Raw genomic sequence first — 55,159 nt, 5'->3', positions numbered from 1 at the left:
CCCCGAACCCGCGCCGTGCCCGCATGTTCATCGCGGAAAAAGGGCTACAGATCGAAGTCCGCGACATCTCGATAGCCAAAGGGGAACAGCTGGGCGACGTGTTCAGGGCGATCAACCCAAACGCAACCCTTCCGGTTCTGGTTACTGATGAAGGCACGGTACTGGCCGAGAACCTTGGTATCGCCGCGTATCTCGAGGCGCGGTTTCCCGAGCCGCCGCTGATGGGGCGCACCCCGGACGAGCAGGGTCTGGTCCTGATGTGGAACAGCATCCTCGAACAACAGGGCGGTATGCCCATTGCCGAGGCGCTGCGCAACGCCCATCCCGCATTCGCCGACCGGGCGATTCCAGGCCCCGAGAATCACGCTCAGATCCCCGAGCTGGCGCAAAGGGGCGAGGCACGGGTCGGGTATTTCTTCGATCTGCTGGAACGGCGACTGGCGGACAGCCCCTATATCGCTGGAGCAGAATTCACTCTGGCCGATATCACCGCCTTTGTATTTGTCGACTTCGCCCGCGTGATCAAAAGACGGATTCCACAGGAAAACTCGGCAACGCTGGCGTGGTTCGAGGCGGTCTCGTCACGGCCCAGCGCACAGCTTTAAAACGGTGAATTCCGGATGCCAACTGCGCGCAGCCAGAACTGTACAGAAATGTCTAGACAGAGGTGAATAGTGCGTCTAGCGTCCTCAGCGTGTCATGCAGGAGAGGGCAGGATGAAATCTCAGTATCGCGTTGTGGTCATCGGGGGTGGCGTTGTGGGCGCCTCGGTTCTGTATCACCTGGCCAAGTTCGGCTGGTCGGATGTGGTGATGCTAGAGCGGCGGCGGTTGGCGTCGGGTTCGTCCTGGCACGCGGCTGGGGGGATTCACGCGCTGAACGCCGACCCAAACATGGCCTCGCTGCAGGCCTATACTATTGATCTGCTGAGCGAGATCGAGAAGGAATCTGGTCAGAATATCGGACTGCACATGACTGGTGGTCTGACATTGGCCGGGACGCCCGAACGGTGGGAATGGCTGCAGGCGAATTACCGCATCTTCCAGTCCATCGGTATCGACGATTGCGAGCTTCTGTCCCCGGAAGAGGCGCAGAGACGCTGTCCGATCATGTCCACCGACGGTGTGCTAGGCGCGATGTGGGCGGATCGCGAGGGCTATATCGACACGACCGGTACGGTGCAGGCCTACGCCACGGCGGCCAAGAAACGTGGCGCGGAATACTATGAAGAAACCAAGGTCGAGGAACTGATCCAGACCGCAGATGGCTGGCAGGTTGTAACCGACCGCGGCACGATCACTTGTGAACATGTGGTCAACGCGGCGGGTCTCTGGGCCAAGCAGGTGGGTCGGATGGCGGGGATTGAGCTTCCGGTTTCTCCGCTGAAACACCACTATCTGATCACCGACACCGTGCCCGAGGTGGCCGAAGCCGAATTCGAGATGCCGATGACCGTGGATCTCGAAGGGTTCACCTATATGCGGCAGGACCAAAAGGGCGTTCTGGTCGGCATTTACGAAGTCGACCACGAGCACTGGGCCATGGACGGCGCGCCGTGGAACTATGGCGAGGAGCTGTTTCAGGAACAGCTCGACCGGATCGAGAATGAGCTGACATTGGGCTTTGAACGCTATCCCTCGATCCAGAACGTGGGCATCAAGACTTGGGTGAACGGTGCATTTACCTTCTCGCCCGATGGTAACCCGCTGGTTGGTCCGGTACCGGGTAAGCCTGGTTATTGGTCGGCCTGTGCGGTGATGGCGGGTTTCCTGCAAGGTGGAGGCGTTGGCAAGACGCTGGCCGAGTGGATGATCCATGGCGAACCCGAAGCCGACGCATGGCCGATGGATGTGGCGCGCTACGGCGATTTTGCCCAGAACAAACGCTATATCCGCGAAACCACCGGGCAGTTCTATTCCCGCCGTTTCGTGATGACTTACCCGAACGAGCAACTGCCTGCCGGACGTCCGCTGAAAATGGCCCCGGCCCATGACGCGATGACCGAGGCCGGATGTAAGTGGGGTGTCAGCTGGGATCTGGAGGTGCCGCTGTACTTCGCGCCGAAGGGTTTCGAGGAAACGCCGACGCTCAAGCGTTCGAACGCGCATGACATCGTGGCCGGGGAATGCAAGGTGATCCGCGAGGGCGTAGGCCTGCTGGATATCTCGGGCTTTTCGCGGTTCGAAGTCAGCGGCCCAAATGCAGAGGTTTGGCTGGACAAAGTGATGGCCTCGAAACTGCCCGCACCGGGCCGCGCCAAGCTTGCGCCGATGTTGGGTGAGAACGGACGGCTCAAGGGCGATCTAACCGTGCTCAACTGGGGCGATGGCACGTGGTGGATCATGGGCAGCTACTACCTGCGCGCCTGGCACATGCGTTGGTTCGATGATCACATGATCGACGGCGTCGACATTCGCGATCTGGGCGAGGAATACTGCGGTTTCGCCGTCGTCGGCCCGAAATCGCAGTCGGTGGTCGAGAAGCTGGCGGAACGGGATATCTCGGGGCTGAAATTCATGGACTGCGGTGATTTCGACATCGGTCTGGTCCGCGCTCGCGTCGCGCGCATGTCGGTGACCGGCGAAAAGGGCTATGAAATCAACTGTCGCTATGGCGATCACATCAAGCTGCGCCGGATGCTATTGGAGGCGGGCGCTGACGAGGGCATCCGCGAGTGCGGTTTCAACGCGATGCTCTCGACGCGGTTGGAAAAGAGCTTTGGTATCTGGTCGGCAGAATTCACTCAGCTCTATACGCCCGGGATGACCGGGATGGACCGTTGGATCGAGTGGGATAAAGAATTCGTCGGCAAGGACGCCGCCTCGGCTGAACGAGAGGGCAACGGCCCTGCGCAGGTTCAGGTGACGCTTGAGGTGGACGCTCTGGACGCAGATGCCAGCGGGTATGAGCCGATTTGGTCGGGCGAAGATCGGGTAGGCTTTGTGACCTCTGGTGGCTATGGGCATTATACCGGCAAGTCGCTGGCAATGGCGCTGGTTAATCGCGACAAGGCCGAACCGGGCACGGAGCTGACCGTGCATGTGGTTGGCGTCGAACGCCCCGCGAGGGTGGTTGAACCGTCCCCATACGACCCGCAGGGCAAGGCGATGAGGGGCTGATGGTGATTTCGCAGACATCCGAACGCGGTCGGCGACGGCGCGGGCGCGGTGTTGACGCCGCGCCGCCGCCCAGTCGCGATGTGAACTACCGTCAACTGATGAACCCGTTCCCGCCGATGGAGTTGTTTTCGGCCGACCAGATTGCGGACATGCACGATACGGCCTTGCGGACGCTTGAGGACCTGGGGGTCAAGGTCCTGCTGCCCGAAGCCCGACGGATTTTTGCTGCGGGTGGCGCACGCGTGGATGAAGGCACCGAAATGGTGTTCGTTGGGCGCGATATAGTCGAGGCCGCCGTCGCCTCGGCCCCTAAGTCGATTGCCTGCCACGCGGGCGCGCGTCGCCGCGATTTCACGCTGGAACTGGGCAGTCTGGTGTTCCAACCGGGGGCCGGGGCACCGAATGCCACCGATCTGGAACGGGGTCGTCGCCCTGCGACCGGGCAGGACTATCTTGAGTTTCTGAAACTCACGCATCATTTCGACGTGTTCCAGATGATCTCGCCTCAGGTCGAGCCGCAGGATGTTCCGACACATCTGCGCCACTACTTCACGACGCAGGCGCAGGTGGAACTGACGGATAAGTTCCCGTTCTTTTTCTCGCGCGGGACGCCGCAGGTGATGGATTGCTTTGAGATGCTCTCCACCGCACGGGGCCTGTCAGATGAAGATTTCCGCGGCAACGCACATTGCTACACAATCATCAACACCAACAGCCCGCGGACGCTGGACATCCCTATGGCACAGGGGCTGGTCGACTTTGCCCGCCATGGGCAGATGTCGATCATTACACCTTTTACCTTGATGGGGGCGATGGCACCTATCACGGTGGCCGGAGCAATCACGCTTTCCCATGCCGAAGCCTTGGCGGCGCTGACGCTGACCCAACTGACCAACCCAGGCGCGCCGGTGTGCTATGGGACCTTCACCAGCAACGTAGACATGAAATCAGGTGCGCCTGCGTTCGGGACGCCCTCGCATTTTCAGGCGTCACTGGCGGCCGGGCAATTGGCCCGGCATCTGGGGCTGCCTTGGCGATCCGCTGCTGGGTCAGCATCGAACATCAATGACGTACAGGCCGCGAATGAAAATCAGTTCGGCCTCTGGGGTTGCCTGATGGCTGGGGCGACAGTGATCATCCACTCGGCCGGGTGGCTCGAGGGCGGGTTGTCAGTGTCCTTCGAAAAGCTGGTCTGCGACGCCGAGGTGCTGAACATGGTCGCCGAACTTTGTGCCGGGGCGCAAGCGGAGGCCGCAGAGATCGGCTTTGACACCGCTCTGCGCGAGGTCCAGCCAAGCGGACACTTCTTTGCAACCAGCCAGACGATGGAACGCTACAACACTGAGTTCTACCAGCCCCACGTGCACGACTATGCCAATTTCGGCACGTGGACCGAGCGCGGTTCGGTTGACGCCAATCATCGGGCAACGGGTGTATGGAAGGCTATTCTGGATGATTTCAAAGCTCCTGCCAGCGATAGCGACCGGCTTGGTGCCTTGCAGGATTTCATCGCGCGCCGTACTGCCGAAGGCGGCGCACCACCGGAGAGTTGAATGAACACCAAACCGATCCTGCACCGCGACGACCCTAAGGCCGAGCCCTTGGTCGGCAACATCAAGGTCACGCGTGACGACTGGCTGAACGTGGCGATGGACGTGCTGATCTCGGACGGGGTGGACCAGATCAAGGTGCTGAGCCTGGCCGAGCGGATGGCAGTTTCGCGGTCTTCCTTCTACTGGTATTTCAAATCACGTCAGGAACTGCTCGACGCTTTGCTGTCCCGCTGGCAGGCCACGAATACGGTGGGTCTGATTGCACAGGCGGAGGCTCCGGCGGAAACCATCACGGCGGCGGTCTGTAATGTGCATCGCTGCGTGGTGAACACTGACCTGTTCGATACGGCGCTGGACTTTGCCGTGCGGGATTGGGCGCGCAAATCGGGCAAGGTACGCCGTTCATTGGATCAATCGGACGCCCGGCGGCTGCATGCTCTGCACGCCATGTTCGTGCGTTTTGGCTATTCTGCGGTCGAGGCCGAAACCCGTGCCCGAGTGCTGTACTACATGCAGATCGGATACGATCTCGCCCAACTGAATGAGCCGATGGAAACCCGACTGCAAATGGTACCGCACTACCTTTACGTTTTCACCGGCGTCGAGCCGCGACCCGAGGAAGTCGAAGAATTCAGCGCCTATTCAAAGCGCTATTGGGAAGGAGACAGAGAATGAGCCAGCCAGACGCAATCATCATCGGTACCGGTGTCATCGGGGCAGCCATCGCGTTCGAAATGGCCAAGGCCGGTTGGAAAACCCTGTCGCTGGACCGCAATTCTCAGGTCGGCCATGGTTCAACTGCGGGGTCCTGCGCGATCATTCGGATGCATTACTCGACCTTTGACGGCACCGCTTTTGCGTGGGAAGGCTATCACTACTGGCGCGATTGGGCTGATTACCTAGGCCTGCCCACGGAGGCCAATCTGGCGCAGTTCCGCGAGACGGGGTGTCTGGTGATGAAAACCGGCGCCAACGGGATGTTGGAAAAACACATGAAGAACAGTGCCGATCTGGATTGCCCATTCGAAGAGTGGTCGGCTCAGAAAATCGCTGAACGCCTGCCTGTCTACTCACTGGACAGTTTCGCGCCGGCGCGTCGCATGGATGACCCGGAATTCGGTCAACCGAACGGGCACAAGATGCAAGGCGGGGTGTATTGGCCTCAGGCAGGCTATGTCACCGATCCGGCTTTGTCGGCGCAGAACCTGATGGATGCCGCGAAACAGCACGGGGCCGAGGTGCGCACCGGGACCGAAGTGGTCAAGATCCTGACCGAAAGCGGGCGCGTGGCAGGGGTCAAGCTGGCCTCGGGCGAAGAGCTCCACGCCAAGGTGGTGGTGAATGTGGCCGGGCCGGGCTCGGCGATCATCAACAAGATGGCGGGCGTACTGGATGACATGACCATCGAAACACGCCCCCTGCGGCAGGAAGTGGTGCACGTCCCTGCGCCCGAGGGGTTCGATTTCGAAAACGACGGCACGATTGTATCGGACAGCGATATCGCCTGTTATTGCCGTCCCGAGCACGGCAACCACATCCTGGTCGGCTCGGAAGACCCGGAATGCGATCCGCATCAGTGGTGCGAGGACGACGTTCAATACAACCACGACTTTACCGATCAATGGACGACGCAGGCCATGCGCTATGCGCAGCGGGTGCCCAGCCTTGGCATCCCCTCCAAGACACGTGGGGTGGTCGACCTGTACGACGCCTCGACCGACTGGATTCCTATCTATGACAAATCCAGCCTGTCGGGGTTTTACATGGCCTGTGGCACCAGCGGTAACCAATACAAGAACGCGCCGATCGTAGGCAAGTTGATGACAGCCCTGATCGACTATTGCGAAGGCGGAGCAGATCACGATGCCCAGCCGCTGCAGTTCGAACTGCCCTATATCAAGCGGATGATCGATGTAGGCTTCTATTCCCGCAAGCGCCCGATCAACAAAGAAAGCAGTTTTTCCGTTCTGGGCTAGCCGGTACGAGAGAACGCTCTAGCTTTCTGGGGACCGCATGGAACGGGGCCCAGCATGACCGAGCCGACGAACCGAGTTCTGATACTGGGCAGCGCCCCAGGCGCAGTGGCTGCTCGGCAGTGGCCGCGCGCTAAATTTACGCACATCGTTGCCATCAACAATGCTTGGCGTATCCGGCCGGATTGGGACGCGCTGATCCATCCTGAGGATTTTCCAGTCCAAAGACGACCAGACAGGATCTGTGACCATCAGCGGGTTGTGACGGCCAGAGATTACGTTCCTGTTCAGAACGGCTTCGGCGGTTTCGTCTATGCCGGTGGTACGATGGCGTTCACTGCAGGGTATTGGGCGCTTGCGGTGTTTCGCCCTGCGGTTCTGGCCTATTTCGGTTGTGACATGATCTATCCCGGAACCGGGAAAACGCATTTCTACGGTGCCGGTACGGCTGATCCGTTGCGTGCGGATGTCACCCTGCGGTCGCTTGAGGCGAAGTCAGCGCGTCTGGCGATGTTCGGCGCAGCACAGGGGTGCCGGGTCGTCAGGCTGTCGCACGGGGAGAGTCGGTTACTGTTCCCGTCCGTGGAACTGGGCACTCTGACAGAGGCAGGTTTGCCCGCCACCGATGCGATGGAAGACGTTCTGAATGCGGAACAAGAGCTGGAATATTTCGTCCCGTCGGGCCGGTATTGGGAAGTCGCGGAAAGATTCGATACCGCGGAACTTGATGCGTTGGATCGACAATGGCTAGAAGCTTACCGGCAGTCCACTGGGGAAATCATGGCCGATCAGGTGGCGAAACTCACCCAAGCCCAGACCATCGCAATATAGGTCAGGTTGTGCATACATTGGTCCAGCCCCGCTGCACGCCAGAACGCGGCCTGCGTTGGTGACAGCTGTTTCTTGTCCGAATAGCTGGCTTTGGCAAAGTCGATATTGAAATGCACGATCCATTCCAGTGCCGCAATGATCAGGATGAATGACCACGGCGCCCCGAACAGTAAAAAAACAATAACGGATCCAACAACATGCACGCCAGCATGCTGCGCACGACCCCAGTGTAAATACACACCACGTCCGGACAACATTTTCGGAGTCTGGAGGAAATAGTCCGCAAACATATGTTTGATCTGCAACAAGCAGAGCATCAATAACACTGCGCCTATACTGGCATTCAAATTGCTCCTCCCGATATCGTCCTGAAGCGAATCTTAGGGGCTAAACAGTTGCGGTGCAAATGAACTTGTTCACACACGGCGGAGATATGACCAAACTGGAAACCATTTGCGTCACGGGCCAGGATTGCTGTAAATTCAGAGTGTTTGATTTGCGGTACTTTCTTCAGGATCGGTTCGGTGATCCAGAATAGGGGCGGGTTCCATAGAACGTTCGATTTTCCGGTTTATTTGGAAGTATTCCAAACGCGATCAGCTTGTCCTGCTGGCCGTGACCTCTACGCTGTTTCCGTTGTTGTATCTGACGCTGGAGCTGCCCAAGCGCATCATCAACGATGCGATCGGTGCGGCCAGCCCTGTGGTGAATGTTCTTGGTTATGACCTGCCACAGACCAGGTTCCTGATCATCCTGTGCGGGGCGTTCCTGCTGGCTGTGCTGTGCCATGGCGTAATGAAGATGCGCATCAACACTATGAAGGGGGTGCTTAGCGAACGGATGCTTCGCCGTTTCCGGTATCAGTTGATCAATCGTGCCCTGCGTTTTCCCCAGCCCTATTTCGAGCGGGTCAGCCAGGGCGAGATGGTTTCGATGGTTACCGCCGAAAGCGAGCCGATGGGCGGGTTGATGGGCGACGCGATCAGCCAGCCGGTGCTGCAGGCCGGTCAGATGATCACGATCCTGTCTTTCCTGTTTCTGCAAAGCGTCTGGTTCGGTCTGGCTGCCGTGGCGTTGATTCCTTTGCAGGCCTGGCTGATCCCCAAGCTGCAGCGGCAGATCAACCTTCTAAACAAGAAACGCATTCAGGAAGTCCGCGTTCTGGCCGCACAGATCGGTGAGAACGCCGCCGGGGCCTCGACCCTGCGGGGCAATGGTGGTTGGCGCTATCGCCGGGCGATGATCTCGGAGCAGCTGGGGCGACTGTTTGGTATCCGCTTCGAGATCTACCAGAAGAAATTCTTTATGAAGTTCATCAATAACTTCATCTCGCAGCTGACGCCCTTCATGTTCTATTTGGTCGGCGGTCTATTGGTGCTGCAGGGCTCGGTTTCGCTGGGGGCTTTGGTGGCGGCGCTGGCTGCGTACAAGGACCTGAGCTCGCCATGGAAGGAACTGTTGACGTATTACAACCAGACGCAGGACATGTCGCTGCGTTGGGATGTGGTGATCGAACGGTTTGCTCCACCCGGTATGCCCGATGAAAAGCTGTTCGAAGGCGAGCCCGAATCCCGCCCGCGCCTGAAGGGCGATATTGTGCTGGATCGTGTTTCGGTTCGGGATATGGATGGTAATCAGGTGCTGGATGATCTGAACCTCACCTTTGCGGGTAAGCAAACAATCGGCATTGCTGCCCCCAGCGAAGAAGACAGGCGCGCCGTGGCCGAGTTGCTGACACGGGAAATCCTGCCCAGCTCGGGTCGGGTTGAAGTGGGCGGTGAAAACCTGGCAACCCTGCACCAAAGCGTCGTCGCCGCGCGCATTGGCTATGCCTCATCGCGCCCGGTCTTGTTTCAGGGCACGTTGGGGGACAACGTCATGATGCCGATGCGTCAGAGGCCGCTGACGTCTCAGATCGATGACCCCGACTTTGCAGAGACACAGCGCGCGGGTAACAGCGCCGACCCTTTCCGTTCAGACTGGCTGGATCCATCCTTGGCCGGATTGGACAGTCCCGAGGCGTTGCGGGACTGGTGGCTGCATCTGATCGACGGGCTGGGATCGGGGGCCGCTTTGTTCCAGCGCGGGTCGGATCAGGTATTCGACGCCGCCGAACACCCGGAGCTGGCGCAGAAACTGGTCGAGCTGCGCCCACTTGTGCAACAGGCCGTGCAGGCGGCCGGGTTGGATCAACAGGCGCTGGTCTTTGACTGGTGCACGTATAATTCTGCATTGCCGGTCGCGGAAAATCTGCTGTTCGCGACCCCGAGGGTTCCGGTTACGCAGGACCTGCTGGCCCGCCAGACCGTTTTCCTCGGTCAACTGCGCGATTTGGGGCTGGACAAAACGCTGGTCAGACTGACCCAGGACGTGATCGAGATGCTGCGCCAGATCTTTGGCCTGGATGGAACGGATCATCCGCTGTTCCGCAAACTTGGTCTGGAAGCCAAGACCTATGAGACGGCGCTTGAACTCGTCGAGAAAACCCGTAGCGAGGGCGTGTCGGGGCTGGATGACGAAAAGCTGGCGAACCTTCTGGCGGTACCGTTCGTGATCTCGGCCGAGCAAATTGGGCCCGCCTTTACGGATGAGCTAAAAAACCGCATCCTGGAACTGCGCCATAGTCATTCTGAAAAGCTGTTGGAGCGGTTGCAGGATGTCTTTTTACCACTGCACAAAGACGCTTTCGCTCCCGGTTTGACGGTGATGGAGAATGCCCTGTTCGGCAAGGTCAGCCAGATTGGCGGCGGACGCTCGGACGAGGCGCGCAAGCTGATTGTCGATGTGCTGGATGAAAACGGTGCGCGCCCGCTGGTGGTCGAACTGATCTATGACGTGCCGGTTGCGCTCGGTGGCCAGAACCTGCCCGCCGTCTTTGCCGAGCCGCTGGCCTTTACCCGCGCGACGATCAAGAAACCCGACATTCTGATCCTGGAAAACGCGCTAGCCAGCTATGACATGGCGACTCAGGTCGCCGTCTACAAGAACCTGCGCGAGTTGCTGCCGGATACAACCGTGATCTATCTGAACGACCATTTTGAGAACCCGGACAAGTTCGACATGTATGTCGAAATCCGCCAAGGTCGGGTGGTGACGGATGAAGGGGATGCCACGGTGGAAGAGGATAGTGCTGCCTCGGCCGATCTTGCACGCAAGCTGCGGGCGTTGGAGCAGACACCGCTGTTTTCCGGTCTCGACCGAAGACAGCTCCGCCTACTGGCCTTTGGTGCGCGCTGGTTCGACGCCAAACCGGGTGAGGTCGTGTTCCTGAAGGACGACCAGCCCACTGACGGCGCCTATGTCGTGCTTGAGGGTGAGGCTGGGCTTTACCTGCCGCAGATGGAAGGCCCTGATCAACTGGTCACCAAGGTCGGGCCGGGGGCGCTGGTGGGTGAACTGGGGCTTATTCGCAAGGAACCCCGCGCCCTGAGCATGATTGCCGAGACTGAGCTGTCCTGTCTGCGTATCGGTGAGGAAGAATTTCTGGCCGTGGTCGAAAATGACGCCGCGACCGCCTTCAAACTGTTGCAGGTGATTGCGGGTTATATCTCGAACTAACTGTTCGGCTTGCAGAACAGATCGTAGAGCAGCCTGATGACCTGCTCCGTGTTGCCGTCCTGAAGCGAGTAATAGATTGTCTTGCCGTCCCGGCGGGTTGAGACCAGCCGTTCCTGACGCAGACGGGCCAGCATCTGGCTGACGGCGGCCTGCCGGATTTGCAATAGGTTCTCAAGCTCACCGACAGACTTTTCGCCCTCGCCCAGATGACACAGGATCATCAGCCGCCCCTCATGGGCCAGTGTTTTCAGAAAAGCCGCAGCCCGTGCGGCGTTTTCCTGCATGTCCTCGGGGGGGTCAGGATGAGCGCTTGTGGTGTCATGGGCTTTGATGGTCACGCGCGGCTTGTTTCGATTTTGGGTGCTGGCAATATGCCCCAAATCGGGTTTGCTTGTCACCCCTCGGTCGCTGGTGCACCGCCCTGAAAGGCGTTTCCGTTGACATAATCGCAGGGCTCTTCCTGCATTTGCAAATGCAGACCATTACCGGTGTAGGGATGCGCACGTGCGAGGTCCTCATCCACATCGATCCCAAGACCGGGCGCGGTAGGTGCGGTCACAAAGCCCTCATCCACGCGCAGCGTGCCTTTGATCAATTGATCGTGGAACGGGGTTTCGATGGATTCCAGCAGCAGAAGGTTCGGGATCGATGCAGCGAGATGGATATTGGCGGCCCATTCGATCGGCCCGGCATAAAGGTGCGGGGCCATCTGCGCGTTGAACACCTCGGCCATGGCGGCGACTTTCTTCATCTCCCAAATGCCACCGGCACGACCCAGGGCAGGTTGTAGAATCTCGGCGGCCCCTGCGCGCAGAACGGCTCCGAACTCGGCTTTGGTGGTCATGCGCTCTCCGGTCGCCACGGGGATGCGGACGTTTCTGGCGACACGGGCCATGTCTTCGATCATGTCGGGCGGGGTGGGTTCCTCGAACCACAGAGGAAAATACGGCTCCAGCACCTGCCCCAAACGGATCGCCCCCGCCGTGTTGAACTGGCCATGGGTGCCGAATAGCAGGTCGGCCTTGTCGCCCACGGCTTCGCGGATCGCTTTGCAGAAGGCGACCGACATTGAGATATCGGACATCGCAGGCATGTGCCCACCACGGAGAGTATATGGACCCGCAGGGTCGAACTTGACCGCCGTGAAGCCACGCCGCACCATCTCTGCTGCGCAATCCCCTGCCTGTTCGGGCGAGGTCCAGAAATCGGTCAGGTTATGCTGCGGCAGGGGGTAAAGGTAGGTGTAGGCGCGGATGCGCTCGTTCATCAGCCCGCCCAGCAGGGCGTAGACGGGACGGTCGCGGTCCTTACCCAGAATATCCCAGCAGGCGATCTCAAGCCCCGAAAACGCCCCCATGAGGGTGAGGTCCGGGCGTTGGGTGAAGCCGCTGGAATAGGCGCGACGGAACATCAGTTCGATATTCTCTGGGTTTTCACCGAGCATGTGCCGTTCAAACACGTCGCGGATGACGTGACGCATCGCCTCGGGGCCAACGGACGAGGCATAACACTCTCCCCAACCGGTGATCCCGGTATCGGTCGTGACTTTGACCAATATCCAATAACGCCCGCCCCAGCCCGGCGCGGGCGGGGCGGTAACGATAATGTCGAGGTCCTGCAGTTTCATCCGGTGTCCTCTCTGGTTCGCGTCAGCTTCTATCGAACAGAATTACGTTGCGCTTGGCCGATCCGGTCTTGGTGTCCTTGATCGCCTCGTTGATCTGATCCAGAGACCAGCGGCCCGAAATCAACTCGTCCAGTTTCAGTCGCCCCTGTTCGTACAGGTCGATCATCCACGGGATATCGCGCTGAATGACCACATCGCCCATTTTCGAGCCGACAAGCCCCTGACCCAGCGCTGCCAGAACAACGGGTTCATAGCTGGACACGTCGCCGGAATGAGGCATTCCAATCATGATCGCTTTGCCGCCAGGGCCCAGGTATCGCGGAGCCTGATCATAGGCCGGGATCGCACCAACGGTAATCAGAACCGCATCCGCGCCACGCCCGCCCAACGCCTTGTGGGCGACTTTCCACGGTTGTTCTTGGCTGGCCAGAACACCATGTGTCGCGCCGAACTCCTTAGCGATCTCAAGCTTTTCTTCGGTCATATCGACGGCCACGATCCGCCGTGCCCCGGCGATATGCGCGCCCTGAATCGCATTCAGTCCGACGCCGCCCGCACCGATGACGACCACATCCTGACCGGGGCGGAGCTTGGCGGCGTTCACCGCGGCACCGACGCCGGTGATCACCCCGCAAGACAACAGGCTGGCCACGTCTTTTGGCATTGCGTCGGGGATCTTTACGATCTGCCGATGGCTGATCACCACTTTCTCGGCGAAAGCACCGCAGGCCATTGCCTGATCCAAGGGGCCGCCGTCCGCCGTGCGCAGCGGACCGTTGACCGAGTCATAAGGTGTCTCGCAGATCGTCGGTTGCCCCCCCGCGCAGGACGGGCAGGACCCGCAGGCCCGGATCAGCGTGACGACGACCGCATCACCCACCTGAAACCCACCTACCGCGTCACCGGTTGCGGTGATCACGCCTGCGGCCTCGTGCCCGTAGACGGCCGGCAGATGCCCGCCCCACGCTCCGGTGGCGTAAGTAATGTCCGAATGGCAGATCGCCACCGCATCCAGCGTCACCTCGACCTCTCCGGTACCGGGCGGCGCAATCTGGATGTCTTCGATGACCAAAGGCTCGTTAAACGCCCGGCAGACGGCGGCTTTGATGGTTTGCATTCTTTTCCTCACTCCCTTTGGCCCACGGTGGCGCGGGAAAATCTCCGCTGCAAGACAGAAACCGTCATTCGGATGTCGTTGTTACGCCGCGACAGGGCGCGCACGCAGAAACAGCGCGAATCCGAAGATCATCAGAATCATTGCCAAAAGGAATGGTGCCCCGGGCAGGTACAGCGCCGTATCGGGCTGCGCGAACTGTGCGAATACGCTGGTCATCACAAAGGGCGAGATTACCATCGACAGCGCGTTCAGAGAGGTAAGCACCCCCTGCAGCTCACCCTGCTGCGAGTCCGGCGTTGCACGGGATGTCAGGGCCTGAAGAGCGGGAGTGACAACAGCCCCAAGCGCGGTGACTGGGATCAGCATCAACGCGATGAACCCGTTGGTCAGGAAGGCCAGCAGCAGGAAACTGGCGATCTCGAACCCCATGCCGTAGATTATCGTGACGCGCTCACCCAGATACCGCGTTGCGGGGCGGATCAGGCCGCCCTGAACGGCTGCCATCCCGATCCCGTAGACACCCAGTGACAGTCCGATCATCTGCGGTGACCAGCCGAATCGTTCCGTAGTGAAATAGGCCCAGATCGCGGGATAGACGTAGATCGACACTGAATAGAGGAAGTAAACCCACAGCATCGGGCGGATGCCCGGCAGTGAAGCGATGGACCGCAAGGAGTTCACCGGATTGGCACGGCGCAGGCTGAAGGTCCGACGGGTATTGTCGGTGACGGTTTCTGGCATCACCAGCAAGCCTGTCAAAAAGGTTAGAGCTGAAAGGCCGGCGGCAGCCCAGAAGGGCGCGCGCGTGCCATATTCGCTCAACAGCCCTCCGATCACCGGACCGAGTACGAACCCGATGCCAAATGCAGCACCCAGTAAGCCAAAATTCGCTGCTTTTTCATGGGGTTTGGATACATCAGCCATGAAGGCTGCGGCCGTAGCGTGAGTTGCGGCCGTAATGCCCCCGATGATGCGCCCGACCAATAACAGCCAGATGCTGCCAGCAACCGCCATCACCACGTAGTCCAGCGACATGACGAACAAAGATACCAACAGCACCGCGCGTCGCCCATAAGCGTCGGACAGATTGCCCAGAATGGGCCCGAACAGGAACTGCATTGCAGCGAAAGCGGTGCTGAGGATACCACCCCAGATCGCGGCATCGGCCAGGGTGCCGCCCTGAACCTCGACTATCAGGTCTGGCATGATCGGCAACACCAGACCGATGCCCATGGCGTCGATCATGACCGTACCGAGAACGAAAAGAAAAGGCAGACGCATGGCAACTATTCGCGAGTTTTACCCGGACCCTATCACGCTTGGTTCACCTGTGAAGCGTCTGTTACGTTTGGTTATGCTGCAGGCAGCTTCTGTTCTAGATCGTCCAGAATTTCGGCCAGATGGCGGGGGTGTGAGAAGAACGGAGAATGAGAACTGTCGATCGTCGCGCGCAACTCCTCGGGGGCGATGCGGCCCATCTCTTCCTCATATTCCGTCGGGATTGTGTGGTCGTCCGTGGTGCGAATATAAGCCTTGGGGACGCGTGCGAAATTCTCGGACAACGGCAGCCGGGTTTCTTGCGGAGCAATCGCCTGCGGGCACAGGCGTGCGAATGCAAACGGTACGATCTCTGGCGGGCAATCGTGGTAAAAAAGGTCGTGCACTTTTTCTGGCCTGACCGTGTAGGACAGGCCGTCGGTGGATTTCTCAACAGCATCGACGATCAACTGACGCGGGGCCCGGCGGCGCATTTCAACCATGGAAAGACCATCCTGCGGGACATAGGCGCACAGATAGATCAGCGCACGCATGGCCTTGGGGTCGGCTTCGGCAGCTGCGCTGATCGGATAACCGCCCCAGGAATGACCGACGATCACCGTCTGCGGGGTCGAGGCCAACAGCACCGCATCCCTGCAGCCATCCAGCGTGACATCGGAAATCGGCGTCGGGTCTGAGCCGTGGCTGGGCATGTCAATGGCGCGTGCCGAATGGCCCAGAGTCTCAAGCGCGGGGATCAGATCACGCCAGCACCAGGCGCCGTGACAGGACCCATGGACTAATAGAAAATCCGCCATTGTCACGCTCCTTCAAATATGTCCGATATCTGCTAGGAAGTCCCGCAGCAGGGCCGCGTATTCCGCCGGTTGTTCGACGCAGGGCAGATGGCCGGCCCGGCGCATCAGTTCGAACCTGGAGCCGGGGATCAGTTCGATCGTCTCGCGGACCAGATCCGGCGGTGTAGACCCATCCTCGCTGCCCGCAATCCCCAGTGTGGGCAGGCGCAGGCCGCCGGTGGGGGTGTAGAAATCCGTGCCTGAAATCGCGGCGCAACAGCCCAGATACCCGTCGACCGGCTGCCGCACCATCATGTTTCGCCACAGCAGATGATCGGGCGAGGCGCGGAATTTCTTCGAAAACCATCGCTCCATCGTTGCATCGGCCAGCGCTTCAATACCGCCCTGACGCACCGCATCCATCCGATCCTGCCAGATCGAGGGGATGCCGATCTTGGCGGCGGTGTTCGACAGCACCAATGCGCGGATTTGATCCAATCGCTTCACCGCCAGACCCTGAGCGATCAGCCCGCCGATGGAGAGACCGACAAAAACGCAATCCTGCACGTTCAGATGATCCAACAGCGCCTCGGCATCGCGTATCAGTGCACCCATGGAATAGGGGGCCGGGGGCTGCGACGACAGACCGTGCCCGCGCTTGTCATAGCGGATGATCCGCAGGCCCTTGGGCAGGTGCGGCAGTACAGCGTCCCAAAGGCGCAGATCGGTGCCCAGTGAGTTGGCAAAAACGATCGGCGCACCCTCCGGGTCACCATCGACCCGGTAGTGCAACTGCACTTCGCCAATATCCAAGATTTGCATGACACAATCCCCGCCGTCATACGTTAAGACATCACTGTGACCCAATCATTGATCCATGTCAGGTCAGGAATTCCAGTGCTTTTCCAAATACTTCGGGGGCCACATTGCCCCCTGATGCCACAACGATCACCGCATCGCCGTCGATTTCATCACGGCGAAACAGGGCTGAGGCCAGTGACACCGCACCGCCCGGTTCGAGCACCAGCTTCAGACGCAGGAATGCCTGTGCCATGGCCCGCATCGCTTCTTCTTCGGTGACCGAAAGGCCCGGCCCGCACAGGCGGCTCAGGATTGGAAAGGTGATCTGCCCCGGCTGCGGCGTCAGGATTGCGTCACAGATATTCCCCGAAGCAGCGTTGTTGTTCTGAATTTGACCTGTCGCCAGCGAGCGTTTGACGTCATCAAAGCCCTCGGGCTCACAGGGGCGGGCGCGCAAGCCGGGCGCGTGCCCCTCCAGTGCCAAAGCAATCCCCGAGGTCAACCCGCCGCCTCCGCAGCAGACCAGCACGTCGGCTTGTTCAACACCCATCTCTGCGGCTTGTCGGGCAAGCTCCAGGCCGGTGGTGCCCTGACCTGCAATCACTTGCGGCTCATCATAGGGGCGGATCAGGGTCAGGCCGCGCTCTGCGGCCAGTGCTTCGCCGATTTCTTCGCGGCTCTCGTTGGCGCGGTCGTACAGAACCACCTCAGCCCCCAGCGCGCGGGTGTTGTCGATCTTCAGTTGCGGCGCGTCCGAGGGCATGATGATCACCGACGAAATCCCATGCTGTGCGGCGGCATAGGCCACGCCCTGCGCATGGTTGCCCGAGGAATAGGCGATCACGCCGCGCTGCCGGTCTGTTTCATCCAACGCCGAGATTGCCGACCATGCGCCGCGAAACTTAAAGCTGCCGGTGTGCTGCAGGCACTCGGGTTTCACCAGCACCCGGCGTCCTGCCAATTCGTCCAGAAACGGCGAGGTCAGAAGGGGCGTTTCCCGGACGTGGCTCTTCAGCCGCGCGGCGGCGGCCTCGATCATTTCCAACGTGCTCATGCGGCGTCCAATACCTTGCGAATAAGGTCCAGCGACTGCGGCTCATCCAGAAACGGAACATGCCCGCGATCCGGAACCTCCACAGACATAAGGCCGGGGTGTCGTTTGTGCATTTCGGTCAGCGTTTCTTTGCCGAGCACATCTGAATTCGCGCCTCGAATGACGCCAGTCGGGATGTCGTGCAGCGTCTCGAAGAACATCCACATATCCGGGATGGCTCCGGCAGCGGCCTGATCCAGCAAGGCTTTCCGCAAGGCGGGATCATAGCGCAGGGTCAGGCCGTCCGCAGTCTGCTCATATTGAATCTCGGCTTGCTGTCGCCACCGGTCGAGCGGAACGCCGGGGAACTGCGGCTCCATCACCTGCAGCAGGGTTTGAGCGGCTTCGTCATAGGTTTTCGCCATCGGCTGTCGGCCGACATAATCCATTATCTTGGCCATGCCCGAGGTCTCGATCACGGGGCCCACATCTGTCAGAACAACAGCAGCCAGGCGTTCAGGATGGCTGGCCGCCAGAGCCATCGCGATCAGGCCTCCACGTGACGTGCCCAGTACCGCCGCCCGGTCCAGCCCCAGATGATCCAGCAACTCGATCGCGTCATGGGATTCGCGCAGAACGTTGTAGTTCATGAAATCCGGGTCAAAATCCGATTGCCCTCGCCCCCGATAATCCATCGTGATCATCCGTAGATCGGTGATATGCGGCGCAAGGAACGAGAAATCCCGGCTGTTACGCGTCAGTCCGGCAAGGCACAACACCGGGGCCCCGGACTCGGTATCGGTGTAGTAAAGGCGCCTGTCGTCGGAAGTCGTGAAAAAAGCCATTAAAGTCCAGCCAGTTGAGGGATCGTTGTCAGGTCGGACAGTACATGTGCGGGCGTCCAAGGCAAGCGGTCCATTGGTTCTTTTGCCCGGTTCACCCATGCCGTTACGAAGCCATAGCCGCTGGCCCCGGCAGCATCCCATCCGTTTGAGCTGACAAACAGCACTTCGTCGCGGGCGCAACCAAAGCGTTTCTGTACCAGATCATAGACGCTGGAATGGGGTTTGAAGACACCAACGCTTTCAACCGACAACACATCATCTAACACATTGCCGATCCCAGCCGACTGCACCGCGCCATCCAGCATTGGCAACGATCCGTTGGACAGGATCGCGGTGTTCAGCCCTCCGGTTTTCAGATCTGCCAGCATTTGGGGAACCTCTGGGTAGGCCTGTAATTCCCAGTACAAGTCCAACAGACGCTGACGCAGAGTTGGGTCTCCGTCCAGCGCCGTTGCCTCGAGCGCCCAGTCCAGACCGTCTTGCGTCACATCCCAGAAATCGGCGTGGGCGTCCGTGATCGCGCGCAACCAGGTGTATTGCAGTTGTTTCAGCCGCCAGTGATTGGCCAGCTCGGGCCATTTCTGCTGCAACTTCTCGAACCCGGGTTCGGCGGCGGCCTGGCGTGCGGCGGCGGCGACGTCGAACAGCGTACCATAGGCGTCAAATACGCATGTGGTGATTGGCATCAATACCCCTCCCTCAGTCGCGCGCAGGTTGGCACAAGAGTTGCAAACACAAAAGGGGGGAAGGGTTTACAATGCCGTGTCACACCCTACGCTTGGCTGCTTAAACCTTTAACGGCCGGAGGCCACCTATGACCGAGATCAAACAAGGCGACACGGTTCGCATCCATTACACAGGTACACTGTTGGACGGCAACGTCTTCGACAGTTCCGAAGGGCGCGATCCGCTGGAGTTCGTTGTAGGGTCAGACCAGATTATTCCCGGGCTGGACACGGCAATGCCCGGTCTGACCGTGGGTGAGAAAAAGCGGGTCGAGATCGCTTGCGTGGATGCCTATGGCCCGATCAACCCTGCAGCGCGCCAGCAAATCCCGCGCGAAGGTATCCCGGACGATATCCCGCTGGAGCCCGGCACCCAGCTGCAAATGCAAACGCCCGACGGGCAGGCCGTGCCGGTGACGGTGGTGGATTCTGACGAGGCAACCGTAACGCTGGACGCAAACCATCCGCTGGCCGGTCAGGACCTGATATTCGATATTGAGGTCGTCTCAATCAATTGACGGCAGCGGGTCAGTGCGTTGGATCAGCCTGAAATCAGGCTGGTCCAGGATGTAAATGCTGCGCGTACATCTGCTTGTGTAAAGAACACAAACAGCATCAGCAGCATGGTTAGGGCCAGCAACGCGATACGACCGCGTTGTCCCAGAAACCCCTGTTTGCGCCGGGATGCCCGAGTGGTGTTCGAGAGGATATGTTCTGCTTTGCTCATGCCGCTATCCGTGCCCGCGAAAGATGGTGAAATCTTGGCGCGGGCAGGGAAAGATCGAGTCACATGTGATCGGGCTGCGGCATACCCAGAACGTGGAAGCCTCCGTCGACGCGAATGATCTCGCCCGACGTGCAAGCACCGGCATCAGAAGCCAGGTAAACGGCGGTGCCGCCGACAGCCTCCAGGGTGGCATTCGAACGCATCGGCGCATTCTGATCACAGAACTTGTAGGTCTTGCGCGCGCCACCGATGGCCGCACCCGCCAGCGTTTTCATCGGGCCGGGCGAGACGGCGTTGACGCGGATGCCTTCCGGGCCAAGGTCGTTGGCCAGATAGCGCGTCGCCGATTCCAGTGCGGCCTTTGCCACACCCATGACGTTGTAGTTCGGCACAACCCGGTTCGACCCCTGATAGGTCAACGTCAGCAACGAGCCGCCATTGTCCTTCATCAACGGATAGGCGCGGCGCGCAACCTCGATAAAGGAATAGGCCGAGACATCCATCGAGTGTTTGAAGTTCGCCCGAGAAGTGTTCAGGAACCGGCCGGTCAGTTCGGACTTGTCTGAAAAGGCTATGGCATGGACAACGAAATCAATCGTCGGCCAGCGCGCGCCCAACTCGCTGAACGCGCGGTCCAGCGACTCGTCATCGGTGACATCCGCATCCACCATGAAATCGCTGCCAAGGCTCTGGGCCAACGGCTCCAGCCGTTTGCCGAATGCCTCACCTTGATAGGTGAAAGCCAGTTCCGCGCCGGCCTCGTGCATCGCCTTGGCAATGCCCCAAGCAATCGAGCGGTCGTTGGCCACGCCCATAATCAGGCCGCGTTTGCCCTTGAGAAGTTCCGACATCATGTTCACCCGTTATACTTTGACAGAACCATGGATCCATTTGTGCCGCCAAAGCCGAAGCTGTTGGTCATGACACTGTCCAAGCCTGCGTTTTCAACCACTTGAGTTGCGATTTCACCGGGCAGGATGCCTTCGGCAAGTGTGTCGACATTGATCGACGGAGTAATAAAGTCATTGTCCAGCATTAGCAGGCAGAAGATCGCCTCAAGCGCGCCAGCTGCGCCCTGCGCGTGTCCGGTCATCGACTTGGTCGAAGAAATCGGAGGCACTTTGCCTTCGCCAAAGATGCGACGGACGGCTTCAACCTCGCCCACGTCGCCGACCGGGGTCGAAGTGCCATGGGCGTTGATGTATCCAACTTTGCGGTCTTCGGGCAGAGTCGCCAGCGCCAGACGCATCGCGCGCTCGCCGCCTTCACCCGAGGGGGCCACCATGTCGTGGCCGTCCGAGGTGGCGGCATAGCCGGTGACCTCGGCATAGATTTTGGCGCCGCGCGCCAGAGCGTGGTCCAGATCCTCAAGCACCACGATGCCGCCGCCGCCCGAAATCACGAACCCGTCGCGATCCTGATCGAACGCACGCGACGCTTTATCCGGCGTGTCGTTGTACTTCGAGGACATCGCGCCCATCGCGTCGAACAGGCAGGACAGGGTCCAGTCCAGTTCTTCGCCGCCACCGGCAAACATGATGTCCTGCTTTCCCATCATGATCTGTTCCGCCGCATTGCCGATGCAGTGCAGCGAGGTAGAACAGGCCGAGGTGATCGAATAGTTGATGCCCTTGATCTTGAATGCGGTCGCCAGGTTCGCCGAAATCGTCGAGCACATGCATTTAGGTACGGCAAACGGCCCGATCCGCTTGGTGGCACCGGTTTTCAGCACGGTCTGATGCGCCGTTAACATGGCGCTGGTCGACGGGCCGCCCGAACCGGCAACCAGACCTGTGCGCGGGTTCTGAACCAGATCCTCGGTCAGACCGGAATCGGCAATCGCCTGGCTCATCGCGATATGGGCATAGGCAGCACCGGGGCCCATGAAGCGCAGTGTACGTTTGTCCACATGCTGGGACACGTCAATCTTCAGCGATCCCGCGATTTGGCTGCGAAAGCCATGTTCGACCATCTGTTCATTGGCCTCGATGCCGGACTTGCCGGCCTTCAACGAGGTCAGAACCTCTTCGGCATTGTTCCCGATAGAGGAGACAACCCCCAGACCGGTGACAACTACTCGACGCATGTGCGTGCTCCTTATTTCAGGCCGGTCCGGCTTAGGCTTCGGACAGAACGACTTTCATGTCTTTGACGTCGTAAATCATTTCGCCGTCCGCTTCGACGATACCATCCGCCACACCCATGGTCAGGCGGCGGGTCTGGATCGCCTTTTTGAAATCGATTTTATAGGTCAGCATCTTGCGGTCCGGGCGCACCATGCCGGTCAGCTTTACTTCTCCCACGCCCACGGCCATGCCGCGACCCTGCCAGCCCCGCCAGCCCAGGTTGAAGCCGGTCAGCTGCCACAGCCCGTCCAGCCCCAGACAGCCGGGCATGATCGGGTTGCCGGGAAAGTGGCAATCAAAGAACCAAAGGTCCGGGGTGATATCGAACTCGGCCAGAATGTGACCTTTTCCATGCGCGCCGCCGTCGGCCGAGATATCGGTAATCCGATCCATCATCAGCATCGGCGGGGCAGGCAATTGCGCATTGCCGGGGCCGAATAATTCGCCTCGGGCGCATTTCAGCAGATCGTCCTTGTCAAAGCTGCTCGGGAATTGGGCCATTCTGCCGCCTCTCCTGCCAGGGGTCCGTTTCTTTAATCTGGCCTCACCTAGCACCCGTATGCAAGGTCCTGCAAGAGCGGTCGCCCACATCATGTTGTGTTCAGGACATTCTTTGCGAATGAATTTCATTTGAAATTACCTGACCTGAGCACTTATATATAGATCAGCAACAAACGGGTTTCGGATTCATGACACCTCAAAGCCAGAGCAGAGCCACGAATTGGTTGGTTGACGCGGGATTGCGTCCGACACGTCAGCGCATGGCTTTGGCCGAACTGCTGGTCGGCGATGGCCGTCATCGCCACGTCACGGCGGAAAGCCTGTTTGAATCTGCAAAAATGAACGGCGATGCCGTATCCCTTGCGACGGTCTACAACACCCTGCGCGCGTTTTGCGAGGCCGGTGTTTTGCAGGAAATCACGGTGGACGGGTCGAAAAGCTATTTCGACACAAACACTCACGATCACCCCCATTTCTACTGGGAAGACGAGAGCCGCCTGAGCGATGCACCCTCAGACCAACTGGTAATTCAGCGCCTGCCCGAGGCCCCTGACGGGGTAGAGATCGCCTCGGTCGATGTCGTGATCCGATTGCGAAAAAAGTAAACTCACATCAGAGTTCTTTTAGCACCCGCTCCGCTATCGTAATCGGCGCATCCGTGGGTCCTGTGCCATGTCGGGCCAGCACCACGGATTCGGCTGCGATCGGATCCGAGACCGGCAGGCTCAGCAGCGGCATCCCGTCATAGCTGATGTCAGCGGGTGGATTGGCATAGCTGATCGCGACTCCTTCGCTATGGGCCGCAAGGCTGCGCTGAATCTCCAATGAGGCCGCGCGGTGTGCCACCATTGGGCTTTCTCCGATCTGACGAAACAGCCCCAGCACATGCTGCGCGGACAGCCCTTCTTCGGACAGGATCAGCGGGTGGGCGGCCAGATCCCGCAGGGAAACCTGGCTGTTCGCGCCCAGACTGTGGCCCGGCGCCAGAAGTGCGTACGGAGAGCTGGTGAACAGCGTGTGCCGGGTAAAGGTCGCATCCATGCTCAGCCCATAGGTCAGCGCCAGATCGATCCGGCCGTCGATCAGGCCGGAAATCAACCCCTCGAAACTGTCCACCCTGTAGGACACCGCCACATCGGGCATCTCGGCGCGCAACTGCCGTAGGGCGCGAGCCAGCAGAAATGGGGCCAGATCGACAAAGCAACCAAGCCGCAGCCGCGCCTTGCCCGAGCTGCATTCGACGGCGTTTTCCAGCCGCGCGGCGCTGGCCAGCAATACCTCGGCCTTTTCGATGAAACTGCGCCCCTGCGGGGTCAACGCCATGGCTGCACCGCGTCTGCGGGCGAACAGGGGGTGGCCCAGCTGCTCTTCGACACGGGTCAGGGCGTTGGACAGGGCCGGTTGCGAGACGTTCAAGTGCTGCGCGGCGGCGGACAGGCTGCCATGCCGTCCGATGGCGCAGACATATTCGTATTGGCGCAGTGAGATATATAACATGAAATTAAGTGTACCTTTGAAAGATATGACTTGAACAGAGGGCTATCCCATGTGCAGATCACCCAACCCCACGACATGGAGACAGACATGACGCACCCTCTGGTCACGCAAGAGATGATCGACGCCTATCAGCAGGACGGAGTTGTCCTGATCAAAGGGCTGTTCGCCGATCACGTCGAGGCCTTGCGCGATGGCGTTGCCGCGAACATGGCCGAGCCGGGGCCCTATGCGTCAGACAACAAGAAGCAGGGTGAGACCGGCCTGTTCTTTGACGACTATTGCAACTGGTCACGGATTGATCAGTTCCGGGAGGTGATCGAAAACTCTCCGGCGGCTGAGGTCGCGGCGGACCTGATGCAGTCGCAGACCGTGCAGATGTTCCACGATCATGTTCTGGTCAAGGAACCCGGCACGTCGATGGCGACCCCGTGGCATCAGGACGGGCCGTATTATTTTGTCGAGGGGGATCAGACGATCAGCTTCTGGTCGCCGCTGGACCCGGTGAAACAGGCGACGTTGCGTTGCGTGGCAGGATCGCACCGGTGGGAGAAAGAGGTTCTGCCGACCCGCTGGGTCTCGGAAGAGGGATATTTCCCGGACGACGGTCAGTACATCCCTGTTCCCGACCCGGATGCAGAGGGCATGAGGGTCGTGGAGTTCGAGATGGAGCCGGGTGACGCGGTGGCGTTCAACTACCGCACGCTGCACGGCGCCCGTGGCAACCATTCAGACAGCCGCCGCCGGGCGTTTTCACTGCGTCTGGTTGGCGATGATGCGCGGTATGTGGAACGTCCGGGCCGGACATCTCCGCCGTTTCCGGGGCACGACATGACCCCCGGCCAGCGCCTTCGAGAAGATTGGTTCCCGGTGCTGCTGCAGCGCTAGTCGCGGCCTAGAACCACTGGCCCGGTTCGATCAGGCCAAGGTCGAGCAATTGACCAGAAGTCCACTGAAACGGAACCGAGTTTCTCCAGCAGAATGTTGGAATGTCAAAGGTGGACCCGGCATTGCTTTTCAGCGCCTTGGCTGCCCGGAATGAACATACGGCTGCCGTCATGTTGTGATGCCACGGGCAGGAATAGGTGTTGTATTCCGGCTCGTTGAACGTGTGGTCGGGTCTCAGTTCCAGACCCTTGCGGGATTTGAACAGGGCGATCCGGTCGATGCGTCGGCGTTCATAGGGGATGTGATCCTCGAACCGCCAGCGCAGGCCGCCAGACATGTCCAACTGCCGCTCGACCGGATGTCCTTCGGTGTTATGGCGGGTGTGGGCATAATAACCGGTGCTGTCCAGCATCGCATGATCCGGGGCGACGCCGTTTGGAAAGGTGTCCAGGTCATCGGCATAGAGGTCGATGACATGGCTCAGCATCGCGTCACGGCGTTCCTCGGCGTGAAAGGCTAGCAATTCGCCCACCGTGCGGGTCTCGCAAAACGGAAAGAACAGGTACTCGGCGTTGAAGCAGTAGTACATCCAGATGCCTGGGGCGGCCTTTATGACCCTGTTGAGGGTGTCGAATACGACCGCGCCGGGCACGCAGGTTAGAGTGACGCGGTGAATGCGTTCGGACAACTCGGAGTCGAGATCAAAATCCTGCGGCATGAATGCGATCACGGATTTGAACCCAAGGCGCAGATGGTGCCGGATGGTGCTGTCGACCTCGACCATGTCTTCGGAAAAGATCAATGCGACAGGCCCTTTGGCCAAGGCGGATTTGCCTGAGGTCAGAAAAACATCGAGAGAGTCGTATTGCATTACCTGTCCGGTTCCACTTGGCTGGAATCTACGGTCAAAATCGGGTATCCGCCCCGGCATTGCAAGCGGCGTTCGTAAGGTATAGATGACGTCGATCCCGCGAACGCAAAGGCCATACCCATGTCAGAACCCAAAAAGCTGTACATCAAAACCTATGGTTGCCAGATGAACGTCTATGACAGCGAACGCATGTCCGAGACGTTGGGCGGGCAGGGCTACGTGGAAACGCAAAGCCCCGATGACGCGGATATGATTTTGCTCAACACCTGCCATATCCGGGAAAAGGCTGCCGAAAAGGTGTATTCCGAGCTTGGCCGGTTCAAGGGTTTGAAAGCGGAAAAGCCCGATCTGAAGATCGGCGTGGCGGGATGTGTTGCGCAGGCCGAAGGCGAAGAAATCATGCGCCGTCAGCCTTTGGTCGATCTGGTTGTGGGCCCGCAAAGCTACCACCGCCTGCCCGAGATGGAGGCGAAGACCCGCGCCGGCGCCAAGGCGCTGGACACGGACTTCCCCGAGGAAGACAAGTTCGAGAAACTGAAGAACCGTCCCAAGGCCAAGCGTGGCCCGACGGCGTTTCTGACCGTGCAAGAAGGTTGCGACAAGTTCTGCGCCTTCTGCGTGGTGCCCTATACCCGTGGTGCCGAGGTCAGCCGACCGGCTGATCGCATCATTCGTGAGGCCCATGATCTGGTGGAACGCGGCGTGCGTGAGATCACCCTGCTGGGCCAGAATGTGAACGCCTACCACGGCGCAGGTGCGAACGGAGAAATGACGCTGGCCGGTCTGATTTGGGAGTTGAACAAGGTCGACGGTCTGGAGCGTATCCGCTTTACTACCTCACACCCCAACGACATGGCAGACGACCTGATCGAGGCGCACGGCACCTGCGAAAAGTTGATGCCGTACCTGCATTTGCCGGTCCAGTCGGGCTCGGATAAAGTCCTTAAGCGGATGAACCGCAGCCACACTTCTGAAAGCTATCTGCGCCTGATCGAACGTATCCGTGCTGCGCGCCCTGATATCGTGATGTCCGGTGACTTCATCGTAGGTTTCCCCGAAGAGACCGAAGAGGATTTCCAGGCCACCATGGATTTGGTGCAAGAGGTCAAATACGGCTATGCCTATTCCTTTAAATACTCGACCCGCCCCGGAACGCCCGCGGCCGAGCGGCCCCAGGTCGATCCGCAGGCGGCGGATGACCGTTTGCAACGTCTGCAGGCCCTGATAACGCAGCATCAGCGGGAAATCCAGGATGCGATGGTGGGGCGTAGGGTCAGCGTTCTGTTCGAAAAACCCGGTCGCCTGCCCGGGCAAATGGTCGGAAAATCCGAATACCTGCACTCGGTTCATGTGTCTGATGCAGACGTCGCCGTCGGAGAGCTGAGGGATGTTCAGATCACCGGTTCGGGGGCAAATTCGCTGGCGGGGGCATTGATGTGACCTGATCGACTGGTGCTGTCATAAAGCCATAGTCAGCGCGTGTTTCAAATTTTAACCCTTGATTCACTACCGAGAACTATGTTCCGAAACAGGCCAGATTTTTTCAGTGTCCAGCGCTCTGCGCTCCTGAGAATCCAGTTCTGTGCCCGTCCGACTATCGGGTTGGGACGATGGAGGTTACGAGTGGAAATTCAAACATGTTTCTTTGGACCGAGCCGTCGGGTTGTTTTCTCGTCAGCGCTGGTGCTTTCCCTTCTATCCAGCGCGACTGTTGCGGGCAATCTGGAGCAGGGTGTGACTGACCCTCCGGTCGTCAGCCCGAAACGTTTCGGCAGCGATGTCAGCGCCTTCTACCTAGGACTGAGTGGTGGATATGCAACGGGCGGCACGGACCGGTTCGGCCTGACGACCCCGGGCGGTACGTTCGAAATTGGAGATCTCGACCTGAACGGCAACTACGGTGGTGTCCGAGGTGGCTGGCGTGGCGTTCTGCCGGCCATCGGGGGGCGCGACTATGTCTATGGGTTCGAGCTCGGGTATGATTTTGGCACGCTCGATGACGACACCATGACGGATATTGGCAGCGTTGCGATCACTGGATCGTCCGAGGTCTCGGACATCCTATCGATTCGGTTTCGCAATGGTCTGACCAACAGAAGCGGCACGGTTTTGTATTTTGTAACGGTTGGATACGTGCAGGGTGACGTAAAAACCACCAGCAGCTTGACTTCTGGCGCCACGACGCAACCTTTCGAAGAAAGTGATACTCGGAACGGTTTTTCGGCAAGTATCGGTGCAGAGCACAACCTGAGCGAGAACTGGTCGATTACGGGTGAATACGAATACGTGCAGTTCGACTCGCGCCGAGTCGAATTCAGCAATGGTTTTTCGACGAAATCCACACCGCGCTACCGCGGCCTGAGATTTGGGTTGAACTACACGTTTTGACCAAGCTCTGACCTAAAGGCGATATCGCTTGGGCTACTATTCGGCGGTTTTGCCATCCGTTTCGGAAAATTTGAAACTGTGGCTTGCGCCCACCGAGAGTTGTTGTCTACGCTCGGGGGGAAACGCCAAGACAGGAGAACGGATTGGCCATCGGTGCCCTTACCCCACCGCAAGATGACATGCCCCAACGCGAGGCGTTTGTTGAATTCCCTGACAATCGGTTGTTGATTGATTTGTGCGGCGAGTATGACCGCAACCTGACCGAAATCGAACAAAAGCTGTCAGTCCAGATTGTCCGACGCGGCAACCAGTTGGTTGTTATGGGGGATGAGGATTCGCAGAAGCAGGCGATTGAAGTGCTGCAGGCGCTTTACACCCGTCTTGAAGGCGGTCGCGATGTGGAGGCCGCCGACGTGGACCGCGAGCTTCGGATGGGCGGTTCCGAGACAGGAACCGGCAGCCGCGATGGCGACCAGCTTGAGATGTTCAAGGGCGGTACGGTCGAAATCAAAACCCGCAAGAAACTGGTTGAGCCACGCACGGATGCGCAAAAGGCCTATGTCCAGTCGCTGTTCAACAACGAACTGGCCTTTGGAATTGGGCCAGCGGGCACCGGTAAGACCTATCTGGCCGTGGCCGTTGGGGTTTCGATGTTTATCGGCGGGCATGTGGACCGGATCATTCTCAGCCGTCCCGCCGTCGAGGCTGGCGAAAAATTGGGTTATCTGCCGGGTGACATGAAGGACAAGGTCGATCCTTACATGCAGCCGCTCTATGATGCGCTGAATGATTTCCTGCCCGGCAAGCAGCTGGCCAAGCTGATTGAGGAGAAGCGAATCGAAATCGCGCCGCTGGCTTTTATGCGCGGGCGGACGCTAGCCAATGCGTTTGTTGTACTGGATGAGGCGCAAAACGCCACCACCATGCAGATGAAGATGTTTCTGACCCGACTGGGTGAGGGCAGCCGCATGGTGATCACCGGTGACCGGTCTCAGGTCGACCTGCCGCGTGGGGTTCAGTCTGGGTTGGCCGATGCCGAGCGTTTGCTGAATACGATCCCGAATATCAGCTTCAACTATTTCACCTCGAAGGATGTCGTCAGGCACCCGCTTGTCGCCGCCATTATCGAAGCGTATGAGGCCGACTCGGGCCGTGAGACGGGCTAATCGTCCGCAGCCGCAGGCTAGACGTGGTGACATGAACCTTGAACTGACTATTGAAGACGGGCGCTGGCAGGGGCTGGAACCCTTGGCTGCGCGCGCCATTCAGGCCGTACTGGATCATTGCGGTTTGGATGCTGACCTGTGCGAGATCAGCCTGCTGGCCTGTGACGACACCCGGATCGCCGAACTGAATGCAGAGTTTCGGGAAAAGCCTGCGCCGACCAACGTGCTCAGTTGGCCAGCCGAGGAACTGGCCGCTGACCAACCGGGCCAGCCGCCACTGACGCCCGCCACGGATTTCACCGGCGAAATCGCGCTGGGAGATATTGCGATCTCCTACGACACCTGCGCGCGTGAGGCGGCCGAGGTTGGCAAACCCATGGATGATCACGTCACACATCTGATCATTCACGGAACGTTACACTTGCTGGGTTACGATCACGTCCGCGATGCAGACGCCGATTTGATGGAAGCGGTCGAGGTCGATATACTTGGCAAACTGGGTCTTGATGACCCATATAATGCGTAGACGGGCCTTCAGGGCTGATAATTTGGAACGGGATTATGGGCGATACAGACGGCAGTTCTATGGCGGCGCAGAGCGCGCAACCGAAGAACGGCGGTGACAATGTCAAAGAGAAAGCCGGGTTTTTTTCTCGCATAGTGGACGCATTTTCGCCACAGGACGAGGATGAGGTCCACGTAGCAAACGGGCACGAGGCCGACACGGCGCAACCGCGCGGCATGATCAACCTGCGGCGGATGCGGGTCGAAGACGTGGCCATTCCGACTGCCGAAATCATCTCGGTTCCTTCAACCATCACGAAAGACGAACTGGCGCAGGTGTTTCGCGATAGTGGCCTGTCCCGGATACCGGTGTACGAGGGAACGCTGGATACTCCTTTGGGGTTCGTCCACCTAAAGGATTTTGCGCTAACCCACGGCTTTAACGGCAGCGGCGCCGAGTTCGATCTCGTGTCGATGCTGCGGACTTTGCTGTTCGTGCCGCCCTCGATGCCGATTGGCGTGCTGCTGACAAAGATGCAGACAGAACGCCGCCACATGGCGCTGGTGATCGACGAATATGGCGGTGTTGACGGTCTGCTGACCATCGAGGACCTGATCGAGCAGGTGGTTGGTGAGATTGCCGATGAACATGACGCCGATGAAGATCAGCTTTGGGTGCAGGAAAAACCCGGCTGCTACATCGTTCAGGCGCGTGTCCCTCTGGAAGAGTTCGAGGCCGAGATCGGGCGCTCATTGACCAGTCATGAGGACGTGGACGAAGAAGAGATTGATACCTTGGGCGGCCTGGTATTCATGCTGTCGGGCCGTGTGCCTGCACGGGGCGAGGTTGTTCTGCATCCCGAGGGTCCGGAATTCGAGGTGATCGATGCCGACCCGCGCCGAATCAAGCGTTTACGTGTCATGTTGCCGGATCTTGCTGCATGAACCCTGCGCAGGGGTGGCCTTTTGGGCTGAGGTTCGTGTTGTCGGCCCTGCTGGGGGCTTTGGCGGCGTTTGGCCTTGCACCATTTGGGATTTGGGCAGCCACCTTGGTCGCGCTGGTGTTGTTGGCGCCGCTGTTTCTGTCCTCTGAGACGCGGGGGCGGGCCGCTTGGCTGGGCTGGGCCTTTGCCACCGGATACTTCGCGCACGGTCTCAGCTGGATCATCGAGCCGTTTTTCGTAGACGCCAAGCGCCACGCCTGGATGGCACCCTTCGCTTTGATCTTCATGGCAGGCGGACTGGCCCTGTTCTGGGCGCTTGCCTTTTGGGCCGCAAGGAGACCGGGTGAAGGTGCCGTTAGGCAGGCGATTTTCCTTGCCTTGGCAGTGTCTCTGGCGGAATGCGCCCGAGGCTATGTGCTGACCGGGTTCCCTTGGGCCGGTCTGGCGCAGGTTTGGGTCGATACGCCGGTGGTGCAGCTTCTTTCCCTGTTCGGACCATACGGTCTGGGTACTTTGACTCTTTTGGCAACGCTACCCATGGGCGCGGCGCTGGCGCAACGTGGCGGATTTGCGCTGCCACTGGGCCTGTCGATAGGAATCACCTGTCTGGCGCTGGCCTATGCGGCCTCGCGCCCGGCAGTCACCGAGACCGATCACACCGTGCGTTTGATCCAACCCAACGCCCCACAGCATCAGAAATGGGATCCGGACTATGCGCCGTTGTTTTTTGCACGTCAGATCGGGTTCACCGCGGCACAACCCCGGCCGGACCTGATTGTCTGGCCGGAAACGTCTATACCGGCATGGCTGGGTAGTGCACAGCCGTATTTGGCCGCGGTCACGGATGCAGCGCGGGGCGTACCGGTATTTCTGGGTATCCAGCGGGGTGACGGGCCGCGCATCTACAATTCGATGATCTATCTGGACGAGCAGGGACAGCAACAGGGTCTGTATGACAAGCACCACCTTGCGCCGTTCGGAGAATACGTGCCGTTCGGGAACCTGTTGGCACGGTTCGGCATTCACGGGATGGCGACCACCGCTGGCCATGGTTTCAGCTCGGGGCCGGGGGCCGCCTTGATGGATGCGGGAAAGCTGGGCAAGGCGCTGCCGCTGATCTGTTACGAGGCCGTGTTCACGCAAGATGTCCTGTCTGCACCGGGGCGCGCCGATTTTCTGTTGCAAATCACCAATGATGCCTGGTTCGGCACGCGGTCCGGCCCATATCAGCATCTGGCTCAAGCGCAGATGCGCGCGATCGAGCAGGGTCTTCCGATGATGCGCTCGGCCAATACCGGGGTGTCGGCGATGATCGACCCGCTGGGGCATGTTGTGGATTCGCTGGCTTTGGGGCAGGCGGGTTTTGTGGATGCAAAACTGCCGGCGCCGCTGCCCCCCACTGTTTACGCCCGGATCGGCGATATCCCGATCTTTACTCTGCTGGCGGTTTTGTTCGTGCTGCTTTGGTGCAACGTCCAGCGGAAACACGCTTAAATACCGATTGACCCTGTGAAGCAGTAAGCGTATCCCCTCGCTGGCCCGTCACAACGGCTTCCTGGCGTGATGGGGAAATCTCAATGGAGCACTTTCATGTCCCGACAGAACTACACATTTACTTCGGAGTCTGTATCCGAAGGGCACCCGGATAAGGTTTGTGACCGGATTTCCGATGCCGTCCTTGACGCATTTCTAAACGAAGAACCTGAAGCGCGCGTGGCGTGCGAAACCTTTGCCACGACCGACCGAGTGGTGATTGGTGGCGAAGTAGGCCTGTCTGATCAGGAAAAGCTTCACGACTATATGGGCCGCATCGACGAGATCGCGCGCGCCTGTGTCAAGGATATAGGCTACGAGCAGGACAAGTTTCACCACGAAACCGTCGAGGTGACAAACCTGCTGCACGAACAGTCCGCCCATATTGCCCAGGGCGTGGACGCCTCGGATAACAAGGATGAGGGGGCTGGCGATCAGGGCATCATGTTCGGTTACGCTACGACCGAAACTCCAGCGCTGATGCCGGCACCGATCCAGTACTCGCACGCGATTCTGCGTCGTCTGGCCGAAGTGCGTAAGAACGGCACTGAGCCCGCACTGGGCCCGGACGCGAAATCGCAGCTGTCGGTTGTGTACCGCGATGGCAAGCCGGTCGGCGTCAGTTCAATCGTGCTGTCGACCCAGCACCTGGATGAGGCGCTGAGCTCGGACGACATCCGCGCCATCGTCGAACCCTATATCACCGAATCCCTGCCCGCAGGCTGGCTGACCGCAGAAACCGAATGGCACGTGAACCCGACCGGTAAATTCGTGATCGGCGGCCCGGATGGTGACGCGGGTTTGACCGGGCGCAAGATCATCGTCGACACCTACGGCGGTGCCGCGCCTCACGGTGGTGGTGCGTTCTCGGGGAAAGACCCGACCAAGGTGGATCGCTCGGCCGCTTATGCCGCGCGCTATCTGGCCAAGAACGTGGTTGCTGCGGGCATGGCGGAACGCTGCACGATTCAGCTGAGCTATGCGATTGGTGTGTCCAAACCTCTGTCGATCTACGCCGATACGCACGGCACCGGAGAGATTGCGGACGCTCTGATCGAAACGGCCGTCGGGCAGGTGATGGATCTGACCCCGCGCGGTATTCGCGAGCACCTGAAACTGAACAAGCCTATCTACCAGCGCACGGCCGCTTATGGCCACTTCGGGCGTGAACCCGATGCGGATGGCGGATTCAGCTGGGAACGCACTGACTTGGTCGACGCGCTGAAAACAGCAGTCTGATCCAATGCAACACAAAGCGCGCCGATGAAGGCGCGCTTTTCGATTCGGCGCCGGGGTTGCAACGTGACGACCCGCGCAGTATGGGCACCGCCATGAGCACCCAGACACCACAACGCCCCCGCAGAAACTTCTATGGCCGCTTCAAGGGAAAGACCCTGAAGCCCAGCCAAAAGACGTATCTGAACGAAGACCTCGACGCCCTGTCCCCCGGCGCAGTGGACTGGGAGACCAACCCCGAACGCCATCCGCTGGACCTGCAGGCGCTGTTCGGCGGCAAGGGGGTTTGGCTTGAGGTCGGTTTCGGCGGCGGTGAGCATCTGGTACATCAGGCCGCCAGCAACCCCGATATTGGGATCATCGGGGCCGAGCCCTATATCAACGGCGTCGCCATGCTGCTGGGCAAAATTCGTCAGGCCGGCGTGGAAAACCTCGCAGTGCACCCCGGCGATGCACGCGATCTGTTCGACGTGCTACCCGAAGCCAGCGTCTCGCGTGCCTTTTTGCTGTACCCCGACCCCTGGCCCAAAACACGCCACCACCGCCGCCGTTTTGTCACGCCTGAACATCTGGAACCGCTGGCCCGCGTGCTGAAGCCGGGGTCAATCTTCCGCGTGGCAACTGACATCCCTGATTATGTGCGCCAGACACTGGAGGAAGTTCCTCGCGCAGGGTTTGAGTGGCTGGCTGAACGCCCCGCAGACTGGCGCGAACCGTGGGAGGACTGGATTTCCACCCGCTATGAGCAGAAAGCCCTGCGTGAAGGCCGCACACCGCATTACCTTACGTTCCGCAAAACCTGACCGCTACGGCGCGGGATCGCGCAGGCTTGGGAAGGCGCGACCTTTGGCAAACCAAGCCAGCCCGAATGCCCAAAGCGCGATGGTCTCTACAAAAAAAGTCAGGTTATGGGATTTCCATCCCGTCTGGGCGCCTTCACCGGAAAAGGCGACGATACCCAGAGTCAGAACACACAAGAGGATCGTGATGCCGCACAACGAATACAGAGTATTGCGTCGCTTTTTCGTCTGGATCATTTGCCCGTGTCTTAAGTGACGCTCCGGAACCACGCGGCGTAAAACCAAAAGGCAATAAAGGCCAAGATAGACAAACAGGATGCCCGCAGCCCAGGAATGTAAGTGCGGAGCTCCCGAAAACAGAGTGAAGAATGCTTCCGGTTCGGGGTCCGACAGGACGGGCGGCGGCGTTTGATTCACATCGGCAAAAATCCGAGACTTAAAGCTGACGGGTTCTTCGCAGCCAGACCCGCTTGTTGGGAAAATCGCAACAAAACCAGCACCTATTCCGGCGATGAATGATCCAAGGTCCTCAAGCCAGTGGTCTCCGGTATAGGCGATTAGGAAACCGCCGATAAAAACCAAAAACCCGACGAATATAGTCCCAAGGAATTGGGCATAGTAAAAATGGCTGATGCTGTCACGAAAACAGCTGCCACCAAACACTGCGCCGCTGGCAAGAATGATCGGCAGACCAAAGGCTACGAGGCCGACCAGAAAGGCCAGGCGCATCTGCAGAACGCTGTCTGTTTTTAGTGGATCTTTGGGCTGAAAGAACTTGTCCGTTCCGTTGGAAAGCATGGATTGAAGCTGTGACATGGAAAAAACCTCGGACATTGATTTATGAGCAACAAAAATGAACTCGTCCTGAGTTTGACCATTGTAGCCCAGAAATCCCTGATCGCCCAAACCTCGCACCCTTTGGCGGTCGTATTGCGGCTGGACCAAGCGGCCCCAATTCGCTAATCGGCTTGAGCACTGATAGCGAAAACAGGAGCCCCCATGTCCGGACACGGCACGCCAATCCCGATGACCTCGCATCCCTGCGGCCCGCTGACCGGCACGGCAGAGGTGCCCGGCGACAAGTCGATCTCGCACCGATCGCTGATCCTTGGCGCGATGGCGGTGGGTGAAACCAAAATCTCGGGCCTGCTTGAGGGCGAGGATGTTCTGGACACCGCCAAGGCGATGCGCGCCTTTGGGGCCGAGGTGACGGACTACGGTGGTGGTGAATGGACCGTGCATGGTGTCGGCGTCGGTGGTTTTGCCGAGCCGGATCAGGTGATCGACTGCGGCAACTCGGGCACCGGAGTGCGACTTATAATGGGGGCAATGGCGACCTCGCCCATCACCGCGACCTTTACCGGCGATGCGAGCCTCAACAAACGCCCGATGGCGCGGGTCACCGATCCGTTGGCGCTGTTTGGTACGCAGTCGATTGGCCGTGCCGGTGGGCGTCTGCCGATGACGATCGTGGGTGCGGCGGAACCCGTGCCGGTCCGCTACGAAGTCCCAGTACCGTCGGCGCAAGTGAAATCCGCCGTGCTGCTGGCTGGCCTGAACGCGCCCGGTAAGACCGTGGTGGTTGAGAAGGAGGCCACCCGTGACCATTCGGAGCGGATGCTGGCAGGGTTTGGCGCCGAAATCACCGTCGAGGATACCGATGAGGGGCGGGTGATCACTCTGACCGGCCGCCCCGAGCTAAAACCGCAGGTCATCGCCGTGCCGCGCGACCCGTCCAGTGCGGCCTTCCCGGTCTGTGCGGCGCTGATCACGCCCGGTTCGGATGTGTTGGTGCCCGGCATTGGCTTGAACCCGACTCGCGCGGGCCTGTTCACCACTCTGCGCGAGATGGGGGCCGATCTGACCTATGAGAACGAACGCGAAGAGGGCGGTGAACCTGTCGCCGATCTGCGCGCCAAGTACTCGCCCAACATGAAGGGTATCAACGTACCACCGGAACGTGCGGCCTCGATGATCGACGAATACCCGGTTCTGTCCGTTGTGGCCGCAAATGCGACCGGCACCACGATGATGGGCGGTGTGAAAGAACTGCGCGTCAAGGAAAGCGATCGGATCGACGCCATGGCCCGTGGTCTGCGTGCCAACGGCGTGACCGTTGACGAGGGCGAGGAATGGTGGTCGGTCGAAGGGGTGGGCATCGGCAATGTCCCCGGCGGTGGCACTTGCGAGAGCTTTCTGGACCACCGCATCGCCATGTCGTTCATGGTGATGGGCATGGGCGCGAAGACCCCGGTCTCGGTCGATGACGGCGGCCCGATTGCGACCTCGTTCCCGATATTCGAGCCTTTGATGGCATCCCTGGGTGCCACGGTCGAACGAACATGAGCTTTACGGTCGCCATTGATGGTCCTGCGGCGGCGGGCAAGGGCACGATCTCGAAAGGGGTCGCGGCACATTTCGGTTTCGCGCATCTGGATACCGGGTTGCTTTACCGTGCGGTTGGGCGTCGCACTCTGGACGGCACTGATCCTGTCGAGGCCGCGCAGGAGCTTACGGCTGAGGAACTGGAACAGGGTGATCTGCGCACGGTTGAGATTGCACAGGCGGCGTCGAAAGTGGCTGTGATCCCCGAGGTTCGCGCTGCACTGGTGGACTTCCAGCGTGCTTTTGCGCGTCGTGCCGGGGGGAGCGTGCTGGACGGGCGCGATATCGGGACGGTGATCTGCCCCGAGGCCGAGGTAAAGCTGTTCGTCACCGCCAGCGCCGAGGTCCGGGCCGAGCGGCGTTTTCTGGAGCTAAGCGCCAAAGGTTCGGATGTCACTCGCGAACAGGTGCTGGCTGATGTGCGCGAACGCGATGCGCGGGATGCCGAACGCAGCACCGCGCCGATGAAACCTGCCGACGATGCCATTCTGCTGGACACGTCCGACATGAGTATCGACGCGGCGCTGGCTCGGGCAGCGGCGGTCATCGAACAGAAAAAGCCCGCGACACCGTAACGCCGCAGGCTTTCGGGATTACAATTCACCGACGGCGATGCTTTTGATATTCGCCCACTGATTGTCAGCGGTTTTTGCCGTGGCTGTCACGTCCTTGAGGAAGGCCGCGCGGGTTTCGGCGTTCAGGAATAGGTACAGCTTGCCATCCGAGACCAGATATTGATCCGGATCGCCGTCAAACTTCTTGCCCACCGAAACGCCGAACGAACAGAACCCGCCGTGCTGCGGCAGGTAGGCGGTGGGATTGGCCTCGAACGCTGCCAGATTTTCGGCTGAAGTGAAGTAGTAGGACGCGCCATCATAGGTGGCCGAATGGGTGGCGAAACCGTCGACCGGATTGCCATCATTGACCAGTGCGACCAGATCGACACCATGCGCCGCCAGCGGAGCGCCCGCAGCCGAAATTCCGTTCGAGACGTTGATTTCATCCGCCGCAAAGGCTGGGGCAGCGATCAGGGGCAGGGTTGCGATGAGGGTTGTCAGAACCAGAGACTTCATTGGTGTTTCCTTTCCTGTTCAGGTTTGGATCAGCCGGGTGGCCAACCGCTGAAACATAGGTAGAGGGGCGGTTCTGAACGGGCTATCGCAGCAAGCCCGCCAGATCTTGCAGATCGTTCAAACCTGCGGTGGGTCGGGATAAGCCCTTCACCAAGCTTTGTTTGGTCAGCCCGCCAGCCGACCCCTATGGTTGGGGCATAGCCTGCAGGAGAGATGCGATGATCCGACTAGCCCTAACTCTGATTTTTCTGGCCGGGAGCCTGGCTGCTCAGGAAGCCGAGCCACCGATGGACTACGAACGCCTGGGCAAGATCATCTTCGCGCTCGACCCCGAGGCACAGCCGCGCGGGCCGGGGTTCCAACTGACCGTATCGGACGTTCCGGTTCTGATCATCACCGACAGCAATGCCGACCGGATGCGCGCGATGATCCCGATCCGCAGCGCCGAGGGCCTGACCACCGAGGACATGCACCGCATGATGCAGGCCAATTTCGACAGCGCCCTCGACGCGCGCTATGCGATTGCCAACGGGATGCTGTGGGCGGCATTCATTCATCCGCTGTCACCACTTGAAAAGGACCAGCTGATCTCGGGGCTGGCGCAGACGGTCAACATCGCCAAGACCTATGGCTCGCTTTATTCCGGCGGCGCGCAGCAGTTCGGCGGAGGGGACAGCGGCAACCTTCAGCGGGACCTGATCGAGGAATTGCTTAAGAAAGGTGAAGAAATCTAAGCTGAAACAGAAGCAGGTGTTCGATCGCCCAGCAAATACCGCAGAACGTCCAAGTAGTCGAAGGCCAGCGAAATGGCGATGGTCAAGACTACCACACGGATTATCCATTTGGGAGTGACGGGGATGTCTTCGCGCGTCTGTTGTTTCCAGAGGTAATAGGCAAGCGGTGTCCAGAACACGGCGTGGCCGAGCCCCATCAAACGGACATAACCAAGCTGGTTGAAGATCAGCAGTACGCCGACCGCCGCCAGCACACTGCACAGGACCGTGATAATCGCTGTCAGGCGTGTCTGCCGCCAAATCAATAGTGAGATCGGCAACAGGAAGGCGCCAAAGCTCAGAATGTTCATCCATATCTGAACCCACTGGGGTTGATGTGCAACTATGAGGTTGAACTCTTCCATGATCTGACAAATCCGGTCTGTGTTTCTGCCAGACCATTGGTGCCGGGGTGATGCAGGGCGCGCAACCGGGCAAGGCTGCTATCAACCGATTGTGAGGCAGGCGATGTTGACCCGGTTCTTCGCGTTAAATGCTTTCGACTTGCGAGACCGGAGCCAACCCGCTATAGAGCACCCGTCTTAACAAGGGCGGCTAACGTCCGGATGACGTATCTGAGCAGGGCCGGGTTACCTCGGCCCTTTGTGTTTGTGTAGTCAGATGCGCCCCGGGTTACGCCTCAAGGCACCATGAAACAAGACCGGCGGAGACAACCGCTCGGCCAGCAAAAACGTACTGTAAAGGAAAACAACGCCACATGGCTAACGCATCCATGGAGGAATTCGAAGCCCTCCTAAATGAAAGCTTCGAAATGGACACGCCCGAAGAGGGTTCTGTTGTCAAAGGCAAGGTTCTGGCGATCGAAGCCGGCCAAGCCATCATCGACGTCGGCTACAAAATGGAAGGCCGCGTTGATCTGAAAGAATTCGCAAATCCCGGCGAAGCCCCTGAAATAGCTGTTGGCGACGAGGTCGAAGTATACCTGCGCGCCGCAGAAAACGCCCGTGGCGAAGCCGTCATCTCGCGCGAGATGGCCCGCCGTGAAGAGGCATGGGACCGTCTGGAAAAAGCATATGCAGACGACCAGCGCGTCGAAGGTGCAATCTTCGGTCGCGTCAAAGGTGGCTTCACCGTCGATCTGGGTGGCGCAGTTGCGTTCCTGCCCGGCTCGCAGGTTGATGTGCGCCCCGTGCGTGACGCTGGCCCGCTGATGGGTCTGAAGCAGCCGTTCCAGATTCTGAAAATGGACCGCCGCCGTGGCAACATCGTTGTGTCGCGCCGCGCAATCCTGGAAGAATCGCGTGCCGAACAGCGTGCCGAAGTTATCGGCAACCTGTCCGAAGGTCAGACCGTCGAGGGTGTTGTCAAGAACATCACCGAATATGGTGCATTCGTTGACCTGGGCGGCGTTGACGGCCTGCTGCACGTCACCGACATGGCATGGCGCCGTGTGAACCACCCGTCCGAGATCCTGACGATCGGCGAAACCATCAAGGTTCAGGTCATCAAGATCAACAAAGAGACCCACCGCATCAGCCTGGGCATGAAGCAGCTGCAGGAAGATCCGTGGGATCTGGTTGCTGCCAAGTACCCGCTGGGCTCGGTCCATCAGGGTCGCGTCACCAACATCACCGACTACGGCGCGTTCGTCGAGTTGGAAGCCGGTGTCGAAGGTCTGGTTCACGTGTCCGAGATGTCCTGGACCAAGAAAAACGTCCATCCCGGCAAGATCGTTTCGACCAGCCAGGAAGTCGACGTCATGGTTCTGGAAATCGACGGCGCCAAGCGTCGCGTGTCTCTGGGCCTGAAACAGACTCAGCGCAATCCGTGGGAAGTGTTTGCAGAAACGCACCCCGAGGGCACGCAGGTCGAAGGCGAAGTCAAGAACATCACCGAATTCGGTCTGTTCATCGGCCTCGAAGGCGACATCGACGGCATGGTTCACCTGTCGGACCTGTCGTGGGACGAGCGTGGCGAGGATGCCATCCAGAACTACCGCAAAGGCGACATGGTTTCGGCCGTTGTCTCGGAAGTTGACGTCGAGAAAGAACGTATCTCGCTGTCGATCAAAGCCCTGGGCGGTGACAAGTTCGCCGAAGCCGTGGGTGGCGTGAAGCGTGGCTCGGTCATCACCGTCGAAGTTACCGCGATCGAAGATGGCGGCATCGAAGTGGAATACGAAGGCATGAAGTCCTTCATCCGCCGCTCTGACCTGTCGCGTGACCGTGCCGAACAGCGCCCCGAGCGTTTCTCGGTCGGTAACAAGGTCGACGTTCGCGTCACAAACGTTGACAGCAAGACCCGCCGTCTTGGCCTGTCGATCAAGGCACGCGAGATTGCGGAAGAGAAAGAGGCCGTGGAACAGTACGGTTCTTCCGACTCGGGCGCATCGCTGGGCGACATCCTGGGTGCAGCGCTGAAGTCCGGCGACTAAGCCAAGGCATCAGCTTTAGCCGAATTTACGGCCCCGCGTAACCGCGCGGGGCCGTTTTTGTTGCGAATCAATATGTTCCAAATTCCGGGCTTATTCCGGGTGTCGTTCGCGCTTTAAGCGCGGAAATCGCGTGAACAAGCGAAAAATCGCGCGGTTTAGCAGCAAAATGAAGGCTTTGCACAAAGAGTTACGTTCCCCCGATCCGACTTTTTTCCTATACTGTTCAGAACAATAGAGATGGTTAACCGGTCGCCTGGGAGGGTAGCGCTCATGATCCGTTCAGAACTGATTCAGAAAATTGCCGACGAGAACCCGCATCTTTATCAACGCGACGTCGAGCGGATCGTGAATACCGTGTTCGAAGAAGTGACGGATGCCATGGCGCGCGGTGACCGTGTGGAACTGCGTGGGTTTGGCGCCTTTTCGGTGAAACAACGCGACGCGCGGGTGGGCCGCAACCCCCGCACCGGCGAGACCGTTCAGGTCGAAGAAAAATGTGTGCCGTTTTTTAAAACTGGCAAGTTGCTTAGGGACCGATTGAACGGTAAAGCCTAAGCCATGATGCGCTACCTTCGATATGCTTTTCTGGCGATCCTCGGGATCGTTCTTATTTCCGTCTCGCTGGCCAATCGCGAAACGGTTGAACTGTCACTGATGCCGGAACCGTTTGCTGAGATTGTGGGCTTTAACTTCAGCACGTCGCTGCCGCTGTTTGTGGTGGTGCTGGGTGGTGTGGTTGCGGGCCTGATCATCGGCTTCTTGTGGGAATGGCTGCGTGAGCACAAGCACCGCCGGGATGCGTCGGTGAAGCAAAACGAAGTGCGCAAGCTTGAGCGTGAGGTCAAAAAGCTCAAGAAAAAGCAGAACGAAGGTCAGGATGAAGTTCTGGCCCTGCTGGACGAGGCCAGCTGAGGCAAACCAATGCCCCAAGACGCAAGTGTCAAAATCTGTGGTCTGACCGCCCCCGATCACGTGCGCGTGGCAGCCGAGGCTGGCGCGCGCTATGTCGGGTTCGTGTTCTTCCCCAAATCGCCGCGGCATCTGGACATTGAGACCGCAGCCGAGTTGGCGCATCTGGTGCCTGCTGGCGTGGCCAAGGTCGCGCTGACCGTGAACGCGTCGGATGAGGATTTGGACCGGATTATAGCCAGCGTTCCGCTGGACATGTTGCAACTGCACGGTAAGGAAAGCCCGATTCGCGTTGCAGAGGTACGCCAGCGATTTGGTCTGCCTGTCATGAAAGCCATCGGCGTGGCCGAAGCCGAGGACCTTGCGGCAATCGACCGGTACTCCGAGGTCGCGGACCAACTTCTGATCGATGCCAAGCCGCCGCGTAACGCCGAGTTGCCGGGCGGCAACGGGCTGGCCTTTGATTGGCGCCTGCTGGCCGGGCGCAAGTACTGGCGGTGTCCGTGGATGCTGGCCGGTGGGCTGACGCCTGATAACGTCGCCGAGGCCATGCTCATGACTGGCGCGCGGCAGGTCGATGTCTCTTCGGGCGTGGAAAGCACGCCCGGCGTGAAGGACGCAACCCTCATCCGTGCCTTTATCGACGCCACCCGGTGATCTGATCGCCCGTTGCCTGCGTATCTCCGATAGGGGAGGGTGCAGCAATGCTGGCATCAATTGGCGGAGTTTCATTGAAACGGTGGTACTACGGGCCGGAGTTCTTCTGGCGTGCACGTCAGGCGTTGCTACAGGCGCGCGGTGATCCGCTGTGCCTGAAAGTGGACGTCTTCCCGTATCAGGGGATCTATTTCTCGCTCAGTGTCTGGCACGATGCCGAGGCGATGCTGACCTTTGCCCACTCCGGTCCGCACCGACGCGTGGTGCAGGCCGCTGTACGATTGGCAGATGTGAGTGAGTTTCACCACTTCCATTGCATTGCAGTGCCCAGTAGAGAGCAGGCGCTGCAAGTCTGGGCGCAGCGCCTTGAAGCGGCGGAATAGTACGTTTTGCCATGGCAAATCCCGCCGCCACCTCCTATGAACAATGGGCACGACGATGGAGACACCCATGGCCAACGATCTTTTCAATTCCTTCATGTCCGGCCCCGACGAACAGGGCCGTTTCGGCATTTTCGGCGGGCGGTTCGTCAGTGAAACGCTGATGCCCCTGATCCTGTCGCTGGAAGAGGAATATGAGAAGGCCAAGGATGATCCCACCTTCTGGGCCGAGATGGACGATCTGTGGGCGAACTATGTGGGTCGCCCCTCGCCGCTGTATTACGCGGAACGCCTGACCGAGCATCTGGGCGGTGCGAAGATTTACCTGAAACGCGATGAGCTGAACCACACAGGCGCGCATAAGATCAACAACGTGCTGGGCCAGATCATTCTGGCACGCCGCATGGGCAAGACCCGGATTATCGCCGAAACCGGGGCAGGGCAGCACGGCGTGGCCACCGCCACCGTCTGCGCCAAATTCGGTCTCAAATGCGTGGTCTATATGGGCGCGCATGACGTGCAGCGTCAGGCCCCGAACGTGTTCCGTATGCGCCTGTTGGGGGCCGAGGTGATTCCGGTGACCTCTGGTCGTGGCACGCTGAAGGACGCGATGAATGACGCGCTGCGTGACTGGGTGACCAATGTGCGTGACACCTTCTATTGCATCGGCACCGTGGCGGGGCCGCACCCCTATCCGGCGATGGTGCGCGATTTCCAGTCAATCATCGGCAAGGAAGCAAAAGAGCAGATGATGAAGGCCGAAGGCCGTCTGCCCGATACGCTCATTGCTGCTATTGGTGGTGGGTCGAACGCAATGGGTCTGTTCTATCCGTTCCTTGATGACAAAGAGGTCAACATCATCGGCGTTGAGGCGGGTGGCAAGGGCGTGAACGAAAAGATGGAGCATTGCGCCTCACTGACCGGTGGTCGTCCGGGCGTATTGCACGGAAACCGCACTTATCTGCTGCAGGATGACGACGGGCAGATTCTGGAAGGGTATTCGATCTCGGCCGGGCTGGATTATCCGGGCATCGGGCCCGAGCATTCGTGGCTGCACGACATCGGCCGCGCCAACTATGTTTCGATTACCGATAAAGAAGCGCTTGAGGCGTTCCAGCTATGCTGCGCGACTGAAGGCATCATCCCGGCGTTGGAACCCTGCCACGCGCTGGCCCATGTGATGAAAATCGCACCCGAACTACCCGAGGATCACCTGATCTGCATGAACATGTGTGGGCGGGGTGACAAGGACGTGCAGACCGTGGCCAAATACCTGAACTTTGACATGTCAGATACCGAAGGCCGCAGCGCCGACTGACCAAGCGGTAAAATTTGAAATTTTCGACAAGAGCGGCGCGCCTGAAACGGGTGCGCCGCTTTGTTTTTGGTTGCGCGCCTTTTCGAATATTGCGCAACCGGGTAATTTTGTTGCGCGTTCGCCACAGGTGCATTTTGGGGACGCAAAAAATATTGAGCGAATCCAGGCCCTTCGCCTAAACCCGCCTTTACCGGTCACGACGGGCCGGACCCTAGCGGGCAGAGGTGATCACTCTCTCGGTGCGGACGGCGCTGCCGAAACCGTATGCCAGGGCCGAAACCGGGGATTGGTACATGCTTTGTAGCTCAGTAGGATAGAGCGGCAGGTTTCCCATCTGTAGGCGAAGGTTCAATTCCTTCCAAAGCTCCAAATGTAGCTCATTCTGGTAAGAGCAATCGACCGCAAATCGATGTGTAACGGGTTCGAATCCCGTCATTTGACAAAGCTGTTAAGTCAGCACCGGCCTTCCACGCCGGCCCGTGAAAGCGGTCCAAATCATATGGGTCCGGGTGTTCCCTAGCAGGGGTGGCACCACGCAACGTCAGGCTTTGGCCGGGCGGGGCAGGGGTCTTCGCTGCTCTGGTCTTGGGCCGGAGGGCAGATGAAGGTGTCGCCGGATCGGTGCCCCGCTTGGTCCAGGTGGACTCGGCGGCGCATCGGTCCCGCGCCCCTCTCTCTGACCCTCCCGCGCAGGGGCATGGCGCGGAGGATGCCCGGATCTCTCCCGCCTTCATCCGAAGGCTTCACACCTGTCACCCGCTCGGGGTGCAACCCGCTGAAAACATGAAAAGGAGTTCGCGTTTGCGACGACGATAGAGCGAGACGAAAAGGAGAAATGATATGACACTGTTCCAAGATCTGATTGACCGGCTGACTGGACACCGGCGGCTGACCCTGACCGAGACCCAGCGGATGCTGGTTCTGCGCAACGGGGTGTTCGATGCCATCCTTGGCCCGGGGAAACACCGGTTGCCACGCAAGGATGTGCTGACCGAGCTGCACGATCTGGAAAAGCTCTTTTTCGTGTCGCCCTATGAGAGGGCGCTGATGCAGAACCGGCCCGAGCTGGCCGCCAAGCATCTGACCGAGTTCCGGGCCGAACCTGACGAAGTTCTGGTTCTGCTGCGGGATGGGGTGCCTGTTCGGGTGCTGAACCCCGAAGCGCGGGTGCTTGTATGGAAGGCCGCAGGGCCGTGGAAGATTGAGCATCACGCGTTGACCGACACCATGGTTGTGCCCAAAGCGACGGCGCAGCGGCTGGTTCGGGCCGGGCTGCGGCTGAACCTGACGCAGGTTGAGGTTGCCGAAGGGCATACCGGGCTGCTGACGGTTGACGGGGTACTGGTGGATCAGCTCAAACCCGGGGCGCATGCCTTCTGGAAAGTGGGCCGGAACGTCGAGGTCAAGCAGTTAGACCTGCGGCAACGGACCCATGAGGTGACAGGGCAGGAGATACTGACCAAGGACCGGGTAACCATCCGGGTCAACCTCAGCGCTGATTACCGGGTCGTTGATCCGGTTACGGCGGTCGGGGCGGTCAAGGACTTCGATCAGGCCCTGCACCGGGCGTTGCAACTGGCGTTCCGGAAAACCTTGGGGGCGATGACACTGGACCGGCTGCTGGCCGAGAAAGTGACTGTGGACACCGAGGCCGCGGATCGGGTGCGGACACAGATGGCCGGGATCGGTATCGAAGTGGGTGAGATCGCGTTGAAAGACGTCATCCTGCCCGGGGAGATGCGGGAGATTCTGACCGCCGTGGTCGCCGCTGAAAAGCAGGCCGAGGCCAACGTCATCCGGCGGCGGGAAGAAACCAACGCCACGCGGTCCCTGCTGAACACCGCAAAGGTGATGGCGGAAAACCCGGTGATGTTGCGGTTGAAAGAGCTGGAAGCTCTGGAAACCATTGCCGGGAAGGTCGAGCGGCTGACGGTCCATAACGGGACCGAAGGTCTGATGTCCGACCTTGTCAAACTGCGGGAGTGATCCCGAATAAGGGCCGGTCCGGGCTATCCCGGGCCGGTCTGTCTATTCCACAGCCGCGTGCTCGGTCAGCAGGCGGAGTGGCACTACGTCCAGCGCGCGCTGGTGTGTGGCCTCTAGATGCACCTTTGGGGCGCAGCCTTCGTCATGGGCCTGCAGAAAGCGCCCGGCGCACAGGCACCAGCGGTCGCCGGGGTTCAGGCCAGGAAAGTTGAATTCGGGTCGTGGAGTGCTCAGATCATTTCCGACATACTTGGAAAAAGCCAGAAACTCGGCCGTCATCACCGCACAAACCGTATGGTTGCCCTGATCCTCGGGGCAGGTGTTGCAGGCCCCGTCGCGAAAGAACCCGGTCAGCGGATCACGGGAACACGGGGCGAGCACGCCGCCCAAAACGTTGATACTGTCCTGTTTTTGCATGGCCCCACCTTACAGGCTTTGGGCGATGCTGCGGAACATTTCTATGTTTTCTTCGTTCACGCCGTCGTTGCGGAATTTTCGATCCGCGCCGGTTGTCACGATCAGCACCCCACGCGGCTGGTCGAAATAAATGTACTGACCATAAACGCCACGAGCGAGGAATTCCCCTTCATGCGCGCCAAGGGGAATCCACCACTGATAGCCGTACCCGATCTCTCCCGCCTCGGTCGGTGCGCTGGGCAGGACGGATTCTGCAATCCAGTCTGCGGGCACCAACTGCTGGCCATCAAGCTCTCCGTTCTGCAGGATCATCTGGCCAAAGCGGGCGAAATCGCGGGTGGTGAAGTTCAGACCACCCAGCACAAAGGCAACCCCGGCGCCGTCGGTCACATAGTAGCCATCATGTTCCAGCCCCAGTGGCTGAATGATCTTTTTGGTCAGCAACTCGGCAACGCTGCGCCCGGTGGCACCTCGGATCACCATGCCGATGACATGGGTGTCGATGGAAACGTATTGCCACGTCTCGCCCGGGGTGGCGAAGGTGTCCTGAAGCGAAGCCGCGAAATCGTCCAACTCTCCTCCCAAGGCCACCACGCGGCCCATTCGGTTGATATCAGAATTGCGGTCGAAATAATCCTCGTTGAAGGTGACGCCGCTGGCCATGTTCAGCACATTCCGGATCGTCGCGCCGTCATAGGCAGTGCCGGCCAGCTTGGGTGCATATTTCACGACAGGGTCGTCCAGCGACTCGATGGCACCTTCGGCCAGCAGGACGCCGAACAGGGCCGAAAGGTAGCTCTTGGCAACCGACCATGAAATCCGCCGATCCTCGGGTGCGGTGCCCAGGTAATATTCTTCGAACCGGATCTGACCGTCCTGCATCACCAGTAGAGAGGTCACGGCGCGATCCTCGATCCATTGGTCGGTGCCGTCGGGCAGGTCAAAGCCGGGGCCGTAGGGCAGCTCCCAGGTTGGGCCATCGCCGCGTGGCAGGTCGACCGTCAGGAAAGCCTCATCCATTTGAGAGAAATTGTGGACGATCTTTTCTTCGGAAAACAAGGAATTCACGGCCATCAGCCGTTGAATCTCTTCGCGCTTCCAGAACCCGACAACAACTGCGGCCAGCACCAACATCAGCAGGACACGCAGTATCCACTTGAACAGAGCTTTCATCTATCGCCTCTCCTATCCCTGTCACATTGGAACCGGCCCGATGCGGTTCCGCAATTGGGACGTTACGGCAAGTCAGCGGCCTTACTTGAACTTGTCCAGCAGCTTTTGCATGGCCGAGCGTTCATCGACATCGGGTTCCGGCGTAGGTGTGGCGGCGGGTTTCGCCGCTTCGGCTGGGGATTTCGACGACCGCGGAGGGGCAGTGCGCAGGGCAACAGCGTTCATGAACTTGCCGCTTTCCCCGTCGGCCAGATATCCAGCACCGTCCGACACGCCGCGCAGCACGTCGTCCAGCCAGTCGGCATCGGCCTTGGCAAAATCGCTCAGGACATAGGGAGAGACCAGCTCTTTCCGCCCCGGATGCCCGATCCCCAACCTTACCCGGTCATAGGCGGGGCTGATATGGTCGTGGATCGAGCGCAGCCCGTTATGCCCGGCATGTCCGCCGCCCGCCTTGACGCGTACCTTGCCAGGGGCAAGGTCCAGCTCATCATGAAAGATAGTCACATCGGTTGAATCCAGCTTGTAGAACCGCATCGCTTCGCCCACGGACTGGCCTGAACGGTTCATGAATGTCTGCGGTTTGACAAGCAGCACTTTTTCGCGGCCCAAACGCCCCTCGGCGATCTCCGCCTGAAATTTTGACTTCCACGGGCCAAAGCCGTGATCTTCAGCGATCCGGTCCACGGCCATAAAGCCGATATTGTGCCGGTTGCGGGCGTATTTCGATCCCGGGTTCCCCAATCCGACAAACAGTTTCATAGTCTCGTCCTTGTGCGATGCACGTGGTTGATGGCACGGAATGCCACTGGTTTTCCAGTCCGGGTTCACCAAAAGAAAACGGGGCCCGATTTGAGCCCCGTTTCCAAATCCGAATCGTCAGGTCCGGACTTATTCTTCTGTTTCTTCCTGGCCGACGACTTCAACTTCGTCTGCGGCCACTTCGGCTTCATCGCCTTCTTCGTCGTCGCTGGTCGACAGGCCGGTCGGTGCCGAGACGTTCGCGATCACGAAATCACGGTCGATGGTCGGCTTGGTACCTGCGGGCAACTCAACCGACGAGATGGTTGCGACGTCGTTGATTTCCATGCCGGTCAGATCAACAATAATCTTCTCGGGAATGTCACCAGCGGTGCACATCAGTTCGACTTCCGGACGAACAACGGTCAGAACGCCGCCCTTCTTGATGCCGGGTGCTTCTTCCTCGTTGATGAACTCAACCGGGATGAACAGCGCGATCTTGGTGGTCCGACGCAGGCGCATCAGGTCCAGGTGGGTCGGCAGGTCCTTGACGACGTCACGCTGAACGTCACGGCAGATGACGCGGACGTCTTCGTGACCTTCAACTTTCAGGTTCCACAGGGTCGACTTGAACCGGCCTGCTTTCAGACGCTTGAACAGGACGTTGAACGGGATCTGGATCGGCAGCGGATCTTTGTCGCCACCAAAAACAATGCCCGGAACCATGCCATCGCGGCGTGCTTGACGAGCGGCGCCCTTGCCTGTCCCCGTCCGTTCCAGAGCTACGAGATCAGGAGTCTCTCCAGCCATGATAAATTCTCCAATGTTAGGGCGGGCATCCTCCAAGGCTGTATGCCCGCGTGAAGCCGCGTCCTTAGCTTGATTCATTGGATTTGGAAAGGGCTTTTTAAGCTTTTTTTAGGGCCACGTCAGCCCTGCCAGCGACCGCCGAAGTCTTCGGGGATCAACAGGTTGTGACGCCCCAGATCGCCAACGTTGCGTTCGCCGCACAACGCCAATGTTGTGTCCAGTTCCTTGTGGATGATCTCCAGCGCAGCTGTCACACCTTTCTGCCCCATCGCGCCAAGCCCATAGACAAAAGCGCGACCGATATAGGTACCTTTGGCCCCCAGAGCCACGGCTTTCAGAACGTCCTGACCGGACCGGATGCCACTGTCCAGATGGACTTCGATATCATTGCCGACTGCATCCATGATTTGTGGCAGCATACGAATGGAGCTGAGCGCGCCGTCCAACTGCCGTCCACCGTGGTTTGACACAACGATGGCGTCAGCCCCAAGTTTAGCAGCCATTTTTGCGTCTTCGGCGTCGAGAATGCCTTTGAGGATGACCTTTCCACCCCATTGCTCCATCAGCTTTTCGACTTTGGTCCAGTCGAGACTGGGATCGAATTGCTCGGCGGTCCATGCGCCCAGAGACGAGGCGTCCGAGATACCCTCGACGTGGCCGACGATATTGCCGAATTCGCGCCGCTTCGCGCCCAGCATTTCGATCCCCCATGACCATTTTGTCATCAGGTTCGCGATGGTTTTGGCCGTCAGTTTCGGCGGTGCGGACAGGCCGTTTTTCAGGTCCTTGTGGCGCTGGCCCAAAATTTGCAGGTCCAGCGTGATCACCAAGGCTGAGCATTTCGCATCCTTGGCGCGTTGAATCAGGCGGCTGACATAGTCCTGATCCTTCATCGTATAGAGCTGAAACCAGAAAGGTTTCGTCGTGTGTTCGGCCACGTCTTCGATTGAGTTGATCGACATGGTGGACAGGGTAAAGGGCACGCCAAACTCTTCGGCAGCTTTGGCGGCCTTCATTTCGCCATCCGCGTGTTGCATGCCCGTCAGCCCGACCGGGGCCAGCGCGACGGGCATCGCGACGTCCTCTCCGATCATCTGCGATGAGGTCGAGCGTCCTGCCATGTCCACTGCAACTCGCTGGCGCAGGCGGATATCCGAAAAATCCGAACTGTTGTCGCGGAAGGTCTGCTCGGTCCAGCTGCCGCTTTCGGCATAGTCGTAGAACATCCGCGGCACGCGGCGCTCATAGATGCGCCGCAGGTCTTCGATGGTGGTGATTACGGGCATGTGGCCGCGCCTTTGGTTGAGTGGTTACATATTTCTACTGAGGCTTCCGTCATGGCGCAATCGGCTGCAGGCAAGAAAAAACCGCAGCAGGCCAGTTGCTTGCTGCGGTTTCTCCAAAGGATTCGACGCCAATCAATCAGGCGGAATGCGCGCCGTCGGCCAACGTTTTCACAAAGTCCAGAACCTCCGCCACGGGTTTGCCTGCCGCGATCTGGCTGACAATGGCTGAACCGACCACGGCCCCATCAGCCACGCTGGCGATGGCCTTGGATTTCTCGGGGGTATTGACGCCAAATCCTACGATCACAGGCAGATCGGTCGCGGATTTGATCCGAGCCACTTCGGGGCCGACATTCGTGGCCTGCGCCTCGGCCGCGCCGGTGATGCCGGTGATCGACACGTAGTACACAAAGCCCGAGGTGTTCTGCAGCACGCGGGGCAGGCGTTTGTCGTCGGTGGTCGGGGTCGCCAGACGGATGAAGTTCAGACCCGCCGCCTGCGCTGGCAGGCAAAGCTCTTCGTCTTCTTCTGGCGGCAGGTCCACCACGATCAGCCCGTCGATGCCAGCGGCTTGCGCATCCGCCAGAAATTTATCAACGCCGCGGCTGTAGATCGGGTTGTAATAGCCCATCAGAACAATGGGTGTCGTGTCGTCGGTTTCGCGGAACGCGCGGGCCAGGTCCAGAGTGCGCTGCAGGGTCATGCCCCCGTCCAGCGCCCGTTGACCGGCGGCCTGAATGGTCGGGCCGTCCGCCATTGGATCGGTAAAGGGCAACCCCAGTTCGATTACGTCGACACCAGCGCCGGGCAGACCTTTCACAACCTCAAGCGAGGTGTCGAAATCGGGGTCACCTGCCATGATATATGCGACAAAGGCCTTTTTCCCCTCGGCCTTAAGGGCGGCGAATTTAGCGTCAATACGGGTCATCTGCAGTCCTTGCATTCAGAGTTGAACCTGATGTGCAGAAACTTTGCCGGGAAATCAATCCCGCCGGGTCAGATTACCTTAGAACTGGTAGTGGTATCGCAGCAGGGCCGAGTTGACACCGGGGTTTTCGTTGTTCGTGCTGGCGTTGGATTTGTGGGTAATCGCAAAGGACACCTTGTTGCCACTGTCCAGAGTGTAGCCAAGGCCCAACAGGCTGCGGATCTGGAACTCTCCGCCAAGATCGTTCAGGTCGTCGCTATGGGAAAAGTACCCCGGCATGAAACTACCTTCGACGAACCAGCGGTCGGCAAAAGTGTAGAAGCCGATCAGCCCGATCCCGATATGGACATTGCTTGCGGTATCTACTGTCAGCGCGCCGCCCCAGGTTGCGGAAAAGCGGGTGGCCTCGTGAAACGGGCGGTGATGATATTCAAGCGCGAAAACGGCTTCGTCATCTGCTTCGCTGTCGGAAAAATCTGAGAACCCGGCGCCAAATACAAGGGATTGAGCTTGCGCTGTCTGGGCGGCCAGCAGTAGCGCAAGAGTTACAGTAATTTTCTTCATGCCTACCATTCACAATTTGTTTGTTCATAACGTTCTATACGACGATCTTAGAGTGCGATTTCGAACCCCGGCAAGCCGCTAGGTGGTGAACATTTTCGTGATGTTGCAGATTGGACTTGGCCGGGTTGCCTGCAGTCCGGCTTGCGCATCGACCCGGACCTGCATAGAAGCACCCCTCGAATGGCATCAGGAGACCGTCATGGGCTTTAAAATGGGAATCGTGGGTTTGCCGAATGTGGGTAAGTCGACCCTCTTCAATGCGCTGACCAAAACCGCAGCCGCTCAGGCGGCAAATTTCCCGTTCTGCACCATTGAGCCCAACGTCGGTGACGTTGCGGTGCCAGATGATCGTCTGGATAAACTGGCGGCGATTGCAAGCTCGAAACAGATCATCCCAACGCGGATGACCTTCGTGGATATCGCGGGTCTGGTGAAGGGGGCCTCGAAAGGTGAAGGTCTGGGCAACCAGTTTCTGGCCAACATTCGTGAAACTGACGCCATCGCCCATGTGCTGCGCTGTTTCGAAGACGGTGATGTGACCCATGTGGATGGCCGTGTTGATCCAGTTACCGATGCCGACACCATTGAGACCGAGCTGATGCTGGCCGATCTGGAAAGCATCGAAAAGCGCCGCGCCAATCTGGTGCGCAAGCTGAAGGGCAACGATAAAGAGGCGCTACAGCAGGATCGCCTGCTGGCCGAAGCGCAAGCGATGCTGGAAAACGGCAAGCCCGCGCGTCTGGTTGAGGTGTCGGGCGAGGACGTCAAAGCGTGGAAGATGCTGCAACTGCTAACCACCAAGCCGGTGCTCTATGTTTGCAACGTCTCCGAGGAAGAGGCCGCCGAGGGCAACGAATACTCTGCCAAGGTTGCCGAGATGGCCGCAGCACAAGGCAACGCGCATGTCATCATCAGTGCCAAGATCGAAGAAGAGATCAGCCTGCTGGAAAACGAAGAAGCGCAGATGTTCCTGGAAGAGATGGGGCTGGAAGAGCCTGGCCTCGACCGTCTGATCCGCGCCGGTTATGACCTGCTCAAGCTCGAAACCTATTTCACGGTTGGCCCGAAAGAGGCCCGCGCTTGGACCATCCGCACCGGCACCGCCGCGCCGCAGGCCGCTGGTGTGATCCACGGTGACTTCGAAAAAGGCTTCATCCGCGCCGAGACCATCGCCTATGACGATTATGTCTCTGCCAATGGCGAGCAGGGTGCAAAAGAGGCGGGCAAGATGCGTGCCGAAGGCAAGGGCTATATCGTCAAGGATGGCGATGTCATGCACTTCCTTTTCAATACCTGATCGTTTGGGGCTTTCCCTGCCGGATGAGCGGGTTATCCTGCCTCATCCGCAGCCCCGAGGCCCCACGTGATCGAAATCCGCGACCTTCAACTGCTCAGCGCTTTGGCGCGGCATCAGCATTTTGCCAAGGCGGCCGAGGAATGTGGAATTTCGCAGCCCGCGTTCTCTATGCGCATCCGTAATCTTGAGGACCGGTTGGGTGTTTCTATTGTTCGTCGTGCCAACCGATTTCAGGGCCTGACCGAAGAGGGGGAGATGATCGTCCAGCGTGCGCGGCGGATCCTCGACGAAACCAGGGCGTTGGAACAACAGGTACTGGCCGCCAAGGGCGAGATCACCGGCACGCTGATTCTGGGCGTGATCCCAACCGTTATTGCGTTCACTGGCCGACTGACCAAACGATTGCGACAGGCGCACCCCCGGATCGTGACGCGGATTGAAACCATGTCCGCCACCGCAATTCAGAATCGGCTGGATGAGGGCAGTCTGGATGCGGGCATCACATATGGTGACAGTATCGGCACCGATCTTCGGCAGGTGCAGCCTTTGTATCAAGAGACCTATGTACTGTTGGTTCCGTCGCACATGACCAGCGAGACCGGCCCGATCCCATGGGCGCAGGTGGCCGAATTCCCGCTCAGCCTGTTGGAGCCGCAAATGCAGAACCGACGCATTCTGGACCGGATTTTCGCCGAACAGGGGTTGCACCCGCAGGTTGTTGCGGAAACCAGCGGGTTCACCGCCTCGCTGGTCATGGCGCGCGAGGGGTTGGCGGCCACCGTCATCCCGCGCGTGTTGGTCAGCGCGCTGGGTGATTTGAAGGGCACGAAGGTGTTGCCACTGATCGATCCCGTGGTCAGCAAGCCGATTTGTCTGGCAACTTTGTCTCGCGATCCGGAGCTGCCCACGGTCGAGGCTTTACGGGCGGTGGTGACGTCTTTGCGGTGATAAGTTGTCGTTATCGTGCGATTGCGATAAGCGATTTGACGATATGCTAATCTGATGAGACACGGAGCCTCAATCGGAGGGCATCATGGCACCATTAGACACCAAGCCATCAGGCGCGCCCAAGGGCGTCTGGAAGTCAGGTAAAGGCAAAGGGCGACACACGCCCAAAGGCCGTCAGTTCACGGATGAGGCGCAGGCAGAAATTCACCTCCTGCTGGGTGACCGCCCGCGCCGTCGCGACCTGCTGATCGAATTCCTGCATTTGATTCAGGATAAACATGGCCATATTAGCGCCGACCACATCGCAGCGCTGGCGGTCGAGATGCGGATCGGTCAGGCCGAGATTTATGAAACGGCGACCTTCTATGCACATTTCGACGTGGTGAAAGAAGGCGAAACGCCTCCGCCTGCGCTGACGATCCGTGTTTGTGATTCCCTGTCCTGCGAAATGGCCGGTGCCCAGCAGCTGCAAAAAGCGTTGGAGGACGGGTTGGATGCATCCCAGGTTCGTGTCCTGCGCGCGCCTTGTATGGGTCGCTGCGACACGGCCCCGGTGCTGGAGATCGGCCACAACCATATCGACCATGCGACCCCTGAAAAGGTGCAGGCTGCGATTGCTGCCGGTGACACGCATGCCCATCTGCCCGATTACGAATCCTTTGCTGCCTACTCGGCCAACGGCGGTTACGCTAAGCTGAAACAGAT

General features: G+C 59.3%; 58 protein-coding genes, 1 tRNA gene and 1 riboswitch (2 of these 60 only partly in view). Of the genes, 33 read left to right on the top strand and 26 right to left on the bottom strand.

The window, feature by feature from the left end; all coding sequences use genetic code 11:
* The 6 genes from AC2FEE_RS14035 to AC2FEE_RS14010 all read left to right on the top strand — a co-directional run.
* Positions 1-605, top strand: partial view of a glutathione S-transferase gene (locus AC2FEE_RS14035; RefSeq protein ID WP_496865939.1) — the 3' portion only. Its footprint begins 25 nt before the window's first position; the window shows 605 of its 630 coding nt (coding positions 26-630); its start codon lies off the left edge, out of view; it ends in the stop codon at positions 603-605.
* Between the two features lie 111 nt (positions 606-716).
* Positions 717-3,119 carry a GcvT family protein gene (locus tag AC2FEE_RS14030; protein ID WP_496865938.1) on the top strand — a complete coding sequence of 801 codons (2,403 nt, stop codon included), beginning with the start codon at positions 717-719 and terminating at the stop codon, positions 3,117-3,119.
* A complete protein-coding gene (locus tag AC2FEE_RS14025; RefSeq protein ID WP_496865937.1) occupies positions 3,119-4,672 on the top strand; it encodes a trimethylamine methyltransferase family protein in 1,554 nt (517 codons plus the stop codon). Before AC2FEE_RS14030 ends, AC2FEE_RS14025 begins: the two co-directional genes overlap by 1 nt.
* Positions 4,673-5,347: a TetR/AcrR family transcriptional regulator gene (locus AC2FEE_RS14020; RefSeq protein WP_496865936.1), complete on the top strand. Its 675-nt coding sequence runs from the start codon at positions 4,673-4,675 to the stop codon at positions 5,345-5,347.
* Positions 5,344-6,648, top strand: a complete 1,305-nt coding sequence (locus tag AC2FEE_RS14015; RefSeq protein WP_496865935.1) for an NAD(P)/FAD-dependent oxidoreductase — start codon at positions 5,344-5,346, stop codon at positions 6,646-6,648. Before AC2FEE_RS14020 ends, AC2FEE_RS14015 begins: the two co-directional genes overlap by 4 nt.
* Before the next feature lie 54 nt (positions 6,649-6,702).
* Entirely contained in the window at positions 6,703-7,476 is a 774-nt protein-coding gene (locus tag AC2FEE_RS14010) for a hypothetical protein (RefSeq protein ID WP_496865934.1), read from the top strand.
* On the opposite strand, the gene AC2FEE_RS14005 is transcribed toward AC2FEE_RS14010, so the two are convergent.
* Positions 7,434-7,793, bottom strand: coding sequence for a DUF3307 domain-containing protein (locus AC2FEE_RS14005; protein WP_496865933.1), 360 nt, complete (start codon positions 7,791-7,793; stop codon positions 7,434-7,436). The genes AC2FEE_RS14010 and AC2FEE_RS14005 overlap by 43 nt on opposite strands.
* Before the next feature lie 244 nt (positions 7,794-8,037).
* Here AC2FEE_RS14005 and AC2FEE_RS14000 point away from each other — a divergent pair, with 244 nt between their 5' ends.
* The gene (locus AC2FEE_RS14000; RefSeq protein WP_496865975.1) at positions 8,038-11,034 is read left to right on the top strand and encodes an ABC transporter transmembrane domain-containing protein; all 2,997 of its coding nucleotides are present in this window, start codon (positions 8,038-8,040) and stop codon (positions 11,032-11,034) included.
* On the opposite strand, the gene AC2FEE_RS13995 is transcribed toward AC2FEE_RS14000, so the two are convergent.
* The 9 genes from AC2FEE_RS13995 to AC2FEE_RS13955 all read right to left on the bottom strand — a co-directional run bounded on the left by AC2FEE_RS13995 (position 11,031) and on the right by AC2FEE_RS13955 (position 19,197).
* Positions 11,031-11,318, bottom strand: coding sequence for an ArsR/SmtB family transcription factor (locus AC2FEE_RS13995; RefSeq protein WP_496865974.1), 288 nt, complete (start codon positions 11,316-11,318; stop codon positions 11,031-11,033). The two genes, AC2FEE_RS14000 and AC2FEE_RS13995, sit on opposite strands and share 4 nt — an antisense overlap.
* 110 nt (positions 11,319-11,428) lie before the next feature.
* Positions 11,429-12,661 (bottom strand): mandelate racemase/muconate lactonizing enzyme family protein, encoded by a 1,233-nt coding sequence (locus AC2FEE_RS13990; protein ID WP_496865932.1) that lies wholly within the window; start codon positions 12,659-12,661, stop codon positions 11,429-11,431.
* Positions 12,662-12,683: 22 nt separating this feature from the next.
* The gene (locus AC2FEE_RS13985; protein ID WP_496865931.1) at positions 12,684-13,778 is read right to left on the bottom strand and encodes a Zn-dependent alcohol dehydrogenase; all 1,095 of its coding nucleotides are present in this window, start codon (positions 13,776-13,778) and stop codon (positions 12,684-12,686) included.
* Between the two features lie 81 nt (positions 13,779-13,859).
* Positions 13,860-15,059: a TCR/Tet family MFS transporter gene (locus AC2FEE_RS13980; protein ID WP_496865930.1), complete on the bottom strand. Its 1,200-nt coding sequence runs from the start codon at positions 15,057-15,059 to the stop codon at positions 13,860-13,862.
* A 71-nt stretch (positions 15,060-15,130) separates the two neighbouring features.
* Positions 15,131-15,853 (bottom strand): alpha/beta fold hydrolase, encoded by a 723-nt coding sequence (locus tag AC2FEE_RS13975; RefSeq protein ID WP_496865929.1) that lies wholly within the window; start codon positions 15,851-15,853, stop codon positions 15,131-15,133.
* 12 nt (positions 15,854-15,865) lie between these two features.
* Positions 15,866-16,654, bottom strand: a complete 789-nt coding sequence (pcaD, locus tag AC2FEE_RS13970) for a 3-oxoadipate enol-lactonase (RefSeq protein WP_496865928.1) — start codon at positions 16,652-16,654, stop codon at positions 15,866-15,868.
* Between the two features lie 58 nt (positions 16,655-16,712).
* Positions 16,713-17,687 (bottom strand): threonine ammonia-lyase, encoded by a 975-nt coding sequence (locus AC2FEE_RS13965; protein WP_496865927.1) that lies wholly within the window; start codon positions 17,685-17,687, stop codon positions 16,713-16,715.
* The gene (locus tag AC2FEE_RS13960; protein ID WP_496865926.1) at positions 17,684-18,511 is read right to left on the bottom strand and encodes an alpha/beta fold hydrolase; all 828 of its coding nucleotides are present in this window, start codon (positions 18,509-18,511) and stop codon (positions 17,684-17,686) included. Before AC2FEE_RS13960 ends, AC2FEE_RS13965 begins: the two co-directional genes overlap by 4 nt.
* The gene (locus AC2FEE_RS13955; RefSeq protein WP_496865925.1) at positions 18,511-19,197 is read right to left on the bottom strand and encodes a haloacid dehalogenase type II; all 687 of its coding nucleotides are present in this window, start codon (positions 19,195-19,197) and stop codon (positions 18,511-18,513) included. Before AC2FEE_RS13955 ends, AC2FEE_RS13960 begins: the two co-directional genes overlap by 1 nt.
* A 128-nt stretch (positions 19,198-19,325) precedes the next feature.
* Between AC2FEE_RS13955 and AC2FEE_RS13950 the strand changes: the two genes are divergently transcribed.
* Positions 19,326-19,754: an FKBP-type peptidyl-prolyl cis-trans isomerase gene (locus AC2FEE_RS13950; RefSeq protein WP_480593738.1), complete on the top strand. Its 429-nt coding sequence runs from the start codon at positions 19,326-19,328 to the stop codon at positions 19,752-19,754.
* A gap of 23 nt (positions 19,755-19,777) precedes the next feature.
* Here the strand turns inward: AC2FEE_RS13950 and AC2FEE_RS13945 are convergent, their stop codons facing one another.
* From AC2FEE_RS13945 to fabA, 4 genes are read right to left on the bottom strand one after another with little or no spacing between them, the layout of a single operon-like run.
* Positions 19,778-19,963 carry a hypothetical protein gene (locus AC2FEE_RS13945; RefSeq protein ID WP_480593736.1) on the bottom strand — a complete coding sequence of 62 codons (186 nt, stop codon included), beginning with the start codon at positions 19,961-19,963 and terminating at the stop codon, positions 19,778-19,780.
* Positions 19,964-20,022: 59 nt separating this feature from the next.
* On the bottom strand, positions 20,023-20,814 hold the full coding sequence (locus AC2FEE_RS13940; protein ID WP_496865924.1) for an enoyl-ACP reductase FabI: 792 nt from the start codon (positions 20,812-20,814) through the stop codon (positions 20,023-20,025).
* Between the two features lie 5 nt (positions 20,815-20,819).
* On the bottom strand, positions 20,820-22,049 hold the full coding sequence (fabB, locus tag AC2FEE_RS13935) for a beta-ketoacyl-ACP synthase I (protein WP_496865923.1): 1,230 nt from the start codon (positions 22,047-22,049) through the stop codon (positions 20,820-20,822).
* A 31-nt stretch (positions 22,050-22,080) separates the two neighbouring features.
* Complete coding sequence (fabA, locus tag AC2FEE_RS13930; RefSeq protein WP_058279458.1) at positions 22,081-22,590, bottom strand: bifunctional 3-hydroxydecanoyl-ACP dehydratase/trans-2-decenoyl-ACP isomerase; 510 nt, start codon at positions 22,588-22,590, stop codon at positions 22,081-22,083.
* Between the two features lie 188 nt (positions 22,591-22,778).
* Between fabA and irrA the strand changes: the two genes are divergently transcribed.
* Entirely contained in the window at positions 22,779-23,195 is a 417-nt protein-coding gene (irrA, locus tag AC2FEE_RS13925; protein WP_496865922.1) for an iron response transcriptional regulator IrrA, read from the top strand.
* A gap of 7 nt (positions 23,196-23,202) precedes the next feature.
* Here irrA and AC2FEE_RS13920 read toward each other — a convergent pair whose 3' ends face one another.
* The gene (locus AC2FEE_RS13920; RefSeq protein WP_496865921.1) at positions 23,203-24,087 is read right to left on the bottom strand and encodes a LysR family transcriptional regulator; all 885 of its coding nucleotides are present in this window, start codon (positions 24,085-24,087) and stop codon (positions 23,203-23,205) included.
* A gap of 87 nt (positions 24,088-24,174) precedes the next feature.
* Between AC2FEE_RS13920 and AC2FEE_RS13915 the strand changes: the two genes are divergently transcribed.
* On the top strand, positions 24,175-24,972 hold the full coding sequence (locus tag AC2FEE_RS13915) for a phytanoyl-CoA dioxygenase family protein (protein WP_496865920.1): 798 nt from the start codon (positions 24,175-24,177) through the stop codon (positions 24,970-24,972).
* Between the two features lie 7 nt (positions 24,973-24,979).
* Here the strand turns inward: AC2FEE_RS13915 and AC2FEE_RS13910 are convergent, their stop codons facing one another.
* Complete coding sequence (locus tag AC2FEE_RS13910; RefSeq protein ID WP_496865919.1) at positions 24,980-25,843, bottom strand: hypothetical protein; 864 nt, start codon at positions 25,841-25,843, stop codon at positions 24,980-24,982.
* A 120-nt stretch (positions 25,844-25,963) separates the two neighbouring features.
* Between AC2FEE_RS13910 and miaB the strand changes: the two genes are divergently transcribed.
* From miaB to trmB, 8 genes are all read left to right on the top strand, one after another.
* Positions 25,964-27,283, top strand: coding sequence for a tRNA (N6-isopentenyl adenosine(37)-C2)-methylthiotransferase MiaB (gene miaB, locus AC2FEE_RS13905; RefSeq protein WP_496865918.1), 1,320 nt, complete (start codon positions 25,964-25,966; stop codon positions 27,281-27,283).
* A gap of 243 nt (positions 27,284-27,526) precedes the next feature.
* Positions 27,527-28,231 (top strand): outer membrane protein, encoded by a 705-nt coding sequence (locus AC2FEE_RS13900; protein ID WP_496865917.1) that lies wholly within the window; start codon positions 27,527-27,529, stop codon positions 28,229-28,231.
* A gap of 143 nt (positions 28,232-28,374) precedes the next feature.
* Positions 28,375-29,397, top strand: a complete 1,023-nt coding sequence (locus AC2FEE_RS13895; RefSeq protein ID WP_496865916.1) for a PhoH family protein — start codon at positions 28,375-28,377, stop codon at positions 29,395-29,397.
* Positions 29,398-29,428: 31 nt separating this feature from the next.
* Entirely contained in the window at positions 29,429-29,923 is a 495-nt protein-coding gene (gene ybeY / locus AC2FEE_RS13890; RefSeq protein WP_496865915.1) for an rRNA maturation RNase YbeY, read from the top strand.
* Between the two features lie 35 nt (positions 29,924-29,958).
* Positions 29,959-30,846 carry a hemolysin family protein gene (locus tag AC2FEE_RS13885; RefSeq protein WP_496865914.1) on the top strand — a complete coding sequence of 296 codons (888 nt, stop codon included), beginning with the start codon at positions 29,959-29,961 and terminating at the stop codon, positions 30,844-30,846.
* Positions 30,843-32,339, top strand: coding sequence for an apolipoprotein N-acyltransferase (gene lnt / locus AC2FEE_RS13880; RefSeq protein ID WP_496865913.1), 1,497 nt, complete (start codon positions 30,843-30,845; stop codon positions 32,337-32,339). Before AC2FEE_RS13885 ends, lnt begins: the two co-directional genes overlap by 4 nt.
* 42 nt (positions 32,340-32,381) lie before the next feature.
* Positions 32,382-32,430, top strand: a riboswitch (SAM-SAH riboswitch).
* 5 nt (positions 32,431-32,435) lie between these two features.
* Positions 32,436-33,617, top strand: coding sequence for a methionine adenosyltransferase (gene metK / locus AC2FEE_RS13875; RefSeq protein WP_496865912.1), 1,182 nt, complete (start codon positions 32,436-32,438; stop codon positions 33,615-33,617).
* A 92-nt stretch (positions 33,618-33,709) separates the two neighbouring features.
* Positions 33,710-34,417 carry a tRNA (guanine(46)-N(7))-methyltransferase TrmB gene (gene trmB / locus AC2FEE_RS13870; RefSeq protein WP_496865911.1) on the top strand — a complete coding sequence of 236 codons (708 nt, stop codon included), beginning with the start codon at positions 33,710-33,712 and terminating at the stop codon, positions 34,415-34,417.
* Positions 34,418-34,420: 3 nt separating this feature from the next.
* Here the strand turns inward: trmB and AC2FEE_RS13865 are convergent, their stop codons facing one another.
* On the bottom strand, positions 34,421-35,230 hold the full coding sequence (locus AC2FEE_RS13865; protein WP_496865910.1) for a hypothetical protein: 810 nt from the start codon (positions 35,228-35,230) through the stop codon (positions 34,421-34,423).
* A gap of 24 nt (positions 35,231-35,254) precedes the next feature.
* On the opposite strand from AC2FEE_RS13865, the gene AC2FEE_RS13860 reads away from it, so the two are divergent.
* Genes AC2FEE_RS13860 through AC2FEE_RS13850 form a run of 3 tightly spaced genes read left to right on the top strand, consistent with a single transcriptional unit; the run spans position 35,255 to position 37,374 of the window.
* Positions 35,255-35,377 (top strand): hypothetical protein, encoded by a 123-nt coding sequence (locus AC2FEE_RS13860; protein WP_496865909.1) that lies wholly within the window; start codon positions 35,255-35,257, stop codon positions 35,375-35,377.
* A 36-nt stretch (positions 35,378-35,413) separates the two neighbouring features.
* Positions 35,414-36,760: a 3-phosphoshikimate 1-carboxyvinyltransferase gene (gene aroA, locus AC2FEE_RS13855; RefSeq protein WP_496865908.1), complete on the top strand. Its 1,347-nt coding sequence runs from the start codon at positions 35,414-35,416 to the stop codon at positions 36,758-36,760.
* Positions 36,757-37,374: a (d)CMP kinase gene (locus tag AC2FEE_RS13850; protein WP_496865907.1), complete on the top strand. Its 618-nt coding sequence runs from the start codon at positions 36,757-36,759 to the stop codon at positions 37,372-37,374. Before aroA ends, AC2FEE_RS13850 begins: the two co-directional genes overlap by 4 nt.
* An 18-nt stretch (positions 37,375-37,392) precedes the next feature.
* On the opposite strand, the gene AC2FEE_RS13845 is transcribed toward AC2FEE_RS13850, so the two are convergent.
* Positions 37,393-37,872: a YHS domain-containing (seleno)protein gene (locus AC2FEE_RS13845; protein WP_496865906.1), complete on the bottom strand. Its 480-nt coding sequence runs from the start codon at positions 37,870-37,872 to the stop codon at positions 37,393-37,395.
* A gap of 218 nt (positions 37,873-38,090) precedes the next feature.
* On the opposite strand from AC2FEE_RS13845, the gene AC2FEE_RS13840 reads away from it, so the two are divergent.
* Entirely contained in the window at positions 38,091-38,606 is a 516-nt protein-coding gene (locus tag AC2FEE_RS13840; protein ID WP_496865905.1) for a hypothetical protein, read from the top strand.
* Here the strand turns inward: AC2FEE_RS13840 and AC2FEE_RS13835 are convergent.
* Entirely contained in the window at positions 38,603-39,010 is a 408-nt protein-coding gene (locus tag AC2FEE_RS13835; RefSeq protein WP_496865904.1) for a hypothetical protein, read from the bottom strand. The two genes, AC2FEE_RS13840 and AC2FEE_RS13835, sit on opposite strands and share 4 nt — an antisense overlap.
* A gap of 353 nt (positions 39,011-39,363) precedes the next feature.
* On the opposite strand from AC2FEE_RS13835, the gene rpsA reads away from it, so the two are divergent.
* The 8 genes from rpsA (at position 39,364) to AC2FEE_RS13795 (ending at position 46,290) form a co-directional block, all read left to right on the top strand.
* Positions 39,364-41,040, top strand: a complete 1,677-nt coding sequence (rpsA, locus tag AC2FEE_RS13830) for a 30S ribosomal protein S1 (RefSeq protein WP_496865903.1) — start codon at positions 39,364-39,366, stop codon at positions 41,038-41,040.
* A 270-nt stretch (positions 41,041-41,310) separates the two neighbouring features.
* A complete protein-coding gene (gene ihfB, locus AC2FEE_RS13825) occupies positions 41,311-41,595 on the top strand; it encodes an integration host factor subunit beta (protein ID WP_037310872.1) in 285 nt (94 codons plus the stop codon).
* A 6-nt stretch (positions 41,596-41,601) separates the two neighbouring features.
* Positions 41,602-41,952 (top strand): lipopolysaccharide assembly protein LapA domain-containing protein, encoded by a 351-nt coding sequence (locus tag AC2FEE_RS13820; protein ID WP_496865973.1) that lies wholly within the window; start codon positions 41,602-41,604, stop codon positions 41,950-41,952.
* Between the two features lie 9 nt (positions 41,953-41,961).
* Positions 41,962-42,606: a phosphoribosylanthranilate isomerase gene (locus tag AC2FEE_RS13815; protein WP_496865902.1), complete on the top strand. Its 645-nt coding sequence runs from the start codon at positions 41,962-41,964 to the stop codon at positions 42,604-42,606.
* 47 nt (positions 42,607-42,653) lie between these two features.
* On the top strand, positions 42,654-42,989 hold the full coding sequence (locus tag AC2FEE_RS13810; RefSeq protein ID WP_496865901.1) for a hypothetical protein: 336 nt from the start codon (positions 42,654-42,656) through the stop codon (positions 42,987-42,989).
* A gap of 67 nt (positions 42,990-43,056) precedes the next feature.
* Positions 43,057-44,304 (top strand): tryptophan synthase subunit beta, encoded by a 1,248-nt coding sequence (gene trpB, locus AC2FEE_RS13805; RefSeq protein WP_496865900.1) that lies wholly within the window; start codon positions 43,057-43,059, stop codon positions 44,302-44,304.
* Positions 44,305-44,670: 366 nt separating this feature from the next.
* Positions 44,671-44,745 (top strand) — tRNA-Cys (locus tag AC2FEE_RS13800).
* Positions 44,746-45,144: 399 nt separating this feature from the next.
* Positions 45,145-46,290, top strand: a complete 1,146-nt coding sequence (locus tag AC2FEE_RS13795; protein ID WP_496865899.1) for a slipin family protein — start codon at positions 45,145-45,147, stop codon at positions 46,288-46,290.
* Positions 46,291-46,332: 42 nt separating this feature from the next.
* Here AC2FEE_RS13795 and AC2FEE_RS13790 read toward each other — a convergent pair whose 3' ends face one another.
* From AC2FEE_RS13790 to AC2FEE_RS13760, 7 genes are all read right to left on the bottom strand, one after another.
* The gene (locus AC2FEE_RS13790; RefSeq protein ID WP_496865898.1) at positions 46,333-46,707 is read right to left on the bottom strand and encodes a DUF2237 family protein; all 375 of its coding nucleotides are present in this window, start codon (positions 46,705-46,707) and stop codon (positions 46,333-46,335) included.
* A gap of 9 nt (positions 46,708-46,716) precedes the next feature.
* Complete coding sequence (locus tag AC2FEE_RS13785) at positions 46,717-47,880, bottom strand: serine hydrolase domain-containing protein (RefSeq protein ID WP_496865897.1); 1,164 nt, start codon at positions 47,878-47,880, stop codon at positions 46,717-46,719.
* Between the two features lie 81 nt (positions 47,881-47,961).
* Positions 47,962-48,642, bottom strand: coding sequence for an aminoacyl-tRNA hydrolase (gene pth, locus AC2FEE_RS13780; protein ID WP_496865896.1), 681 nt, complete (start codon positions 48,640-48,642; stop codon positions 47,962-47,964).
* A gap of 129 nt (positions 48,643-48,771) precedes the next feature.
* Positions 48,772-49,431, bottom strand: a complete 660-nt coding sequence (locus AC2FEE_RS13775; protein ID WP_496865895.1) for a 50S ribosomal protein L25/general stress protein Ctc — start codon at positions 49,429-49,431, stop codon at positions 48,772-48,774.
* A gap of 119 nt (positions 49,432-49,550) precedes the next feature.
* Positions 49,551-50,717 carry an alpha-hydroxy acid oxidase gene (locus tag AC2FEE_RS13770; protein WP_496865894.1) on the bottom strand — a complete coding sequence of 389 codons (1,167 nt, stop codon included), beginning with the start codon at positions 50,715-50,717 and terminating at the stop codon, positions 49,551-49,553.
* 136 nt (positions 50,718-50,853) lie between these two features.
* Entirely contained in the window at positions 50,854-51,645 is a 792-nt protein-coding gene (trpA, locus tag AC2FEE_RS13765; RefSeq protein ID WP_496865893.1) for a tryptophan synthase subunit alpha, read from the bottom strand.
* Between the two features lie 78 nt (positions 51,646-51,723).
* Entirely contained in the window at positions 51,724-52,209 is a 486-nt protein-coding gene (locus tag AC2FEE_RS13760; protein ID WP_496865892.1) for an acyloxyacyl hydrolase, read from the bottom strand.
* Positions 52,210-52,408: 199 nt separating this feature from the next.
* On the opposite strand from AC2FEE_RS13760, the gene ychF reads away from it, so the two are divergent.
* The 3 genes from ychF to AC2FEE_RS13745 all read left to right on the top strand — a co-directional run.
* Positions 52,409-53,506 (top strand): redox-regulated ATPase YchF, encoded by a 1,098-nt coding sequence (ychF, locus tag AC2FEE_RS13755; RefSeq protein WP_496865891.1) that lies wholly within the window; start codon positions 52,409-52,411, stop codon positions 53,504-53,506.
* A gap of 66 nt (positions 53,507-53,572) precedes the next feature.
* Positions 53,573-54,454 (top strand): LysR family transcriptional regulator, encoded by an 882-nt coding sequence (locus tag AC2FEE_RS13750; protein ID WP_496865890.1) that lies wholly within the window; start codon positions 53,573-53,575, stop codon positions 54,452-54,454.
* 85 nt (positions 54,455-54,539) lie between these two features.
* Positions 54,540-55,159 carry the beginning of an NAD(P)H-dependent oxidoreductase subunit E gene (locus tag AC2FEE_RS13745; RefSeq protein ID WP_496865889.1) on the top strand. Its footprint extends 1,084 nt past the window's final position, so only the first 620 of its 1,704 coding nucleotides appear in the window; it begins with the start codon at positions 54,540-54,542; its stop codon lies off the right edge, out of view.

The sequence above is a fragment of the Ruegeria sp. YTSC199 genome, from assembly GCF_059609725.1.
This window is presented reverse-complemented; position numbering and strand designations above follow the sequence as displayed.

Bases quoted from the DNA above. Each gene is read 5' to 3' on its own strand.
- AC2FEE_RS13995 (WP_496865974.1), bottom strand. From the start codon at position 11,318: ATGCAGGAAAACGCCGCACGGGCTGCGGCTTTTCTGAAAACACTGGCC.
- AC2FEE_RS13760 (WP_496865892.1), bottom strand. From the start codon at position 52,209: ATGAAGAAAATTACTGTAACTCTTGCGCTACTGCTGGCCGCCCAGACA.
- ihfB (WP_037310872.1), top strand. From the start codon at position 41,311: ATGATCCGTTCAGAACTGATTCAGAAAATTGCCGACGAGAACCCGCAT.
- AC2FEE_RS13835 (WP_496865904.1), bottom strand. From the start codon at position 39,010: ATGGAAGAGTTCAACCTCATAGTTGCACATCAACCCCAGTGGGTTCAG.
- AC2FEE_RS13950 (WP_480593738.1), top strand. From the start codon at position 19,326: ATGACCGAGATCAAACAAGGCGACACGGTTCGCATCCATTACACAGGT.
- rpsA (WP_496865903.1), top strand. From the start codon at position 39,364: ATGGCTAACGCATCCATGGAGGAATTCGAAGCCCTCCTAAATGAAAGC.
- AC2FEE_RS13985 (WP_496865931.1), bottom strand. From the start codon at position 13,778: ATGCAAACCATCAAAGCCGCCGTCTGCCGGGCGTTTAACGAGCCTTTG.
- AC2FEE_RS13910 (WP_496865919.1), bottom strand. From the start codon at position 25,843: ATGCAATACGACTCTCTCGATGTTTTTCTGACCTCAGGCAAATCCGCC.
- AC2FEE_RS14015 (WP_496865935.1), top strand. From the start codon at position 5,344: ATGAGCCAGCCAGACGCAATCATCATCGGTACCGGTGTCATCGGGGCA.
- AC2FEE_RS13775 (WP_496865895.1), bottom strand. From the start codon at position 49,431: ATGGCTGGAGAGACTCCTGATCTCGTAGCTCTGGAACGGACGGGGACA.
- AC2FEE_RS13980 (WP_496865930.1), bottom strand. From the start codon at position 15,059: ATGCGTCTGCCTTTTCTTTTCGTTCTCGGTACGGTCATGATCGACGCC.
- metK (WP_496865912.1), top strand. From the start codon at position 32,436: ATGTCCCGACAGAACTACACATTTACTTCGGAGTCTGTATCCGAAGGG.
- trpA (WP_496865893.1), bottom strand. From the start codon at position 51,645: ATGACCCGTATTGACGCTAAATTCGCCGCCCTTAAGGCCGAGGGGAAA.
- AC2FEE_RS13915 (WP_496865920.1), top strand. From the start codon at position 24,175: ATGACGCACCCTCTGGTCACGCAAGAGATGATCGACGCCTATCAGCAG.
- AC2FEE_RS13810 (WP_496865901.1), top strand. From the start codon at position 42,654: ATGCTGGCATCAATTGGCGGAGTTTCATTGAAACGGTGGTACTACGGG.
- AC2FEE_RS14025 (WP_496865937.1), top strand. From the start codon at position 3,119: ATGGTGATTTCGCAGACATCCGAACGCGGTCGGCGACGGCGCGGGCGC.
- AC2FEE_RS13975 (WP_496865929.1), bottom strand. From the start codon at position 15,853: ATGGCGGATTTTCTATTAGTCCATGGGTCCTGTCACGGCGCCTGGTGC.
- trmB (WP_496865911.1), top strand. From the start codon at position 33,710: ATGAGCACCCAGACACCACAACGCCCCCGCAGAAACTTCTATGGCCGC.
- AC2FEE_RS13785 (WP_496865897.1), bottom strand. From the start codon at position 47,880: ATGAAAGCTCTGTTCAAGTGGATACTGCGTGTCCTGCTGATGTTGGTG.
- AC2FEE_RS13850 (WP_496865907.1), top strand. From the start codon at position 36,757: ATGAGCTTTACGGTCGCCATTGATGGTCCTGCGGCGGCGGGCAAGGGC.
- AC2FEE_RS14020 (WP_496865936.1), top strand. From the start codon at position 4,673: ATGAACACCAAACCGATCCTGCACCGCGACGACCCTAAGGCCGAGCCC.
- AC2FEE_RS13790 (WP_496865898.1), bottom strand. From the start codon at position 46,707: ATGCAAAAACAGGACAGTATCAACGTTTTGGGCGGCGTGCTCGCCCCG.
- AC2FEE_RS13920 (WP_496865921.1), bottom strand. From the start codon at position 24,087: ATGTTATATATCTCACTGCGCCAATACGAATATGTCTGCGCCATCGGA.
- AC2FEE_RS13845 (WP_496865906.1), bottom strand. From the start codon at position 37,872: ATGAAGTCTCTGGTTCTGACAACCCTCATCGCAACCCTGCCCCTGATC.
- AC2FEE_RS13990 (WP_496865932.1), bottom strand. From the start codon at position 12,661: ATGAAACTGCAGGACCTCGACATTATCGTTACCGCCCCGCCCGCGCCG.
- AC2FEE_RS14010 (WP_496865934.1), top strand. From the start codon at position 6,703: ATGACCGAGCCGACGAACCGAGTTCTGATACTGGGCAGCGCCCCAGGC.
- ybeY (WP_496865915.1), top strand. From the start codon at position 29,429: ATGAACCTTGAACTGACTATTGAAGACGGGCGCTGGCAGGGGCTGGAA.
- AC2FEE_RS13940 (WP_496865924.1), bottom strand. From the start codon at position 20,814: ATGTCGGAACTTCTCAAGGGCAAACGCGGCCTGATTATGGGCGTGGCC.
- ychF (WP_496865891.1), top strand. From the start codon at position 52,409: ATGGGCTTTAAAATGGGAATCGTGGGTTTGCCGAATGTGGGTAAGTCG.
- miaB (WP_496865918.1), top strand. From the start codon at position 25,964: ATGTCAGAACCCAAAAAGCTGTACATCAAAACCTATGGTTGCCAGATG.
- AC2FEE_RS13965 (WP_496865927.1), bottom strand. From the start codon at position 17,687: ATGAGCACGTTGGAAATGATCGAGGCCGCCGCCGCGCGGCTGAAGAGC.
- pth (WP_496865896.1), bottom strand. From the start codon at position 48,642: ATGAAACTGTTTGTCGGATTGGGGAACCCGGGATCGAAATACGCCCGC.
- AC2FEE_RS13955 (WP_496865925.1), bottom strand. From the start codon at position 19,197: ATGCCAATCACCACATGCGTATTTGACGCCTATGGTACGCTGTTCGAC.
- AC2FEE_RS13840 (WP_496865905.1), top strand. From the start codon at position 38,091: ATGATCCGACTAGCCCTAACTCTGATTTTTCTGGCCGGGAGCCTGGCT.
- AC2FEE_RS13860 (WP_496865909.1), top strand. From the start codon at position 35,255: ATGAGCAACAAAAATGAACTCGTCCTGAGTTTGACCATTGTAGCCCAG.
- lnt (WP_496865913.1), top strand. From the start codon at position 30,843: ATGAACCCTGCGCAGGGGTGGCCTTTTGGGCTGAGGTTCGTGTTGTCG.
- pcaD (WP_496865928.1), bottom strand. From the start codon at position 16,654: ATGCAAATCTTGGATATTGGCGAAGTGCAGTTGCACTACCGGGTCGAT.
- AC2FEE_RS13865 (WP_496865910.1), bottom strand. From the start codon at position 35,230: ATGTCACAGCTTCAATCCATGCTTTCCAACGGAACGGACAAGTTCTTT.
- AC2FEE_RS13885 (WP_496865914.1), top strand. From the start codon at position 29,959: ATGGGCGATACAGACGGCAGTTCTATGGCGGCGCAGAGCGCGCAACCG.
- irrA (WP_496865922.1), top strand. From the start codon at position 22,779: ATGACACCTCAAAGCCAGAGCAGAGCCACGAATTGGTTGGTTGACGCG.
- AC2FEE_RS13795 (WP_496865899.1), top strand. From the start codon at position 45,145: ATGACACTGTTCCAAGATCTGATTGACCGGCTGACTGGACACCGGCGG.
- fabB (WP_496865923.1), bottom strand. From the start codon at position 22,049: ATGCGTCGAGTAGTTGTCACCGGTCTGGGGGTTGTCTCCTCTATCGGG.
- AC2FEE_RS13815 (WP_496865902.1), top strand. From the start codon at position 41,962: ATGCCCCAAGACGCAAGTGTCAAAATCTGTGGTCTGACCGCCCCCGAT.
- AC2FEE_RS14005 (WP_496865933.1), bottom strand. From the start codon at position 7,793: ATGCTCTGCTTGTTGCAGATCAAACATATGTTTGCGGACTATTTCCTC.
- AC2FEE_RS13770 (WP_496865894.1), bottom strand. From the start codon at position 50,717: ATGCCCGTAATCACCACCATCGAAGACCTGCGGCGCATCTATGAGCGC.
- trpB (WP_496865900.1), top strand. From the start codon at position 43,057: ATGGCCAACGATCTTTTCAATTCCTTCATGTCCGGCCCCGACGAACAG.
- AC2FEE_RS13820 (WP_496865973.1), top strand. From the start codon at position 41,602: ATGCGCTACCTTCGATATGCTTTTCTGGCGATCCTCGGGATCGTTCTT.
- aroA (WP_496865908.1), top strand. From the start codon at position 35,414: ATGTCCGGACACGGCACGCCAATCCCGATGACCTCGCATCCCTGCGGC.
- fabA (WP_058279458.1), bottom strand. From the start codon at position 22,590: ATGGCCCAATTCCCGAGCAGCTTTGACAAGGACGATCTGCTGAAATGC.
- AC2FEE_RS13945 (WP_480593736.1), bottom strand. From the start codon at position 19,963: ATGAGCAAAGCAGAACATATCCTCTCGAACACCACTCGGGCATCCCGG.
- AC2FEE_RS14030 (WP_496865938.1), top strand. From the start codon at position 717: ATGAAATCTCAGTATCGCGTTGTGGTCATCGGGGGTGGCGTTGTGGGC.
- AC2FEE_RS13960 (WP_496865926.1), bottom strand. From the start codon at position 18,511: ATGGCTTTTTTCACGACTTCCGACGACAGGCGCCTTTACTACACCGAT.